A 53,152-nucleotide genomic window follows, 5' to 3' on the forward strand; every position below is an offset into this window, starting at 1 on the left:
GCTCCCGGCGCCGCCGCGCGTGCCCGGACGCCGGTCGCCGACGACGAGGCGCCCCGCGGCCGCAAGGGCGCGCCCAAGGCTCCCCCGGTGCCGAAGGCGACCAAGGGTGGCGAGGATCGCCGCCGCGGTCGCCTCACGGTCACGAAGGCGCTCGCCGGGGACGAGGAGCGCACGCGCTCCGTCGCCTCCTTCAAGCGCCGCATGCAGCGCCTCCAGGGCAAGGGCCAGTCGGCCGAGCGCGAGAAGATCTCGCGCGAGGTGACGATCCCGGAGACCATCACCATCCAGGAGCTCGCCAACCGCATGGCCGAGCGCGCGGTGGACGTCATCCGCCTGCTGATGAAGCAGGGCGAGATGTACAAGATCACCGACACGATAGACGCGGACACCGCGCAGCTCGTGGCCGAGGAGATGGGTCACAGCGTCAAGCGCGTGGCGGAGTCCGACGTGGAGGAGGGCCTGTTCGCCGCGGCGGACACCGACGAGCATCTCGAGGCGCGCCCGCCGGTCGTGACCATCATGGGCCACGTCGACCACGGCAAGACCTCGCTGCTCGACGCGATCCGCAAGACGAACGTCGTTGCGGGCGAGGCCGGCGGCATCACCCAGCACATCGGCGCCTATCAGGTGACGAGCCCGTCGGGCGGCAAGATCTCCTTCATCGACACGCCCGGCCACGCGGCGTTCACCGCCATGCGCGCCCGCGGCGCGAAGGTGACGGACATCGTGGTGCTGGTGGTCGCGGCCGACGACGGCGTCATGCCGCAGACGGTCGAGGCGATCTCCCACGCCAAGGCCGCGGGCGTCCCGATGATCGTGGCGATCAACAAGATCGACAAGCCGTCCGCGAACCCGCAGCGCGTGCGCACCGAGCTCCTCCAGCACGATGTGCAGGTGGAGTCGATGGGCGGCGACACGCTCGAGTTCGAGGTCTCCGCCGTCACCCGCGCGGGTCTCGACGAGCTGCTCGAGGGCCTCGCGCTGCAGGCCGAGATCCTCGACCTCAAGGCCAACCCGGAGCGGGCGGCCGAGGGCACCGTCGTCGAGGCCAAGCTCGATCGCGGCCGTGGCCCCGTGGCCACCGTCCTCGTCCAGCGCGGCACGCTGAAGACCGGCGACATCGTCGTCGCCGGCTCCGAATGGGGCCGCGTGCGCGCCCTCGTGTCCGACATCGGCGAGCAGGTCAAGGAAGCCGGCCCGTCGGTGCCGGTCGAGGTTCTGGGCTTCAACGGCACGCCCGAGGCCGGCGATCGCGTCGCGGTCGTCGAGAACGAGGCACGCGCCCGCGAGGTCACGGAGTACCGCGCCCGCCAGAAGCGCGAGCGCGCCTCCGCCCGCGCCAGCGGCTCCACCCGCTCGCTCGCGGACATGATGCGCGACCTCAAGGAGGGTGCCGGCCGCAAGGAGATGCCGCTGGTCGTCAAGGCGGACGTCCAGGGCTCCCTCGAGGCAATCGTCGGCGCGCTCGAGAAGATCGGCAACGACGAGGTCGCAGCCCGGGTCATCCACGCGGGCGTGGGCGGCATCACCGAGTCGGACGTCACCCTGGCGGAGGCCTCCGGCGCCGTCGTGCTCGGCTTCAACGTGCGCGCCCACAAGGAAGCGCGCGAGAGCGCGGAGCGGGTCGGCGTCGAGATCCGCTACTACAACATCATCTACGACCTGGTGGACGACATCAGAGCCGTCATGTCGGGCATGCTTCCCCCGCAACTGCGCGAGGAGCGGCTGGGCGAGGCGGAGATCCTCGAGGTCTTCGCCGTGTCCAAGGTCGGCAAGGTCGCGGGCTGCCGCGTCCAGGACGGCGTCGTGCAGCGGGGCGCCCACGTGCGGCTCATCCGCGACAAGATCGTCATCCACGAGGGCAAGCTCTCCCAGCTCAAGCGCTTCAAGGACGATGCGCGCGAGGTGGTGGCCGGCCAGGAATGCGGCATGGCCTTCGAGAACTACCAGGACATGCGCAAGGGCGACGCGATCGAGTGCTATCTCGTTCACGAGGTGCGCCGCACGCTCTGAGCGCGGCGCGCGCCCGGCGGAGCCCCTCGCGGGCGTCCGTCCTCGTTCTCCAGCACGCCGCGGCGTCCGAGCCCCCGCGGCGCGCTGGTTGGTTCTTTCCCCTCGTGCGTGAGCCGCGCCGGTCCCCGGGCGCGGCTCACGCGCGCCGCATGGGCCAACGCGGCCCGCGAAGGAGGCGCCCGCCATGGCGAAGCGTTTCGAATCCACCGGCCCGACCCAGCGCCAGCAGCGCGTCGCGGAGCTCGTCCGCCACGCGCTGTCGGACGTGCTCGCCCGCGGCGACCTGCAGGACCCCGTGCTGACGACCCACGTCGTCACCGTTCCCGAGGTGCGCATGTCGCCCGACCTCAAGCTCGCCACCGCCTACGTGATGCCGCTCGGCGGCCAGGACGAGGCGGCGGTGCTCGAGGCGCTCGATCGCTCGAAGAAGGTCCTGCGTGGCGAGGTGGCGCGGCGTGTGAACCTGAAGTTCGCCCCCGACCTGCGCTTCCGGCGCGACGAGAGTTTCGACGAGGCCGCGCGCATCGACGCGCTGCTGCGCTCCGAGCGCGTGCGCCGCGACATCGACGGCGAGGCGGAAGACGGCGACGACGAGACGCCGTCCGGCGCTCCGCCCTCCGACGCCCACGACACCTGATCTTCGGCCGCAGACGCGACGCACCCACCATGGACACCCCGATGAGCGACGAGACCACGAACGCCCGCGCGACCGACGGCGCCCCGCGTGAGGCCGAGGGGCCGGGCAAAGACCCCCGCGGCCCCCGCGGCCGCCGCGGCCCGCGTCCGGACCGCCCGAAGCGCCGCGACGTCAACGGCTGGGTCGTGCTCGACAAGTCGGTCGGAGTCACCTCGACCCAGGCGGTCGCCATGGTCAAGCGCGCCTTCAACGCCAAGAAGGCGGGACACGCCGGCACGCTCGACCCGCTCGCGTCCGGCATCCTGCCGATCGCGCTCGGGGAGGCGACGAAGACCGTGCCGTTCGTGATGGACGGCCGCAAGGCCTACCTGTTCACGGTCAGCTGGGGTGCGCAGACGGACACGGACGACGCAGAGGGCGAGATCGTCGCCCGCTCCGACGCGCGTCCGACGCCGGCGGAGATCGAGGCGATCCTGCCCGATTTCGTCGGCGAGATCATGCAGGTGCCCCCGCGCTTCTCGGCGATCAAGATCGCGGGCGAGCGCGCCTACGATCTCGCCCGCGATGGCGAGACGGTGGAGCTCGTGGCGCGCCCGGTCGAGATCGACCGCATCTCGCTCGTGGCGCATGCCGGCGACACGTCCGTGTTCGAGGCCGAATGCGGACGCGGCACCTACGTGCGCGCGCTGGCCCGCGACTTCGGTCGGCGGCTCGGCTGCCTCGGCCACGTCTCCTCGCTGCGCCGCACCCGCGTCGGCCCGTTCACCGAGGAGGACACCGTGGAGGCGCAGGATCTCGAGGCCTTCCGCGCGGCGACCGAGGCCGGAGAGGGCCCGGCGCTCGAGGACCTCGTCCTGCCGGTGCAGACGGCGCTCGGCGAGCTCGAGGCGGTCCCCGTCTCCCGCGACGCAGCCGCACGCCTGATGCGCGGCCAGTCGGTGATCCTGCGTGGCCGCGACGCGCCGCTCGAGGGCCAGGCCTACGCGACCTTCGGCGGCGTCCTGGTCTCGACAGGCACGATCGAGCGCGGCGAGTTCGTGCCCCACCGCGTGTTCAACCTGAAGGCCTGAGCCCGAGGGTCCTAGGCGCCTCCGCCTTCACCCGTGCCGGCACGGCGGGCGGTGAGGTCGACGGTGATCTCGACCGAGAAGCCCACCGTGGCCTCGTCCGGGTAGCTCTCGCCCATGCCGAAGTCGCGCCGGTCGACCGTGACCGTCCCCGAAGCCGTGGCGACGCCGTCGACGATCTCGAGCGTGAAGGGCAGCGCGACCGGCACCTCGGCACCGGCGAGCGCGAGCGTGCCCACGGCGCGGTAGCCGCCCGCGTGGCCGGCGTCTCCGGCCGCGACGATGTCGGCGGCGAAGCGGGCCGACGGGTGCGCCTCGGCATCGAAGAACTCTGGGCCGCGCGCCTGCGCGGTGACGGAGCCGAGCGTCATCGACGCGATCGGGATCGCCACCGTCACGGAGCCGTGCCGGCCGTCGGCGTCGGGCGTCTCCTCGAAGGCGATGTCGGCGTCGAATTGCGCGAAGCGGCCGGTGACGGGCGTGCCCATCTGACGCACGGAGAAGGTCAGCTCGCCGCTCTCGACGACCCAGGACGACGGCGTGGCCTCCGCCGTGGTCGCGGGGAGCGCGACGCCGGGGCGCGCACCCGTCTCGCCGCCGCCCTGCGCCAGCGTCACGACGCCGCCGCCGACGAGCCCGTAGACGAGGAGCGCACCGAGCGCCGGGGCGAGCGCGTGCCTCCTCACGGGGATCGCCGCCGTCGCGGCGCCGGCGCGGCGGCCGGGCAGCATGCGCGCGAGCGTCGCGTCGCGATCGACGAGGTGATGCTTGAGCGCGCCGGCGACGTGCAAGGCGAGCGCCGCCATCAGGAGCTTGGTGAAGGTCGCGTGCACCGCGCCCGCGGCGGCGGCGACCTCGGGCGACTGCGGCACGAGGGGCAGGGTCTGGCCGAGCGGCCACCAGATCGGCGCGAAGCCGGCCGCGGCCGCGTGCTGCACCCAGCCCGACAGCGGCACGGCGACGAGGGAGACGTAGAGGAGCCAGTGCACGCCCTCGGCGAGGGCGGTCTCGAGGCGCCGCTCGGGGTGGAGCGGGGTCGGGCGCGGCTGGCTCAGCATCCATCCGATGCGCACGAGCGCGAGGAAGAAGACGGCGACGCCGAGCGTCTTGTGGATGGAGAACAGGAGCGCCTTGGTCGCGAGCGCGTCCGACGTGTCGTAGGGCCATTCCACCGCGACGAGGCCGAGCGGGATCATGGTGAGGATGAGGGCCGCGATCGCCCAATGCAGGGCCTTCGAGACCGCGCCGTAGCTGGAGACGGTGTTGCGCGCCTGCATGGGAGACCTCCATGGACGAAAAGGCCGGGCCGCGCTCGGCGGCCCGGCGTCTCGCATCACGTGGTTGCGATCACTCGGCCTGCATGGCCTCGACGGAGATCCGCACCTCGACCTCGTCGCTCACGAACGGGGCGAACATGCCGAGCTCGTAGTCGCTGCGAACCAGCGTCGTCGTGGCGTCGAAGCCGGCCCAGGGCTTGTTCTCCATGGGGTGCATGCCGGCCTGGTTGAGCGTCGCGTCGAGGACGACGGACTTGGTCACGCCGTTGAGCGTCAGGTCGCCGGTGATGAGCGCGGTGTTCTCGCCCGTCACCTCGATGCCGGTGGAGACGAAGGTCACCATCTCGTCCTCGTCGGCGCCGAAGAAGTCCTCCGTCATGAAGTGCGTGAAGCGACCCTCCCAGCCGGTGAACATCGAGCGCACGGGAAAGGAGACCTCCACCGAGGAGGCGGCCGGGTCGTCCTGCACGAACTCGATCGTCCCCTCGAAGCCCGAGAACATGCCCCAGGTCGTCGAGTAGCCGAGGTGGTCGTAGGAGAACAGGATCTGGCTGTGGCTCGGGTCGAGCACGTAGGTCTCGGCCTGCGCGACGGGCGCGGCGAGGAGGGCGGCGGCGAGCGTGGCGCCGGCGAGGGAGGGGATGCGCAGCATGGGTCTGAAGTCTCCGAAGGTCGTGTCGGACGCGCCTCGGGGGCGCTTCGGGAACGGAAGGTAGTGGAGACCGGCTGTGCAAAAAAGACAGGATTGGATGCTGGACGGCAGAGGCTATCTTGCGCAGTTGCACACACACGAGCGCGTGAACGGGTGCTGAGCCTTGCGAGATGCGGCGATCGGAGATATCGTCGTGCCCGCATCGGAGATATACTCATGGCGCTGTTCATCCGCGATGCCGAGGTCGCGGCAATGGCCGACCAGCTCACTCGGCTGACCCGGGCCAAGAGCAAGACCGAGGCCGTCCGTGCCGCGTTGCGGCACGAGCTGGAGCGAGCGAGAGCGGAGATCCCGCTCCGCGAGCGGGTCGCCGTCATCCAGGAGCAGGCCGCGAAGCTCGGCTCGCCCGACCGCGACTTCGACATGAAGGCGTACATGGACGAGATGTGGGGCGACGATTGATGTTCGTCGATGCGTCGGCCCTCGTCGCGATCATCAATCGGGAGCCGGGCTGGGAAGTGGTGCTCGATCGCATCGATCGCCATTCCGGTTTGCGGCACGTGTCGCCGCTCGTCCGCTTCGAGGCGACCCTGGGCGTCGCGAGGAGCTTGCGAGGAAACGCGCCGTCGGAGGCGACGCACATCGCTGCCGCACGGGCACTCGTCGACTCCTTGATAGACGACATCGGTGCAGGCGATGTCCCGATCTCGGAGGCGATCGGTGAGCTGGCGCTGGACGCGGCAGCGCTCTACGGCAGAGCCGCCGGGCATCCGGCACGGCTCAACTTCGGCGACTGCTTCAGCTACGCCTGTGCCAAGATGCTGGGTACAGGCTTGCTCTACGTCGGTGACGATTTCTCCCGCACGGACCTGGCATAGCGGCCTCGCCCCTCCAACGAAGAAGGGCCCGCCGCAGCGAGCCCTTCCCACGTCCCGTGCACCTGCCGCTGCGCCGATCACATCGCGCCGATCGACCAGAAGAACGTCTCGCCCGAGGAGTCGTCCACGCCGTCGTTGTCGGTGACGACATAGCCCGTGCCGGCCGCGTCGATGGCGAAGCCTTCGACCTTGTCGACGACGTAGCCGTTCCACTGCGCGAGATCGGGGATGAAGTCGCGCACGAGCTCCTTCTCGACCACCGGCAGCTCGCCGCCGAGCGGGGCCGGCGTCATCTGGGCGAGCGGCACGCGGTAGAGCGCCTTCACGCCGACGTTCCCGCCGATCTGGTTGTCGCGCTCGACGATGTAGACATGGTCGCCGTGGGCGGTGATCTCGGAGAGCCCCATCCAGGCGCCGTCGCCAGGCGTCTCGAGCGGGTAGCGCACCGCGCCCCATTCCTTGCTCTCGGTGTCGTAGGAGACGAGCTTGACGAAGCCCTTCTCGTCGTCACCCCACTCGCGTTGGATCGCGATCCAGAGCGTCGAGCCCACCATCGTGACACCCTCCGATCCGAAGCGGCGCTCGACCGCGTTCAGCTCGGCGGGGAAGGGGACCTCCTCGCGGATGCGGCCGCTGGCGTCGACGCGGTAGAGCGCGTGCGGGATCAGCCGGTCCGTGCGGCCCTCGGAGGCGAGCCAGAAGCCGCCCTCGATCGCCACGATGCCCTCGAGGTCGAGCTTCTGGGCAGGCATGCCGTCACGCGTGACGCGGATGGCGCGGGTGATCTGCGCCGGCGTCTGCGTGGCGTCGATCTCGAAGATGGTCGGCTGCGAGCGGTAGACGCTGTCGCTGACCGCATACAGGCGCCCAGGCGTCTCCAGGTCGGCCGCGAGGCCCGACAGCGCGCCGAAGCCGATCGGCCGGCCGGCGTCGTCCATCGTGGAACGGATCGTCGGGTAGGACGGCGTGCCCTCGCCCATCTCGAAGAGCATCACGTGCGAGCGCGGCAGGCCGTCCTCTCCGAGATCGGCCTCGTTCGCCACCGCGAGCAGGCCGCGCGACGGGATGGCGACCGCGCCCTCCGGCGCGATGCCCGACGGCAGCATCTGCACGAGCTCGGGCTCGGCGCCGGTGTCACGGTAGACGCCGACGATCGAGCCGCGCTCGGAGAGGAGGAAGATGTAGGTGTCGTCCCCGAAGGTCGCGACCTCCATGCCCTCGGGCTCGACGCCCTTGTTGCCGGAGCGGCCCTCGGGGTAGTGCCCGAGCATCGCGACCTCGTACTCGAACGAGAGGCCGGACTCCCAGAGGACCTCGCCCTCCTTGGAGAAGATGGTGAAGCCGCGCGAGCCGCCCTCGTAGTCGCCCTCGTTGGCGGAGACGATGCGGTCCGTGCCGAGCCACTTCACGGCGTCGGGCTCGCGGGGGACGGCGGGGAGCGTGCCGTCGAAGGTGAGCGCGCCCTCCTCCGCGGTGTCGACATTCTCGAGGTCGACGGCGCCGGCGGAGAAGTGGGAGACCACCGACCCGTCGGAGGCCAGCACGACGATGTGGTTGTTCTCCTGGAGCGAGACCACGATCTCGCCCGCCTCGTTGATCGAGACGAACTCGGGCTCCGGATCCTCCGGCGCGACCTCGGCGAGGCCGGTGACGTCGGCCATGATCATCGCCTCGCAGTCCGGCGCACCCTCGCTGAGCGGGATGATGGCGACGTATCCGGCGGGGAGCTGCGGGATCTCGCCGTCGTTCAGGTCCTCGTCGCGCTCGTTCTCGATCGCGATGGCGAGGAAGGAGCCGTCGGGGGCCACCGCGGTCGAATCGGGCTGGCCGCCGAGGTCGCAGGAGCGGGTGAGCGTACGGCTCTCGACGTCGAGGATCGCGAGATGGCCCGAGGGCGCGACGAAGCTCTCCGACGTGTTCACCGCGACGAACACCGTCTGTCCGAGCGCGGCGACGGAGGTCGGCTCGCCCTCGGTGGCGACGGAGCCGAGAGCCTGCGGGCTCTCGGGATCCGAGATGTCGACGAGGCCGACCGCACCGAGCGGGCTGTCGGAATAGACGAGCGTCATGCCGTCGCCCGTCGCGGTGATGATCTCCGACGACGTCTCGGTCAGCGGATCGGCGTCCGCCGGCAGGTTCTGCGGGACCGGGAAGGACGCGATGCGGTCGAAGCCCTGCGCCGCCGCGGGAATCGCGGTCGAGGCGAGAAGTGCGGCGGCGAGCGCGCCGCCGAGCGTGCGGATCCTCGTGTCGGGCATGTCTTGTTTCTCCCCCTGTCCGGTACCGAAGCGTGGCCGGTCGGTCGTAGGAGCGGCGCGCGACGGTTGGATGACAGCGGGCGTCCCGCGGGCGTGCGCGGCGGTGGAAAGGCTTGGCGGGCGGCGCACGCGGGTCCAAGATGCGCGTTCCTTCCGACCACGAGCCCGCAGAGCCCATGCGCCGCATCACGCCAGACACGATCCGCCCGCCCTTCGCCAACTACGCCCACGCCGTCGAGGTGCCGCCCGGCGCGCGTCTCCTGCTCGCCTCCGGCCAGCTCGGCATCGACAAGGACGAGCACGTGCCGGAGGACGCCGGCGCGCAGGCGGACCTGTGCTTCGCCAACATCGCCGCGGTGCTGGCGGATGCCGGCATGGGTCCCGCCGACGTGGTGCGCATCAACGCCTTCGTCTCGGATCGCGCCTACCTGAAGCCCTACATGGAAGCCCGCGACCGCTGGGTGCCCTCGCCCGCGCCGGCCTCGACGCTGGTGATCGTCTCGGGCTTCGCGCGTGAGGTGTTCAAGGTGGAGATCGAGGTGATCGCGGCGAAGGTCGACGAGACTGCCGACGGGGAGGGCGCCTGATGCCGCTCGTCGATTGGCACGCCCTCTCCACCGCCGACTTCGCCGCCCGCGACATGTCGCGGGCCGTCGCGGTCCTGCCCGTCGCGGCGATCGAGCAGCACGGGCCGCATCTGCCCACCGGCGTCGACACGCTGATCGCCGAGGGCTACCTCGCGCGGGTGCGCCCGCTCGTGCCGGACGATCTCGACGTCCTGCTGCTCCCCACGCAGGCGATCGGCAAGTCGAACGAGCACCTCGCCTTCCCGGGCACGCTGACGCTCTCGGCCGAGACGACGATCGCCGCCTGGCGCGAGATCGGCGAGAGCGTCCATCGCGCCGGCTGCCGCAAGTTCGTCTTCGTCAACTCCCACGGCGGCAACGTTCCGGTCGTCGACATCGTCGCACGGGAGCTGCGGGTGCGGCACGGCATGCTGTGCGTGACGAGCGCCTGGCACCGGCTCGGCTACCCGGAGGGGCTGTTCTCGGCCCACGAGCTGCGTCACGGCATCCACGGCGGCGAGATCGAGACATCACTGATGCTCGCCTTCCGGCCGGACCTCGTGCGCATGGAGCGGGCGGTGGATTTCGAGCCGATCATGGTGCGCATGGCGCGCGAGAACGCGCATCTCTCGGCGATCCAGCCGACCGGCTTCGGCTGGATGGCGCAGGATGTCCATCCCGCCGGGGTCGCGGGCAACGCCGCCGCGGCCACGCCGGAGAAGGGCGCCGCCGCGGCGGATTTCGGGGCGCGGGCGTTCGTCGACCTCTTGCGCGACGTCGACCGCTTCACGCTGCCGGGCTGAGAGCCCCGGTTACTGCGCCGTGACCACCGTCATGACGAGATTGCCGTCCATGCGGATCGGGCCGTCCTCGGTCGCGCCGAGCGTGTACTCGAAGATGCCCGTCTGCATGCCGCCATCCTCGGAGTGGACCATGAGCATGAGCTTGTCGCCGGATGCGACCTCCTCGGTGAGGATAGCGGCGACGTCCTCGGTCATGCCCGCGCGCAGCGGGGCGTGGCCCACGACGGGGCCGGGCTTCATGTCGTCGCCGGTGCGGTGCACCACGAGCCAGCCGTTCTCGGGCGCGTTGACCGACGTGGCCGAGACCACGCCGTTCGACACGTCCTGGTCCATGGCCTCGACCATCGGCATGTCCTGCGCGAGCGCGGTGGTGGAAAGCGCGGCGAGGCCGGCGGCGGCGATGAGCGTGCGGGTGATCATGCGTCTGTCTCCCTGACGTTGGTGTCGAGCGGGCCGGCGCTGGATCGCGTCGGCGTCCGTCGGGGCGCAGGTACGGCGCGTCGAGGCGGAGGGTTTCGGCCCGGCGCGAAAAAAGCGCGTGCGCGGGAGATTGGGAATTCCTTCACCCTAAGCGCCCTCGCGACGTCCCGTCGCATGGATATGGTCCTAGGTATTCCGATATTTCAGAAAAGCCTGAAACTACGGAAACGACGGCATCCCCCGCCGGACGCACCCGGGCCGAAGCCATGAACCTGCCACCCCTCGTCCAGACCTTCGTGCTCCATTTCGGCGAGATGGGCGGCCGGTGGGGCGTCAACCGCACGGTGGGGCAGATCTACGCCCTGCTGTTCGTCTCGCCGCAGCCGCTCGTCGCCGACGACATCGTCGAGGCGCTCGGCGTCTCGCGTTCCAACGTGTCGATGGGGCTCAAGGAGCTCCAGGCCTGGAACCTGGTGCGCCTCCAGCACAAGCCGAACGACCGGCGCGACTATTACTCTGCGCCCGAGGACGTCTGGCAGATCGTGCGCACGCTCGTCGAGGAGCGCAAGAAGCGCGAGATCGACCCCACGCTCTCCATGCTTCGCGAGGCGCTGATGGAGCGTCCGGAGAGCGACTACGAGCGCCACGCGCAGGAACGCATGCGCGTGATGCACGAGCTGATGGACATGATGTCCGACTGGTACGAAGACGTGCGCCGCATCGAGACCGAGCGCCTCGTCCAGCTGATGAAGCTCGGCTCGCGCATCACCCGCCTGCTGGAGACGGCGGACCGGCTCAACTTCATGGCGCCGCGCAAGAAGAAACCGAGCGGCGGCGACGACGAGCCGCCCGATCCTTCCGCCTGACACGCCCGCACGAACCGACCGAGACCCCCGTCATGATGGACGCACTCCTGCTCTCGCGCATCCAGTTCGGCGCGAACATCACCTTCCACATCCTCTTCCCGACGATCACGATCGCGCTCGGCTGGGTGCTCCTGTTCTTCAAGCTGCGATTCAACGCCACCGGCGACGAGAGCTGGATGGACGCCTATCGCTTCTTCGTGAAGGTGTTCGCGCTCTCCTTCGCCCTCGGCGTGGTGTCGGGCATCACCATGTCCTTCCAGTTCGGCACCAACTGGCCGGGCTTCATGGAGCGCGTCGGCAACGTCGCCGGTCCGCTGCTCGCCTACGAGGTGCTGACCGCCTTCTTCCTCGAGGCGACCTTCCTCGGCATCATGCTGTTCGGCTTCCGCAAGGTGCCGAACTGGCTGCACACGCTCGCCACCGTGCTCGTCGCCTTCGGCACGACGATGTCGGCCTTCTGGATCCTCGTCCTGAACTCGTGGATGCACACACCGGCGGGATACGAGGTGATCGACGGGGTCGTGCACGCCACCGACTGGTGGGCGATCGTCTTCAACCCGTCCATGCCCTACCGGCTGGCGCACATGCTTCTGGCCTCGGGGCTGACCGCGGCCTTCCTCGTCGCCGGCCTGTCGGCGTGGCGCTGGCTGCGGGGTGATCGCTCCGGCGGCGTGCGGGTCGCGCTGCGCACCGGCGTGTTCCTGGCGGCGGGGCTGATCCCGCTCCAGATCCTCGCCGGCGACATGCACGGGCTCAACACGCTCGAGCACCAGCCCGCCAAGGTCGCGGCCATGGAGGGCAACTGGGAGACGCGCGGCAACGTCCCCCTCGTCCTCTTCGCCCTGCCGGACCAGGAGGCCCGCGAGAACCGCTTCGAGATCGCCATCCCGAACGGCGCGAGCCTCATCCTGAAGCACGACCCCGCCGGCGTCGTGCCGGGCTTGAACGACTTCGTGCGCGAGGACGGCACGGTCGAGCATCCGCCCGTCGCGCCGGTCTTCTACGCCTTCCGGATCATGGTCGGCGTCGGCTTCCTCATGCTCGCCGTGTCCTGGGCGACCGGCTGGCGGCTTTCGAAGCGTGGGGAGCCCGGCACCGTGCTGGCCTGGGCGCTCGTCGCCATGACGTTCTCCGGCTGGGTCGCGACGATCGCGGGCTGGTACGTCACGGAGATCGGCCGCCAGCCCTGGCTCGTCACCGGCGTGCTCTCCACCGCGGAGGCCGTGACACGCACCGCCGGCGCGGGAATGGTCTGGACGACTCTCGCGATGTACCTCGCGATCTACGTGGTCCTGCTCGCGGCCTATGTCGGCACGCTCTACCACCTCGCCGGCAAGGCGAGCGCCGCCGCCACTGGTCGCGCCGCGCCGACGGACCCGATCGCGCAGGGCGGCGAGCGCCTCGCCGCTTCCGCCTCCGCCTGAACCGAGAGCGAACGACGATGGACATCATCACCCAAGGCCAATCCTGGCTGCCGATCGCCTTCGCGGGCCTGCTCGGGCTCTCGATCCTGCTCTACGTGATCCTCGACGGATACGATCTCGGCGTGGGCATCCTCACCGGCGCACTCGGCACGGGCGAGGACGCCGCCCACAAGGACCGCATGATCGCCTCGATCGGTCCGTTCTGGGACGCCAACGAGACCTGGCTCGTGCTCGCCGTCGGCCTGCTCCTCGTCGCCTTCCCGTTCGCGCAGGGCGTCGTGCTCGGCGCGCTCTACCTGCCCGTCGCCCTGATGCTGCTCGGGCTGATCCTGCGCGGCGTCGCCTTCGACTTCCGCGCAAAGGCGGTGGACGGGCACCGGATCTGGTGGGACCGCGCCTTCTTCGCCGGCTCGACCATCGCGGCGCTTGCGCAGGGCTACATGCTCGGCCTCTACATCGTCGGCTTCGAGCGCACGGCGGTCAACGTCGCCTTCTCGATCCTCACCGCGGTGGCGCTGGTCGCGGGCTACGCCTTCATCGGCGCGTCCTGGCTGATCCTCAAGGCGGAGGGCGATCTCCAGCGGCGCGCCGTGCGCTGGGCCCGCGGAACCCTCTGGCTCGTGGCGCTCGGCTTCGTCGCGGTCTCGGTGGTGACGCCGCTGATGAGCGAGCGGATCTTCGCCAAGTGGTTCGAGCTGCCCTATCTCGTGCTGCTCGCGCCGCTCCCGGCGACGGCGGCCGCGGTGTTCGTCGTGCTGCACCTCGTCCTGAGGGCGCTGCCGACCCGCACCGACCGCTTCGCCTGGGTGCCCTTCTCGGGCGCGATCGCGCTGTTCGCGCTCGGCTTCTACGGTCTCGCCTACTCGTTCTTCCCCTACGTCGTCCCCGAGCGGATGACGATCTGGGAGGCGGCCGCGGCCGACGCGTCCCTGATGATCATGCTGGTCGGCGCCTGTCTCGTCCTGCCGATGATCCTCGGCTACACGGCGCTGTCCTACTGGATCTTCAAGGGCAAGGCCGGGGCGCTGCGGTACGATTGAGCGAGCCGGCCCGCACCTAGAAGTACGACCGTACCAACCCCCCGACCAGGATGTTCCACCCGTCGATCAGCACGAAGAACAGGATCTTGAAGGGCAGCGAGATGACGGTGGGGGGCATCATCATCATGCCCATCGACATCACGATCGTCGCCACCATGATGTCGATGACGAGGAAGGGCAGGGCGATGATGAAGCCGATCTCGAAGCCGCGGCGCAGCTCGGAGATCATGAAGGCCGGGATGAGGGTGCGCAGGTCGATCTCCTCGTCCGGAGCCGGCCCCGCGTCGGCTTCCGCGCCCGCGGCGCCGCCCTCCTGCGCCACCGCCTCCGAGACGAAGCTCGCCTGCGCGAGCTCCTGGAACATGGCCAGATCCTCGTCGCGCACGTGGGCGAGCATGAACTCGCGGAAGGGCTGGACGGTGCGCGCGAAGGCTTCCTCCTCGGTGATCTCCTCGGCGATCAGCGGCTCGATGCCCTCCGCCCACGCGCGGTCGAAGGTCGGCGCCATGACGTAGAAGGTCATGAACAGCGCCAGCGAGATCAGGACGAGGTTCGCGGGCGTCGACTGCAGGCCCATGCCCGCGCGCAGGAAGGAGAGGGCGACCACGAAGCGCACGAAGCTCGTGACCATGATCATCAGCCCCGGCGCGATCGAGAGCACCGTGAGCAGCGCGACCATCTGGACGATGCGCCCGGTGGTCGAGCCCTCGCCTTCGGGCAGCAGGCCGGACAGGTCGAAACCCTGCGCCAGCGCCGGCGCGGCGAGGACGAGGAGGCCCGCGACCGCGAGCGGAACGGCGAGGAGGACGGCGCGGGCGCGGCTCATTGCACGACGAGGCTCTCGATGACGAACTCGCGCACGCGACCCTCGGTGCGGGTGCGCGCGCGCTCGGTGAGGTCCTCGCGCAGGTGCGCGAGGCCGGTGGCACCTTCGAGCCGGGCGAGCGGCAGGGTGCGCAGGTAGGCCAGCGTGTCGCCGGAGACCCGCGCCGCCAGCGCCGGCGCCTCCTCGGGCTCGACGCCGTCGAGCAGCAGCGCGCCGTCGATGCGCACCCAGATCTCGGAGGGCTCGGCGAGGTTCGCCACGACCGGATCGAGGCGCACCACGCTCACGTCGGCGTCGCGGACCGCCGGGCCTGTGTCGCCCGCGTCGCTCGTGGGCGCCCGCGCGGTGGGGTCGCCGAGCGTCAGGCCCAGCCCCGCGCCGGTGCCGACGCCCAGAAGCGTGAGGAGAACGAGGGCGACCGCGAAGGCGACGCCGCCACCCTTCTCCTCTCCGGAACCACCCCTGCCGCGTCCCCGCGACGGGAGTGCGGGCGCCGAGGCGGTTCCCGCGGGAGCAGGGAGCCCGGCAGACAGGGCGGGGAGCGCGGCTCTCGTGGGCTCGCGGGCCATCGTGCGGTCTCCTCTGGAAACGGCTGGCGGAACGGCGAGGCTCAGAACGGCGAGACGCGGTCGTAGAGCTGCTGGCCCCAGCCGGGCTGCTGCACCTCGGTGGTGCGGCCGGCGCCGCCGTAGGAGATGCGCGCCTCGGCGATCTGGTCGTAGCGGATGGTGTTGCGCGGGGAGATGTCGCGCGGCCGGGCGATGCCGGCGACCGAGATCACCCGGACCTCGTAGTTCACGCGCACCTCCTGCGAGCCGGAGATCAGGAGGTTGCCGTTGGGCAGGACCTGGGTGACGACGGCGGCGACGGAGACGACGACGCGCTCCGAGCGCCCGACCGAGCCGCGCCCGCGGCTGCGGGTGTTGGCGGAGAGGTCGGCGCCGAAGTCGCCGCTCGTGCCCACGCCGTCGACGCCGAAGCCGAAGCCGAGCCCGAAGCCGGCGCCGGAATCGCGTGAGCGGCTCGACTCGTTGTCGAGCGTCGCCTCGTCGTCGATGGTGATGCGCACGGTGACGACGTCGCCCACGCGCATGGCGCGGCTGTCGGAGAAGAGGTTCTCGCGCCGCTCGCTCCACAGCGAGTGATAGGCGCGCGGCCCCTCTGCCGGCGAGGTCGAGACCGGCAGCGCGGCGTGCGCGGTGGTCAGCCCGGCGCCGACGGGCGTGAGCCCCGGCGCCTGGTTGATGTCGCTCAGGGTCGAGGAGCAGGCGCCGAGCGCGGTGATCCCGAGGAGGGCGGCGGTGCGCGCGAGGGCGCTGCGTACGGGTAGGCGGCGCGTCATAGGGACTGCTCCTGGTCTGCGTCGGTGCGGGCCGTCTCGGCGGCGGTGCGGGCGAGCTGGGCGGCCCGGCCCGGCTCCATCTCGTTGAGGATCGCGCTCGCCTGGCGCGGCGCGAGCTTGGCGAGGACGGCGGACGCCATCTCGTTCTCGAGCGCGGCGAGCTGGGCGGCGGCGGCGTCGGGGCGCATGCGGGCGTAGATCGCGACGATGCCTTCCTCGGCCTGGCGCAGGTGCTCCTCGCGCCGGGCGAGCGCCTCCTCGACCTCCACCCGCAGGGCCTCGAGATCGGCGAGGCGCGCCTCGATGCGCGCCTCGATCTCGAGGAGCGCGCGCGCCTGCCAGCGCGCCCGCGCCTCCTGCGCCTCCTCGCGGATCGCCTCGCAATAGAGAGCGACGTCGGCCGGCGGCGGCGCTCCCGGCGCAGCGGGGAGGGGAGTTCGCGCATCCTCCAGCGCGGCGACCGGCGCGGCGACGAGGGTCGCGCCGAGAAGGACCGCGCGGAGCGCGGCCGCGGCTGCGGCTGCGAGCGTGAGCCTCCGTCGGGGATGGCGCATGTCGACCTCTTGGGAATTCGGCTGGAACGAGGTCTAGGGCCGCGAGCTTGCACCAGGCTTGCGCGGCCGCCGCCCGCGTCGGCCCCTTCCCCGCGGGCGCATCGGGGGGTAGACAGAGGACCATGAGCGAGAACCCGACCGACGCCGCGCCCTCCCTCCTCGACCTCGTGCGCCCGCTGGACGCCGGGGCGCACGTGACGGCCTGCGCCTTCCTGGGCGACGTCGCCGCCTTCGCGCTCGGCGACGGCGGCGTGCTGCTGTGGAAGGGCGGCGAGCGCCACCGCGTCGAGGCGCATCCCGACGGCTCGGTGCTCTCGGCGGCCTGCGACGGCGAGCGGCTCGTCACCGGCGGGGACGACGGGCGTGTCGCGGTGACGGGCGCCGACGGCTCGACCCGCACGTTCGCCCAGGCGGGCGCCTTCGCCTGGATCGACGCGCTCGCGCTGCATCGCGACGGCGGCATCGCCTGGTCGTCGGGAAAGACGGTCACCGCGCGCGACCCGAAGGGGAAGGAGCGCACGCTGTCCACGCCGTCCTCCGTGCGCGGTCTCGCCTTCGCGCCGAAGGGCTACCGCCTCGCCGTGGCGCATGTCGACGGCGCCACCCTGTGGTTCCCCAACCTCGACACCGCCCCCGAGCGGCTCGAGTGGAAGGGCGCGCATCTCGACGTCGTCTGGTCGCCGGACGGGCGCTTCGTCGTCACCTCGATGCAGGAGAATTCGCTCCACGGCTGGCGCCTGCAGCCGGACAAGGGGCACATGCGCATGTCGGGCTATCCCGGCAAGTCGCGCTCGCTGTCGTGGACCCACGACGGCAAATGGCTCGCGACGTCGGGCGCCGACGCGGTGATCCTCTGGCCCTTCGACTCGAAGGAGGGGCCCACCGGCAAGCAGCCGCGCGAGTGCGGCGTGCGGCCCGCGCAGGTCTCGCGCGTCGCCTGCCATCCGCGCACCCCCGTCGTCGCCGCCGGCTTCCAGGACGGCGCGGTGCTGCTGATCCGGCTCTCGGACGCGTCCGAGCTGCTCGTGCGCCCCGCGGTGAAGGGCTCCGGGATCAGCGCGCTCGCCTGGGACGCGCGCGGCGCGACGCTCGCCTTCGGCGCCGAAGACGGCGCCGGCGGCGTCCTCGTGCTGCCCTGAGGCCGGCATGGCGGGCCTCCTCGGCGCCTTCGCGAACCGCTTCGGCCGCGCCCGTCCCGACCGGGCGGCGCGCGACCGGGTCGCCGCGCTCGCCCGCGCCGTGCTCGCGCTCCCCGCGGACGCGACGCTCGCCGTCAACGAGATCGTCTGCGCCGATCCCGCCTGCCCGGGCACCGAGACGGTGATCCTCGTCATGATGCCCGGCGTGCGCACCCGCGCGATCAAGGTCGCGGCCGAGGCCGAGGCGGTGACGGAGGCGGCACTGCGGGCCGCCGCCGCAGAGGAGGCGGGCTGATGCCGCTCTCGCGCATCGCCGCCATGGGCATGGGCCTCGTCGGCGCGCTGGCCGGGTCGCAGGGGCCCGAGTTCGCGCAGCAGTACGAGCAACGCCTCGGCGGCGCCGTCGACGAGCTCGCGACCGTCGTCGCGCGCTTCGACGAGGGTGCGCGCGAGGCCGGGCTCGACCGCGAGGGCGCGCTCGGGCGGCTCGAGGCGAACCCCGACGATCTCGTGCGCCGCCAGGGCGCGGACGCCCGCGAAGCCGCCGCGCGGCTCGCGGCCCTGGAGGCCCACGCCGCACGCTTCGCGGCGTCCGACGGGCTCTCGCAGGTGCTCCTCGTGCTGCGCGAGGGCGACCCGCGGATCGCGGCCGCCGCCTACCGCGCCTACGAGCCGGCGGTGCCGGTGACGACGGAGGGCGCGATCGCCGGCGGGCTCGGCTTCGCGATGCTCTGGCTCCTGACGTTCGGCGCCGGCAAGGGGATGAAGCGCGGCGGGCGCAAGAGCCTCGCCTTCGCCCGCGCCCGGCTCGGCCGCGGCTCGAAGACCTCGTCCGCCACCCCTCGGGTCATCCGCGGCGGACCCGCGGAACGGTCGCCGCAGGCGAGCCGGCACAACCAAGCGCTTGAGGACAAAGGGATCGGGGAAGCTCCCTACGACCTCCGGAGGGATTGATTACAGTCGCTCCAGACTGTAACCCGCCAGACCGGATGACGCATTGTCGCCGCTGGGGGCTTCCGTTAGTTACCCTTCCGAGCCTGTGTCCTGTTCGCGGCGTCGCGCCGCAGGCTCAACGAGGAGCGTTACGAGATGGCGTCAGCCGAGAGCGCACGAGCCGAAGCCAAGCGGCCCCTGTCGCCCCACCTGCAGATCTATCGCTGGACCTGGACGATGGCGATGTCCATCTTCCACCGGGCCACTGCCATCGTGCTGTACGTCGGCACCGTGTTCCTCGCCTTCTGGCTCGTCTCGCTGGCCTCGGGCCCCGAGGCCTACGCCTCCGCCGCCTGGTTCTTCGGCTCGCCGATCGGCTGGCTGCTGCTCTTCGCCTACACCTGGGCGCTGATGCACCACATGCTCGGCGGTGTGCGCCACTTCCTGTGGGATTTCGGCCAGGGCTTCGAGCCGTCGCAGCGCTTCCTGCTCGCCAAGCTCACCCTCGTCGGCTCGATCTCGCTGACGCTGGTGATCTGGGTCGTGGCGCTGATCGCGCGCTGAGGAGGATCGACCATGGCCACGCGCAACTCCATCCGCACCCCGCTCGCCCGCGCCAAGGGGCTCGGCGCCTCCGGCGGCGGCACGGATCATTTCTGGCACCACCGAATCACGGCGGTGTCGAACCTGCTGCTGCTGCTCCCCTTCGTGGTGATCGTGGCGCTGGTCGCCGGGCGGCCGTACGCGGAGGCGGTCGCGATCGTGTCGCACCCCCTTGCCGCGATCGTGCTGTCGCTCTTCGTCATCTCCATCACGGTCCACATGCGGCTCGGCATGCAGATCGTCATCGAGGACTACGTGCACGGCAAGGGTGCGAAGATCGCAGCCGTGATCGCGAACACGTTCTTCGCGATCGCCATCGGCGCAGCGAGCCTGTTCGCGATCCTCAAGGTCGGCTTCGGCCCCTTGCTCTGAGGGAGTACACGAGACAATGGCGAACGACGCTTCCCCCGCGGCGAACGACGCCGCCCCGTCCGTCGGCGGCGCGGCCTATCCGATCACCGACCACACGTTCGACGTCGTGGTCGTCGGCGCCGGCGGCGCGGGCCTGCGCGCGACGGTCGGCTGCTCGCAGGCGGGCCTGCGCACGGCCTGCGTGACGAAGGTATTCCCCACCCGCTCGCACACCGTCGCGGCGCAGGGCGGCATCTCGGCGGCGCTCGGCAACATGGGCGAGGACGACTGGCGCTGGCACATGTACGACACCGTGAAGGGGTCGGACTGGCTCGGCGACCAGGACGCGATCGAGTATCTCTGCCGCCACGCGCCCGCCGCCGTCTACGAGCTCGAGCACTGGGGCGTGCCCTTCTCGCGCACCGAGGCCGGCAAGATCTACCAGCGGCCCTTCGGCGGCATGACGACCCGCTTCGGCGAGGGCACGGCCCAGCGCACCTGCGCCGCCGCCGACCGCACCGGCCACGCCATCCTGCACACGCTCTACGGGGCGGCGCTGAAGAACGACACCAACTTCTTCATCGAGTATTTCGCCATCGACCTGATCATGGACGACGAGGGCCGCTGCCGCGGCATCGTCGCCCTCGACATGACCACTGGCACGATCCACCGCTTCCGCGCCCAGATGGTGATCCTCGCCACCGGCGGGTACGGCCGGGCCTATTTCTCGGCGACGTCCGCCCACACCTGCACCGGCGACGGCAACGCCATGGTGCTGCGCGCCGGCCTGCCCTTGCAGGACATGGAGTTCGTGCAGTTCCACCCGACCGGCATCTACGGCGCCGGCTGCCTGATCACCGAGGGCGCCCGCGGCGAGGGCGGCTACCTGACGAATTCCGAGGGTGAGCGCTTCATGGAGCGCTACGCGCCCTCCGCGAAGGATCTCGCCTCGCGCGACGTCGTCTCGCGCGCCATGACCATGGAGATCCGCGGCGGCCGCGGCGTCGGCAAGGAGGGGGACCACATCCACCTCCACCTCGACCACCTCGACCCGAAGATCCTCCACGAGCGCCTGCCGGGCATCTCGGAGAGCGCGAAGATCTTCGCCGGCGTCGACGTCACGAAGGAGCCGATCCCGGTCCTGCCGACCGTGCACTACAACATGGGCGGCATCCCGACGAACTTCTACGGCGAGGTGCTGACCAAGAAGAACGGCGATCCGGACTCGGTCGTGCCGGGCCTGATGGCCATCGGCGAGGCGGCCTGCGTGTCGGTGCACGGGGCCAACCGGCTCGGCTCGAACTCGCTCATCGACCTCGTCGTCTTCGGCCGCGCGGCGGGGCTGCGCTGTGCCGAGATCGTCAAGCCGGGCGAGAGCCAGGCGCCGCTGCCGAAGGGCTCGGCCGACAAGGCGCTCTCGCGCCTCGACCGCTTCCGCAACGCCAACGGCGCCACGCCGACGGCGGAGCTGAGGCTGTCTATGCAGAAGACCATGCAGAACAATTGCGCGGTCTTCCGCACCGGAGAGGTGCTGAACGAGGGCAAGGCGCTGATTCACGAGGTCTGGGGCGGGATCGGGGACGTGTCCACCAAGGACCGCTCGCTGATCTTCAACACCGACCTGATCGAGACGCTCGAGTTCGACAACCTCATCACCCAGGCCGTCGTCACGATGGAATCGGCCGCCAACCGGACGGAATCCCGCGGCGCTCATGCCCGCGAGGACTTCCCCGATCGCGACGACAAGGAGTGGATGAAGCACACGCTCGCCTGGTGCGACGAGGGCAAGGGCCAGGTCGCGATCGACTACCGCCCGGTTCATACGTACACGCTCTCGAACGAGATCGAGTACATCGCGCCGAAGGCGCGGGTGTACTGAGGAACGCGAACAGATGGCTGAATTCTCCCTCCCCAAGAACTCCCAGGTCCGCGAGGGCAAGGTCTGGCCGAAGCCCGTCGACGGGAAGCGGCTGCAGGAGTTCCGCATCTATCGCTGGAACCCGGACGAGAGCGAAAATCCGCGCATCGACACCTACTATGTCGATCGCGAGGATTGCGGGCCGATGGTGCTCGACGCGCTCATCTGGATCAAGAACAAGGTCGACCCGACGCTGACCTTCCGGCGCTCCTGCCGCGAGGGCATCTGCGGCTCGTGCGCCATGAACATCTCCGGCCAGAACACCATCGCCTGCACGCGCGGCATCGACGAGTGCGGCTCGGGCGCGGTGAAGATCTACCCGCTGCCGCACATGCCGATCCTGAAGGACCTGGTGCCGGACCTGACGCAGTTCTTCGCCCAGCACGCCTCCGTCGAGCCCTGGCTGCAGACGCAGACGCCGGCCCCCGAGCACGAGTGGCGCCAGACGCCCGAGGATCGCGTCCAGCTCGACGGGCTCTACGAGTGCATCCTGTGCGCCTGCTGCACCACGGCCTGCCCCTCCTACTGGTGGAACGGTGACCGCTTCCTCGGCCCCGCCGCGCTGCTCCACGCCTATCGCTGGCTGGCCGACAGCCGCGACGAGATGACGGGCGAGCGGCTCGACAAGCTCGAGGACCCCTTCAAGCTCTATCGCTGCCACACCATCATGAACTGCGCCAACGCCTGCCCGAAGGGGCTCAACCCCGCCAAGGCCATCGCCGAGGTGAAGAAGATGATGGTGACGCGCCACGTCTGAGCCGGCGCAGCGCCGACTCGGAGCGAACCGGCCGCGCGGGGCGAACCCCGCGCGGCCGCTCGCGTTTCCCGCTTCGCCACATTCATGCTTCACTCTCTGGCAACCAAGATCGTCTAGGAAGGGTTACCTCTCCGATGGTGCCCGCCCGCGCCCACACCAGCCCCGGATGGACCCGATGACGCCGCAGACCGCAACCCGCCTCGCCCTGCGCACGACGGTGATCGCCGCGAGCGTGCTCGCGCTCGCCGCCTGCCAGTCAGCCCGCTTCGGCGGCGGCGGCCCGCGTCCCGCCGTGGCCGCCTCGCCCGGGATCGTCACGGCGACCCCGCTGGAGCCCGGCATCGCCGCGCCCACCGGCGTTGTCGAGTCCCAGCCGCTCGCGCCGCCGCCGATAGACGGCCAGATCGTCGCGACGGACCAGATCGTTTCCGACGTTCCCACCTCTCCGCAGGTCGCCGCGATCCCCGCGCCGACGCAGGCCGCCCCGAGAGCCTCGCGCACGACCTTCGTCGGCACCTGGCGGGCGAGCGAGCCCGGCGGTGGTTCCTGCCGCGTGACGCTCTCGTCGACGCCGTCGCTCGACCTCTACCGCGCCTCGAGCTCCGGGTGCCAGAACGAGGACCTGAGCCGCGTCTCCGCGTGGGACCTGCGCGGCGACCAGGTCTACCTCTACCGCCAGGGCGGCGCCGTTGCGGCGCGGCTCGGCGCGTCGCCGGGTGCGATGAGTGGCGCGCTCTCCCGCTCCGGGGCGCCGGTGGCGCTCTCGCGCTGACGCGCGATCAGGACGTCGTCGACGTCGCGGGCGCCGGCGCGGCGGCGGTATCGGCCGCACCGCGCGCGCCGGCCTCCCGCGCCGCCGCCGGGGCGAAGCGCACCGAGAAGCTCGTCCAGCCGTCCTCCGAGGCGATCTCGAGCGCGCCGCCGGCCTGATCGGCCATGGCCGCGACCATCCGCAGGCCGAAGCCGCGCGCGGTGCGCACCGAGAAGCCCTGCGGCAGCGGCGCGCCGCGGTTGCGGATCGTCAGCCGCCAGCTGCCGTCCCCGACCGGGGTCAGGATCACCGCCACGTCGTCCGCGCCGCCGTGCTTGACGGCGTTGGTCAGCAGCTCGTTCGCGGCGAGGGCGATCGGCATCGCCGTCGCGGCGTCGAGCACGAGCGGCATCGCGGTCACCACACAGCGCGACCCCTCCGGCATGAGCCCGCCCTCGACGCTCGCGCACAGCTCCTCCAGCAGCCGCGCGAAGTCGAGGGAGCCGGCGCCGCCGTCCGCGCGGTGCAGGTTGCGGTAGGCCGCGGCCATGGCGCGTACGCGCCCCGCCGCCTCGTCGAGCTCGCGCCTCGCGGTGTCGTCGACGATGCTCTTGCGCTGGAGCGTCATCAGCGAGCCGAGAACCTGGAGATTGTTCATCGTGCGATGCGCCAGCTCGCGCATCAGCATCTCCTTGCGCCCGAGCGTCGCCTGGAGGTCGTCCGCCAGCGCGTCGAAGCTTCGCCCCAGCGCCGCGATCTCGCCCTTGCCGCGGATGCCGGCGCGGGCGTCGAGGTCGCCTGCGCGCCAACGCTCGGCGGCCGCGAGCACGCGCTGGACCGGGCGGCGCACGGCGCCGTTCGCCACCACCCAGGCCGCCGCGGCGGCGACGACTCCGGTGAGCAGGATGACGAGGATGCCGCGCAGGTTCGCGCGGTCGAGGATGGCGTAGGCCTCCTCGCGGCTCACGCCGATGCCGACGTAGAGGCCGGCGTCGTTGGCCGCCGGCGGGACGTAGCCGAGGATGCGGGGCACGCCGTCGACGGTGCCGCTGACGTCCGCCGTGCCCGGTTCCGGATCGTCGAGGAGCGCGAGCAGCGTCGCGGGCATGCGGCGCCCGACATGGGCGTCGTTGTCGGGGTGGCGCATCAGGATCGTGCCCATGCGATCGGCGACGAGGGTCGCGTGATCGACGCTCCAGGGCTCCCGGTCGAGGCGTGCGCCGAGCGCCTCCAGGTCGAGCGCGGTGATGACGACGCCCTGGAACCGGCCGACATCGTCGACGATCGGGCTGGCGAAATGGACGACTGCCGCGCCCGTCGAGCGCCCGATGGAGTAGGTCCCCGCGGCGAAGGCCCCCGTGCGCCGCGCGTCGCGGAAGTAGTCGCGGTCGGCCACCGTGTAGGGCGCGAGGTCGGCGGGCTGATGGACTCCGTCGCAGACGAGGCGGCCGCGTCGATCGGCCACGAGGAGGTTGTTGAGAAGGCCGTTGCCGTCGACCACGCGGGCCAGGATCTCGGTGCAGCCGGCGGCGTCGCCGTCGCGGATGGCGGGCATCTCGACCAGCACGGCCTGGATCTGCCGGATTCCGTCCACGAGCTGGGAGAGCTCTCCGGCGAGAAGGCGCACCTGGTGGAGCGCCTCCGCGCGCACGTCCGCCTCCTGGTCGCGGTAGAGGCCGCGCTGCGCGACGGCGAGCGCCGCGACGAGGGGCAGGATGGCCGCGAGGACGAGCACGGCGAGGCGCGCGGCGAGAGACATGCGAGTGCTTTCGGCGGACGAGATCGATCCACGCCGACGGCACGGGAGCGCTGCCGACGATCCTATCCTAGGCCTCTTTGCAGATCGTCGATAGGGGCGCCCGGAAATGGCCGCATGCGTGGACGTAACGCGGCCGGCCCGCGTGGACGCTCCCTCGAACGCGCCGCCCGCCTCAGAGATCCGGGCGGCGGGGCGGCAGGGGCGGGGAGCCGTCCGCGGGGCGCACGATGGGCGCGGGCGCGTCGGCGGGAGCCGTGCCGTCGAGCGGTGCGAGATCCGGCACGATCTGCGTGTTGGTGAGATCGAACGTCGTGTTGGCGAGCGGGTCGAGCGGCGTGCCCTCGGAGGCGTCGACGACATCGCGCGGCGTCGGCGCCGTGCCGCCGGCGGCGGGCGCCGGGCTCGGGAGTGCGCTGCTGCGGTCGGGCTCCTCGTCGGGCAGGTCGTCGGGGTCGATCACGTCCTCTCCCGCCGACGTGGCGCGGCCGGCCTCGATCTCGCGCCAGCGCGACACGGCCCGCCGGTGCTGGTCGTAGGTCTCCGAGAAGGCGTGGCCGCCGGTCCCGTCCGCCACGAAGAACAGGTCGTTGGTCCGCGACGGGTTCGCCACCGCCTCCATGGCCGCGCGGCCGGGGTTGGCGATCGGCGTCGGCGGCAGGCCGTCGATCGTGTAGGTGTTCCAGGGAGTCGGCGCGCGGATCTCCGAGCGCAGGATGCCGCGCCCCAGCGTGCCGCGCCCGCCCACCAGGCCGTAGACGATGGTGGGGTCGGATTCGAGCCGCATGCCGCGCCGCAGCCGGTTTATGAACACGCCGGCGACCCGTGGGCGCTCGTCGGCGCGCCCGGTCTCCTTCTCGACGATGGAGGCGAGGATGACGAGCTCCTCGGGCGTCTCCAGCGGCAGCCCCTCGACGCGCCGCGCCCAGATCTGCGCGAGCGCGCCGGCCTGAGCGCGGCTCATGATGTCGAGGACCTCGGCGCGCGTGGTCCCGCGGGCGAACTTGTAGGTGTCGGGAAGGAGCGAGCCCTCCGGCGGGATCGCGTCGATCTCGCCGGTGAGGATCGGGTCCTCGCGCAGGCGCTCGACGATCTGCTGGCTCGTCAGCCCCTCGGGGAAGGTGATCTCGTGGAGGATCGAGCGGCCTTCGGTGAGCGTGTCGATCGCGTCGGCGATGGACGCCTCGGACTCGAACAGGAACTCGCCGGCCTTGAGGTTCGCCTGCTCGCGGCTGATGACGGCGTAGAGCTGGAAGAGCAGCGGCTGCGCGATCACGCCCTCGCGATCGAGGATGCGGGCGATCTCGCCCATGCCGGTACGGCTCGGGATGGTCACGACCTTGTCCGCCTCGAGCGGGCCGGGCTCGTTCGCCTGGCGGGCGAGCACGACGAGCCCGACGAGGGCGAGCAGCGCGGCGACCGCGAGAACGCTGAACAGGCCCGACAATGTCGACACGAGCCCGCCACGCGGGGGGCGCAGGCGCTGCGGCGGGGGCGGTGGGGCCATCTCGGGCTTGATCGCCTCGTGCGGGCTCCTGGGCGCGAGACGGGGCGGCTCCGCCGGCCCGCCGTTGTAGGTCGAGCCGGGCTGCGGCGTCGCGGGCGGCTGGCTCGTGTCTTTGCTGCGACCGAACATGGCTCACGTCTGGCGAGGGTGGCGACGGCGGCCTCGTGGCGACCGCCGCCCGGACTGACCCAGCAATGTGGCGAAAACGCGTGCCGGATCGGTCCCCGGCCCGGCGCCTCAGGGAACGCGGGCGAAGACGAGCGAGGCGTTGGTTCCGCCGAAGCCGAAGGAGTTCGAGAGCGCCACGTCGATGCGCTTCTCCTTGGCCGCGAGCGGCACGAGGTCGATGCGCGTCTCGATGGACGGGTTCTCCAGGTTGAGCGTCGGCGGCACCTTGCCGTCGCGCATCGCCAGGATCGCGAAGATCGCCTCGATCGCGCCCGCGGCCCCGAGCAGGTGCCCGGTGGCGGACTTGGTCGAGGACATGGTGAGCCGCGACGCCGCGTCGCCCATCAGCCGCTCGACGGCGCCGAGCTCGATCTCGTCGCCGAGCGGCGTCGAGGTGCCGTGGGCGTTGACGTAGTCGAGCGCCGTCGCCGGGAGGCCGGCGCGCTTGAGCGCCGCCTTCATGCAGCGGTAGGCGCCGTCCCCGTCCTCGGAGGGCGAGGTGATGTGGAAGGCGTCGCCCGAGAGGCCGTAGCCGACGAGCTCGGCGTAGATCCGGGCGCCGCGGGCGACCGCGTGCTCGTACTCCTCGAGCACGACGACGCCCGAGCCCTCGCCCATGACGAAGCCGTCGCGGTCGCGGTCGTAGGGACGCGAGGCGCGCGTCGGCTCGTCGTTGAAATGGGTCGAGAGCGCGCGGCAGGCGGCGAAGCCGGCCATGGCGATCCGGCTGATCGGGGATTCGGTCCCGCCGGCGACCATCACGTCGGCATCGCCGAGCGCGATCAGCCGCGCGGCGTCGCCGATCGCGTGCGCGCCTGTCGAGCAGGCGGTCACGACCGCGTGGTTGGGGCCCTTCAGCCCGTGCGCGATCGAGACGTAGCCCGAGGCGAGGTTGATCAGCCGGCCGGGGATGAAGAAGGGCGAGAGTCGGCGCGGGCCCTTGTCGCGCAGGATGAGCGCCGCGTCCGCGATGCCTTCGATGCCGCCGATGCCGGAGCCGATCAGGACGCCCGAGGCGGCCTGCTCGTCGTAGCCGGTCGGGTGCCAGCCGGCGTCGTCGAGCGCCTGCTTCGCCGCCGCCATGGCGTAGACGATGAAGGGATCGACCTTGCGCTGATCCTTGGGGTCCATCCAGTCGTCGGGATTGAAGGTCCCCTCGGACCCGTCGCCCTGCGGGATCTGGCAGGCGATGCGGCAGGGAAGGTCGGAGGTCTCGAACGACTCGATCCGAGACGCCCCGCTCCGGCCGGCGAGAAGCCGTGCCCAGGTCTGCTCGACGCCGCAAGCGAGCGGCGTGACCATCCCCAGGCCGGTGACGACGACGCGACGCAGCATCATCATGTCATGTGCCGTGGGTCGCGCCCGCGAGCCCCGCACGGCGGCGGGATCGGGGGCGCGGCGCCCTCAGCCGGCGTTCTTCTCGAGGAACTTGATGGCGTCGCCGACCGTCACGATGGTCTCGGCGGCGTCGTCCGGGATCTCGACGTTGAACTCCTCCTCGAACGCCATCACGAGCTCGACGGTGTCGAGGCTGTCGGCGCCGAGGTCATCGATGAAGTTCGCGTTCTCGTTCACCTTGTCAGCCTCGACACCCAGGTGCTCGACCACGATCTTCTTCACGCGCTCAGCGATGTCACTCATCGTTCGTGTCCTCGTATCACTCGTCGATCTGCGAGCGCGCCTTCCCGGAAGACGGCACCCGCGGGGATGTCCGGTTCGCGCGGCTGCCGCCGGGGTGATCGTGCCGACCTGGACGCGTGCTGCAAAAGCCCCAATCGCGTCCGCGGTCAAGCCCCCGAGAGATGCCGACGACCAAAATGTCGCGGTGTCCTAGCACACGGCCCGCGCCCTGGCGAGAGCCGCAGCACGGGCTTCCCCGCCAATTCGTGCGCGCCGGGGCCCGCCCGTGCGGGCGCCGGCCCGGCGGCGTCACAGCATCGCCATGCCGCCGTTGACGTGCAACGTGTGACCGGTGACGTAGCCCGCCTCGTCCGAAGCGAGATAGGCGACCGCGGCCGCGATCTCCGCGCCGGTGCCGAGGCGCCCGGCGGGGATCGTGCCGAGGATTGCGCCGCGCTGCTTCTCGTTGAGCGCGTCCGTCATCGGCGATTCGATGAAGCCCGGCGCCACCGCGTTCACGGTGATGCCGCGGCTCGCGACCTCGGCGGCGAGCGCCTTCGACATGCCGACCAGCCCGGCCTTCGAGGCGGCGTAGTTGCCCTGGCCGGCGTTGCCGGTGGCACCGACGACCGAGGAGATGTTGACGATGCGCCCGAAGCGCCGGCGCATCATGCCCTTCACCGCGGCCCGCGAGAGCCGGAACGCCGCGGTCAGGTTCACCGCCAGCACCGTGTCCCAGTCCTCGTCCTTGAGGCGCATGAACAGGTTGTCCTTGGTGATCCCGGCATTGTTGACGAGGATGTCGAGCCCGCCCATCGCCGCCTCGGCGCCGGGCACCAGCGCCTCCACCGACTCCTTGTCGGCGAGGTTCGCCTCGGCGACGTGGACCCGCTCGCCGAGTTCGCCGGCGAGCGCGTCGAGCGCCGCGCGGCGCGTGCCGGAGATCGTGACCACGGCACCCTGCGCGTGCAGCACGCGGGCGATGGCCCCGCCGAGGCCGCCGGTCGCGCCGGTGACGAGGGCCTTGCGGCCCGAGAGATCGAACATGCGCCTCATCCCTGCTTCAGGTCGGCGGCGAACGCCGCCACGTCGTCGGGCGCACCCACGCCGCGGGTCTGCGCCGCGGGCGCGATGCGCTTGACGAGGCCGGACAGGACGCGCCCGACGCCGACCTCGACGAAGCCGCCGACGCCCGCTCCCGCCATGAACGCGACCGATTCGCGCCAGCGCACGGTGCCCGTCACCTGCGCCACGAGCGCGTCGCGGATCGCCTGCGGGTCCGCGATCGGCGCGGCGGTGACGTTGGCGACGACCGGCGCGCGGGGCGCGCTCACGGTCGCCTCGGCGAGCGCGGCGCGCATCGCCTCGGCGGCGGGCGCCATCAGCGCGCAATGGAAGGGGGCGGAGACCGGCAGCAGCACCGCGCGCTTGACGCCGCGCGCCTGCGCGACGGCGAGCGCGCGCTCCACCGCCGGCTTGTGGCCGGAGACGACGACCTGGCCGCCGCCGTTGTCGTTGGCCACGTCGCAGACCTGGCCCTGGGCCGCCTCGGCGGCGATCTCTGCCGCCTGCTCGATCTCCACGCCGATCAGCGCCGCCATGGCGCCCTCGCCGACGGGGACGGCCGCCTGCATGGCGTCGCCGCGGATGCGCAGGAGGCGCGCCGTGTCGGCGACGGAGAGCGCACCGGCGGCGGCGAGCGCGGAGTACTCGCCGAGCGAATGGCCCGCCAGGAAGGCGACGTCGCGGGCGACGTCGAGCCCGGCCTCGGCCTCGAGCACGCGCAGCGCCGCGAGGCTGGTCGCCATCAGCGCCGGCTGGGCGTTCGCCGTGAGGGTGAGCGTCTCCATCGGCCCCTCGAACATCAGGGTCGAGAGCTTCTGCGAGAGCGCGGCGTCGACCTCGTCGAACACGGCGCGGGCCTGGGGAAAGGCGTCGCACAGAGCCTTGCCCATGCCCACCGCCTGGCTGCCCTGGCCTGGGAACACGAGAGCGCGGCTCGGAGTCTGGTCCGGCATGGAGCCTCCTTCGAAAAACGACGACGGCCGGTGCGAACGGCTTCGCGCCCTTCGCAAAGGCCGGCGCGGGTGTCAAGCGATGGAACGGTGAACGAGATACGCGGCGCGAACGCCCGCCGAGCGGCTCGGCGGGCGGCCTGCACGAACGGGTGCGCCTCAGCCCTGGGGCTGCGGCTCCAGGCCCGCGCCGGGCTCGTCGCGCGGCGGGCGGGGCTTGCCGGCGACGGGGACGGTGACCCCGCGCACCGGGGCCGGCGGCTCGGTGGCGTCACGGCTCGGTCGCTTGCCGGCGATCAGGTCGCGGATCTCCTGGCCGGTCAGCGTCTCGTACTCGAGCAGGCCCTTGGCGAGCATCTCGAGCTGGTCGTGCTTCTCGGTGAGGATGCGCCGGGCCTCGACGAGACCCTCCTCGACGAAACGGCGGACCTCGGCGTCGATCTTCTGCGCCGTCTCCTCGGAGACGTGGTTCTGGCGGCCCATCTGCATGCCGACGAACGGATCGTCGTTGCTGTCGCCGTAGGCGACGGTGCCGAGCTCCTCGGAGAAGCCCCAGCGGGTCACCATCATCTTGGCGAGCCGGGTGGCCTGGTCGATGTCCGACTGCGCGCCGGACGTCACCTTCTCGCGCCCGAAGGTGATCTCCTCCGCGATGCGCCCGCCCATCATGATGGCGAGGCGAGACGTCATCTGCTCGTAGCTCATCGAGAGCTTGTCACGCTCGGGGAGCTGCATGACCATGCCCAGCGCGCGCCCGCGCGGGATGATGGTCGCCTTGTGCACGGGGTCGGTCGCGGGGACGTTGAGCGCGACGATGGCGTGACCCGCCTCGTGATAGGCCGTGAGTCGCTTCTCGTCGTCCGTCATGACGAGGGTGCGGCGCTCGGCACCCATCATCACCTTGTCCTTGGCGTCCTCGAACTCCTGCATCGTGACGATGCGCTTGCCGCGCCGCGCGGCGAGCAGCGCCGCCTCGTTGACGAGGTTCATCAGGTCGGCGCCCGAGAAGCCCGGCGTGCCCCGCGCGATCACCTTGGTGTCGACGTCGGGCGCGAGCGGGACCTTGCGCACGTGCACCCGCAGGATCTTCTCGCGGCCGGTCACGTCGGGGTTCGGCACGACGATCTGCCGGTCGAAGCGGCCCGGCCGCAGCAGCGCGGGATCGAGCACGTCCGGGCGGTTCGTCGCGGCGATGATGATGACACCCTCGTTCGCCTCGAAGCCGTCCATCTCGACGAGGAGCTGGTTCAGGGTCTGCTCGCGCTCGTCGTTGCCGCCGCCGAGCCCGGCGCCACGGTGACGGCCGACCGCGTCGATCTCGTCGATGAAGATGATGCACGGCGAGTTCTTCTTCGCCTGCTCGAACATGTCGCGCACGCGGCTCGCGCCGACGCCGACGAACATCTCGACGAAGTCCGAGCCCGAGATCGTGAAGAACGGCACGTTCGCCTCGCCCGCGACGGCGCGGGCGGTCAAGGTCTTGCCGGTGCCGGGCGAGCCGACGAGCAGCACGCCGCGCGGGATGCGCCCGCCGAGCCGCTGGAACTTCTGGGGATCGCGCAGGAACTCGACGATCTCCTGGAGATCCTCCTTGGCCTCGTCGATGCCCGCGACGTCCTCGAACGTCACCTTGCCGTGCGCCTCGGTGAGGAGCTTCGCCTTGGACTTGCCGAAGCCCATGGCACGCCCGGCGCCGGACTGCATCTGGCGCGAGAGGAAGATCCACGCGCCGATGAAGATCAGGATCGGCAGCCAGTTGATCAGGAGCGCCAGCAGCCAGGGCGTCGAGTCCTGCGGCGGCTGGGCGTTGATCTGCACGCCGTTCGCCTGCAGCGTCGGGACGAGGCTCGCGTCCTCCGGCGCGTAGGTCGAGAAGGCTGTCCCGTCCTGGTAGATGCCCGTGATCTCGCGGCCCGCGATGGTGACGGACGAGACGCGCCCGGATTCCGCCGCCGTGAGCAGCTGGCTGTAGGCGATCTCGCGGCCCTGCATGCGCTGGCTCGGCGACTGGAACAGCGTCACGAGCGCGAGCACCAGCAGGAAGATGATGACCCACAGGGCGAAGTTTCTGAAGTTCGGGTTCATCGCGGTCCGTTCGTCGCCGGGCAGAGGGCGTCCCTACGAGCCGCGCGCGAGACGATGGACGCTCGCGCGGGGCGCGAACGCACGCCCGACAGGAGGCGTTCGCGAGGTTCAATCTAGGTGCGCACGGCTTTCGTGCCAAGTGGAACGGGCGGTCGCGGGGCGGTGCTGCGGCAATTGTGCGGTCGGGTGCGACGCGGGGACGGTTTCGGGCTGGGGAGAGGTCCCGCCGTTCCCTTCCTGTTCACGTGCGAGCGCCCACGGCGAGCGGACGGGCTCGCCGTGGGCGCTTCGATGGGCGAGGCCGCCGGCGGCCGGCCGATCGGTCAGTGCACGCTCACCGCGTCGAGCTGGTTGGCGCGCGCGTTGGCGATCGCCGCCTCGCGCGAGGCGCTGAGCAGGATCGGCGCGCCGCTCGCCGAGAGCAGGGCGAAGAGCGCGAGCCCGGGCTGGAGCTGCGGGGCCTGCGGGAAGAGCCTGGCGACCTCCTCGGAGGTCATCGGCCGGACGTAGGCGACCTCGCCCTCGCCGAGCGCGGCGAGCACCTCGGGCGCGTGGACCTCGTCGGCCTGGATCATGTCGGGGAGAATGGTGGTGATCGTGGTCATGGTCTCGCGCCCTCCTTCGAGCGGTGCGGTGGGATGCGGGCGATCGGCCCGAGGATCGTCAGGCCTCGGAGTCTCTGCCCTTGGACGCCTTCAGCGCGATATCGATCTTGCGGATCACCCGCTCCGGCTCGGGGCGGACGAGGTCGATCGAGAGCAGGCCGTTCGTCAGGTCGGCGCCGACCACCTCCATGCCGTCGGCGAGGAGGAAGGAGCGCTGGAACTGGCGGGCGGCGATGCCGCGGTGGAGGTAGTGACGCGTCTTGTCGTCCGTCTGCTTGCCGCGGATGACGAGCTGGCTCTCCTCGAGGGTGACCTCGAGCTGGTCGCGGGTGAACCCGGCGACCGCGAGCGTGATCCGCAGCTTCTCCGGTCCCTCCGCGGTGCGGGGCAGCCGCTCGATGTTGTAGGGCGGATACCCGTCCCCCGCAGCCTTGGCGACGCGGTCGAGCGCCTGCTCGATCTCGTCGAAGCCGAGCAGGAACGGATGAGCGAACGGCGACTGACGCGACATGGTCGAAGCCCTTGGTGAGGCACTTCTGGACGAGGACCCGCCGGGGCGCGGCCCTCGAGGGAGGAAGATGGGGGGTGTGGGGGAGGGGGTCAAGGGACCTGCGCAATGGAGCGGGCGTGCGCTCCTCTGATGATTGTATAGTGCGACGATTTGCATGCAACTTGGCTTCGTGCTCTCCTGAGTGGGCATCGTAGCCGACGGTTCCGTTACCTGGAGCGAGGCGCAACACGCCTTGATCTGGTTGCAAGTCGATCATGAGTTGGGGACATCGTATGCCGGTCGTGTCGCGCGTGGATGGATATCGCTTCCTCATTTTCGTGAACGACCATCGCCCGGCACATGTCCATGCTTACGGCGGAGGGGGAAACGCAGTTTTTCTCTTGAACTGCCCTGATGGTCCGCCGAAGCTGCGCGAGAGCGTCCGCCTCGGCCCGAAGCAACTCCGGTACCTACTCCGTACGATCTCGCTCAACCTGGCCGGCTTGTGCGATCATTGGAGGCAGATCCATGACACTTTCTGAAGCCGATATTGCCGCTGCGGAACGGAGAATGGCAGCCCTTCGCAGTGAGGGCTATGCGATCGCGGCGCGCTACGATCGCGAGAGTGACCGTGTCCTGGTGCGGCTCAGCACAGGGGACGAGGTGTCCTTCGCGCCGGCGGAGGCCGAGGAGCTCGTGCATGCGACGGCCGACGATCTGACGGAGATCGAGATCCTCCCGGGCGGGCTCGGCATTCTCTGGCCGCGCTTGGATGCGGCACTTTACGTGCCGGCGTTGAAGCGGGGAATACTGGGATCCCGGCGTTGGATGGCCGAGGCAGCCGGACGGTGAGCGGCGTCGGCATGATCCGCCTGGGCGGCAGCGAGGCGGGGAGTGATGAAGGACGACGAGATAAATCCGTGGGAGTTGCTGGCTATCGCCCGAGCGAGCATGCGACCGGTTCAGGGACACTGGACGTGGCGTAGTTCGAGGCTCGGTCCGGGCCAAGAGAAAAGCGTTGAGGAGATCGCAAACGCGAGCGCCGTGCTAGAGGCCGTCGGCTTTGATGTCGGGAATGTTCGAGCGGGGAACGATCCGCCGGACTGCGAAGCTCTCATTGATGGCGAGCTGTGGAGCATAGAGGTCACTGAGCTGGTAGAATCTAGGTGGCTATCAAGCGCCATGAAGGATTATAGATTGCTGAAGCCCCTTCCAGAATCTTTCCATTGGACGAGAGATGCTTTGTTGACCCGTCTTCAGGAACGAATTTCTGTGCAGGACCAGAAATCTCGAAAATATGCCCATCTGTATTTGCGGCGTGCTTTGGTGATTGTAACCGCCGAAGAGGATCTTCATGCCCATGCAGTGGAAAAATTTCTACATGGTGCTGTGTTTTACGCAGAAAGAATCACCGATGTCTTGTTTGGCTTGGACTACCATCCAAGTCCGGATGGCGATGGGAAGAGCCCGGTCTTCCGATTGAAGATCAACAAGCCCTGAGATTGGTCGCGTGATCAAGTGTTCTGCGAAAGGTCACGCCTCTCCCTGAACCGCACCCCCTCCCCCTTCTCCCCCTCCTCCGGCACGAACTCCACCCCCGCCTTCTCCAGCGCGGCTTGCAGCTTGTCCGACGTCCGCGCCCAGGCCGCCAAAGGCCCCGGCTGCAGTTCCAGCCGTGCGATGGTGGGGTGGGAGACGCCGGATTCGCGGGCGAGGTCGCGCTGCTCCCAGCGCAGGAGGGCGCGGGCGGCGCGGAGCTGTTCGCTGGTGATCCGGTGCTTCGCCACGCCGTGCTCGATTTTTAATAACGGGGTTATTGAACTCGTCTCCGATTGCGAGTGTAAGGGTCCTGCCACCACCCAAGCAACGGAAGACCCATCATGACCGACGGGGATTGCCCGCTCGCGCGCCTGTGCGCGGAGGCGGAACGGTTGATCGTGCGCCGCAATGCGGCGGAGGCGCTGGCGCTGCGGCTCGCAGGTGTCGGCGACGCGGCCGGGCCCGCCGCCGAGAGGAACGCCGCCGAGCGGGTGTTCGAGGAGGCGACGCTGTCGCTCGACCACGTCGCCCTGCGCGCGAGCGAGCATCGCCCGCAAAGCCGCGTCGGCGCCCTGTTCACCCTCGCCCTCGCCGCGGCCGAGGTCGAGCTGCTGGGCGCGGACGAGGTCGAGGCCCGCGCCGATCATCTGGCGCGGCTCAAACGCCGCCTCTGGGCGCTGCGCGGCTTCCTGGAGACGCATGCGCCCGAGACCCGCCTGCCGGAGACCCGCCCGCTCGCGCCCCACCCGAGCGACGCTCCGCGGCTGCCCGACGGCGTCGCCACGTTCTACATGCCCGCCCGCCACGACCGGCTGGCCGCGCTCGGGCTCTGAGCGGCCCTCCCGCTCGGGCCGCCCCCCTCACGCCGCCGTCACGTGGCTGTGGCCGAGGAAGGTGGGGTAGAGGCACAAATCGCGCACCAGCCGGTGGCTGCCGCGCTCGAAGACGTAGAGGTTCTCCCAGTAGCCGGTGACCGCGTAGTGGACACCATCCGGCAGGAAGGTGATCCCGCAGGGAAAGCGCAGGCCGACGCCGCGGCCGTCGAGCCGCGAGACGGTGTCGCCCGTGGCGCCGTCGAAGGCCATCACCGCGTGGGCGCTGGGGAAGGTGGCGATCGCCTGGTCGTGCACGGGGTCGTAGACGATCGAGAGGCCGTGGCGCATCAGCGCGCGATCGGCCGCCGAGCCCATCTCGTGCACGGTCATCGCGCCGGGCCGGTCGTCGGCGGCGAGCTTCAGGGTCGGGGCAGACAGGTAGGCGATCCCCGGCTCGCTCGTGATGTCGACGCCCTCGGCGAGCCCGTCGCCCGCCGCCGCCCGCGCGAGGTCGGCCGGGCCGCCGAGCCGCGCCTGGATGGCGAAGATGCGCGAGAGCCCGCCGGCGGCGAGGTGGCGCAGCTCCAGGTCGCGCGTGCTCGTCACCCGCTTGTCGAGGAGGCGGCCGTCCGCCATGTCGACGATGGCGACGCTCGCCTCGACCACGTGCCGCGGCACGGCGAGCGAGCCCTCGCCGTCGCGCGGGAGCGAGCCGTAGTTCGCCGCGACGAGGTAGCGCCCGTCCTCGATCAGCACGATCTCGTGCGGGTCGATGCCGTGGGTGGAATAGCTCTCGCGCACCCGCAGCGTGTCGGCGTCGCGGATGGTGATGCGCCCGAAATGCGCCTCGACCGGCCCGCCGTCGCGGGCGCGGCGGGGCGCGCGCTCGGAGATCAGCACGCGGGCGCCCCCGTCGAGATAGGCCGCGTGCCCGCCGCCGCGCCAGCCCGCGCCGAAGGCCGGCGCGCTCGCCACGAGATCGAGGGTGAGCGGATCGAAGGCGACCTGGTCGGCGGCCTCGAAGCCGCACAGCACGCCGACGCTGCGGTCGGGCGCGATCGCGACGTCGTGGGCGTGGGCGGGCAGGAGCGCCTGGCGCACGCTGCCGTCCATGCCGATGCGCGAGAGCAGCCGGTAGGGCTTGCCCGTGTCGCGGATCGCCCGCGCGATCCGCCGGTTGGCGACGAGCGGCAGGCCGTTCGCCGTCCCCGCGCCCGGCTCGTAGCCGGGCACGTAGACGGCCGCGTCGGCGAGGCCGTTCGGTACGGGCCGCTCGGCGGGGGCGGGGAGGGCCACGCCGCCGTGCGTCTCGCAGCCGCCGACGCCGGCGGCGAGGCCGAGCCCCGCCGCCATCCGCAGGACGGCGCGCCGATCGAGGGAGGCGCTCTCCATGGCGTCGCTCAGTGCGATCCGCCACCGCCACCGCCGCCGCCGCCGTCGCCACCACCGTCACCGCCGGAATCGATCGGCGTGAAGCGCGGATCGTTGGTGACGACGGGGGCGTCGGAGCGGCCGACGGGCGTGCAGGCTCCCGCCGCCGCACCGGCGGTGAGGGCGCCGAGGAGCTGGAGGCGGGTGCGATCGGGCGTCTCGTCGCTTTTGTCTCGTGTCTCGTTCATCGTGTGTCCCTTTCCTGATCGAGTCGTCTTGCGAGACGGCGTCAATGCGATCCGCCGCCGCCACCACCGCCGCCACCGTCGCCGTCGCTGCCCGGCGTGCGCAGGCGTGGATCCTCCGTAGCCGCGCGCCGGGCGGCCTCCGCGTCCGATCGCTGCTGAGCCCGCCGTATCGCCTGGCTCCCGAGCGCCTGAGCGCCGCCCTCGATGGTCGCGCACCCGCCCCCGGCCGCGGCCGCACTCAGGGCGCCGAGCAGCGCAAGGCGCGAGCGGTCGGGCGTCTCCGCCGCGGCGACCGGCGTCGCCGCCCCGTCGCGCGCGGCGACGGCCGCGGATCGTTCCTCGTTCATTCGCATCCTCGGTCTCTCCTCTGGCTCGTGCCGGCCGTCCGGCGGCGGTGCTCTCGGTCCACGACGTCAGTGTGAGCCGCCGCCGCCGCCACCACCGCCGTCGCCGCCGCTGGTGTCCGCCGGCTCGCGATAGGGGTCGGGCGAGAGCGGATCGTCCTCCAGCATGTCGTAGTCCTTCATGCAGGCGCCGCCCGCCGCGGCGGCGGAGAGTGCCGCGAGCACGGTCAACCGCGTGCGCTCCGGCGCCTCCGCCGTCGGTCCGTCGCGCTCGGCGCGGGACTCGATCCGCGTCTCCATCTCGGCGTTCGTCTCCTTGCGGGTCTCGGTCACGACGGTACCTCCGCTATCGGTGAGCAAATAGACAACCTTAATTTGCTATACCGGCGGCGATCCCGAGCACGACGAGGAGCGGAATCAGCTCCTGCCCCGTACCCGAGAGCGTGAGGACGCCCTGCGGACGGCGGTCCCGCGCGATCCGCGAGCCGATCCGCACCATGAGATGCCCGCCGATGCCGACGAGCGCTGCGCTCGCCGGCTGGCCCACGGCGAGAGCCGCGCCCGTCGTCGCGAGGATCGCGAGCGTCGCCGCGATCTCGACGGTCCGCAGGTCGCGCCCGCCGAGGAGCGGCACCGGGCGCGCGGCCGTGCAGCACCCCGCCTCCAGGCAGGCGCGCTTGGCGAAGGCGTAGGACACGTTCGCACCGACGCCGTAGGCGGCGAGGACGAGCGCGCCGTCCCCGCCCGCGAGCGCCAGCAAGGTGCCGCCGAGGGCGGCCGCGAGCGCGGAGGCGGCCGCACCCCCGGTCCAGGACACCGGCGCGTGCGCCCCCGCGTCGCGCCGCGCGAGCGCGATCAGGATCCGGTATCCGGCGCCGCCCAGGAAGAAGAAACCGTAGAGGAAGGCGAGCGCGACGGCGGAAGGGAGATAGGGAAACGGCATCAACGGCGCGGCGATCAGGCCGAAGGATGCGGCACCGATCACGGCGGAGCCGAGCCGATACCCGAACGCATGCCCGGAACGCGTAGCGACGTACCCCGCCATTGCCCCTCACCCCTTCGTATTCCGGCGACGACTTCTGCGGGGGCAGGATGTCGCGGCCGCGGAGCGGGGGGCTTGATCAGGATCAAGATGTTCAGTGCACGCATACGCATTCTGATATTCGCATTCATAGGAATATCGGCGCTGCGCTCGCCCACCACCCTCGCGCAAGCTCCCGCCCGCATCCTGCGTGACGGATCACGCATCACGAGGACGGAGCGGGCATGGCGAAGGCGATCGCGGCCGCGGGGGCGGCGCAGGCGCGGGGGCTGCGCGACATCGGGTTCGCGCTGGGCATCGTCGTCATCCTGACGATCCTGTTCCTGCCGATCCCGGCCTTCCTCATCGATGCCGGGCTCGCGCTGTCGATCGCGCTCTCGGTGCTCATCCTGATGGTGGCGCTGTGGATCCAGAAGCCGCTCGAGTTCTCGGCCTTCCCCACCGTGCTGCTCATCGCCACCATGCTGCGGCTGGCGCTCAACATCGCGACGACGCGCATGATCCTCTCCGAGGGCGACCAGGGCGGCGACGCGGCCGGCATGATCATCGACGGCTTCTCGCGCCTCGTGATGTCGGGCGACTTCGTCATCGGCCTCATCATCTTCGCGATCCTCGTGACGGTGAACTTCATCGTCATCACCAAGGGCGCGACGCGCATCGCCGAGGTCGGCGCGCGCTTCACCCTCGACGCCATCCCCGGCAAGCAGATGGCGATCGACGCCGACCTCTCGGCGGGGCTCATCGACGACAAGGAGGCGCAGCGCCGCAGGCGCGAGCTCGAGGAGGAGAGCTCCTTCTTCGGCGCCATGGACGGCGCCTCCAAGTTCGTGCGCGGCGACGCCATCGCCGGGCTGATCATCACCGCGATCAACATGCTCGGCGGCATCGTCATCGGCACGACGCGCCACGGCATGGAGCTCGGCGACGCCGCCGACGTGTTCGTCAAGCTGTCGGTGGGCGACGGGCTCGTGACGCAGATCCCCGCGCTGATCGTCTCGCTCGCGGCGGGCCTGCTCGTCTCCAAGGGCGGCACCCGCGGCTCGGCCGAGGAGACCGTGACGACGCAGCTCTCCGGCTACCCGCGCGCGCTGCTGATGGCCGGCGGCGTGATGATGCTGCTGGCGCTCACCCCGGGACTGCCCTTCTTCCCGCTGGCGATCCTCGCCGGCGTCCTCGCCTTCTCGGCCTGGGCGATCCCGCGCAAGATCGCGCAGGCGGAGGCCCATCGCGAGATGCTGCGGGTCGAGGAGGAGACGCGCGTCGAGGAGGAGAGCCGCGACTCGGTCAAGGAGGAGCTGCGCACGCCCGAGATCGAGCTCGTGCTCGGCAAGCAGCTCTCCGCCGAGCTGCTCACCGCCCACGGCGAGCTCGCCCACCGCGTCTCGAAGATGCGCCGCAAGTTCGCCCGCCAGTACGGCTTCGTGGTGCCCGAGATCAAGCTCTCGGACTCGCTCACGCTGCCGCGCAAGACATACGAGATTCGCATCCACGGCACGCCGATCGCGACGAGCGAGCTGCGCATCGGCGAGGTCATGGTCATCACCAGCCAGTCGAAGCCCGACGTGCCCGGCGACGAGGCCCGCGAGCCCGCCTTCGGCATGCCCGCCATGTGGATCGCCGAGAGCTACGCGGCGGAGGCCAAGCGCGAGGGCTTCACGCCCATCGACAACCTGTCGGTGCTGCTGACCCACCTCTCCGAGGTGATCCGCAACAACCTGCCCCAGCTCCTGTCCTACAAGGACATGCGCGCGCTGATTGATCGCCTCGACCCCGAGTACAAGCGCCTCGTCGACGACATCGTGCCCTCGCAGATCTCGTACTCGGGCCTGCAGGGCGTGCTCAAGCTCCTGCTCGCCGAGCGCGTCTCGATCCGCAACCTCAACCTCGTCCTCGAGGCGGTGGCCGAGATCGCGCCGCACGTGCGCCGCTCCGAGCAGGTGGTCGAGCACGTGCGCATGCGCATGGCCCAGCAGATCTGCGGCGACCTCACCGAGGGCGGCTCCCTGCGGGTGCTGCGGCTCGGCAACCGCTGGGATCTCGCCTTCCACCAGTCGGTCAAGCGCGACGCCAAGGGGGAGGCGGCCGAGTTCGACATCGACCCGCGGCTGCTCGAGGAGTTCGGCCAGGCGGCGTCGGCGGCGATCCGCCAGCGGCTCGAGCAGGGCAAGCCCTTCGCCATCGTCACCGCGCCCGACGCGCGGCCCTACGTGCGCATGGTGATCGAGCGGCTGTTCCCGACGCTTCCGGTGCTCTCCCACGTCGAGATCCCCCGCGGCGTCGACATCGAGAGCCTGGGGACGGTCGGGTGAGCTCGGGGGTGAGCCTGCTCTCGCCGGACCTGATCCTCGCGACCTTCCTGGTCTTCTGCCGGATCGGCGGATGCCTGATGCTGATGCCCGGCTTCTCCTCGCTGAGGGTGCCGACGCAGGTGCGCCTGTTCATCGTCATCGGCGCGACGCTCGCCATGGCGCCGATCGTGGTGCCGGGCCTGCTCCCCGTCGTCGCCTCCGCCTCGCAGGCCGGGGTGCTGGCGCTGATCGTCACCGAGACGCTGATCGGTGCGCAGATCGGCGTCATCGGCCGGATCTTCTACCTCGCCCTCCAGACGCTGGCGCACGCCAGCGTCATGCTGGTGGGCTTCGGCGCGATGCCCGGCGCGCCGGTCGACGAGCTCGAGCCGATCCCCGCGCTCGGCTCGCTGGTGATGCTCTCGGCGACCGCGCTGTTCTTCATCGCCGACCTGCACTGGGAGATCTTCCGGGGGCTCGCGGTCTCCTACGAGACGCTGCCGCCGGTCGCGGGCTTCGACGCGCGCGCCTCGCTCGTCTCCCTCGCGGACCGGATCGGCGAGGCCTTCCTGCTCGCGCTGCGCATCTCCGCGCCGTTCGTGATCTTCGCCTTCCTGGCGAACTTCGCGCTCGGCGTCATGAACAAGCTCGCCCAGCAGATCCCGATCTACTTCGTCGGGCTCCCGGCCGTGCTGATGGGCGGCCTGCTGGTGTTCTATTTCCTCGTCGGCGAGTACCTCGCCCTCTTCGCCGCCGGGTTCGCCGACTGGCTTCGGACGGGGTGAGCGCCATGACGGACGTGACATGACGGACGTGCCATGACCGACGCCCGCACCCGACACGCCGCGCTCGCGCGCATCCGGTCGCTCCAGGAGACCAAGCGCAAGCTCGAGGAATGGAAGCTCGCCGATTTCGCCCGGCGCGCCCGCGCCGTGGCGGACGCCGAGGAACTCACGATCGCCGCGCTCAACGCCGAGGGGCCCCTGAAGGGCCTGTTCGTCGAGAGCGGCGCGCGGCGGCTCGAGAGCCTCGCGCGCCAGCGGCGCAGCCTGGAGGCCGCGACCGAGCGGCAGGGCGAGGCCGTGCGCGTGGAGGCGCGGCGCGAGAAGGCCGCCTGCATCCTCGAGAAGGATGCCGCGCGGCGCGTCGAGGAGGAGCGGCGGCGCAAGGAGGACCTCGCGATCCTCGAATCCTTCCTCGCGGGCCGCGATCCCGGAGGCGCCGGCGCTACCGCGCCCGGCGCAAGCCTCGGGCAAGCACCCGCGCATAGCCTCGTCATGGACCGAGCCAGGAGAGGAGGAGGCACGTCATGACCATCTCACCGCCCTCCGACATCATTCTCGAGGTCGCCCGCGCGGCGGACCCGACCGCGCTCGCCGCCGCGACCGAGCGGCTGCGCGACATCGCCGCCGCCCGCGGGCGGACAGGGGAGGGCTTCGACGCGATGGTCGCGGACGCCGCGCGCCCGCCGGCGCCGCCGCCGGTGCCGATGCCGCCTCCCTCCCCGGAGCGCCTGCGCGAGACGCTCGCCGCGCTCGCGCCCTCCGCCACGCCCCGCATCGGCGCGGGGCCCGACCTGGCGGGCGCCCCGCGCGCCACGGCCGGCGCCGAGACGCCGGCGCAGGCTTTCGAGGCGACGTTCCTGCGGCAGGTGGTCGAGACCTTGATGCCGCAGAGCGAGGCCGTGTTCGGCGAGGGCACCGCGGGCTCGATCTGGCGTGGCTTCCTCGCCGAGGAGATCGGCGCCGAGCTCGCCCGCGCCGGCGGCGTCGGCATCGCCGCCGCGGTGGCGCAGGCGCATCCGCAGCTCGACCAGGTCGACGCCGCAACGGCCGCGCTGTGGCCCGATCATGCGCCGGCCGCTGCGCAGGCCGCCTCCGCCCCGCCGCCCGCCGGCGCCCCCTACTTCTCCGGCTTCTACCGCAGCTGACCCCGGGATCGATCATGACCGCCGCCGCTTCCAGCACCACGCCCGCCGCCCCGCTCGCCGACCCCGACGCGCCGCCCCCGACCGGCGCGACGTCCGGCATCGCCGCATCGCAGCCGGCCACGTCTCTCCCCGCGGTGGTGCCCGAGCCGCTCCCGCCCGCGCTCAACCCGGACTGGGGCGATGCGACCGGCATGATCGCGGCGATCGGGCGGCTGGAGGCGGTTCTCGAGCACGAGACCACCGAGATCGGGCGGCTCTCCACCGCCCAGCTCAAGGAGCTCAACCGGCGCAAGAGCCTGTGCCTGCTCGAGTTCACCCGCGCCGCGCGCCCGCTCGCCGAGCAGATGGTCTCGCCCCTCCTGCGCGCCCGCCTCGCCGGCCTGCGCGATGCGATCGCCCGGAACCAGGCGGTGCTGGCCACCCATCTCGACGCCGTACGCGAGATCGCCGGCACCATCGCCGGCGCGCTGGAGGCGCGCGAGTCGGACGGGACCTACGCCGAGCGGCCGGTCCCGGCCCGTGCCGAGGGCGCGCGGCGATGACGGCGCGCCTCCTCGTCGCGGGGCTGTGGCTCTGCGCCACGGTGTTCGTGTCCTCCCACCTCGTCGCCGACTGGCGCGCCAAGCGCGCCGCCGAGGCCGCCGGCGAGCCGACGTACTTCCGCGGTGTCTCGTACGAGAAGACGCGCGCGCTCTCCGTGCCGATCCTGCGGGACGGCCGCATAGCCGGCTACGTGGTCGCGCAGTTCGTCTACACGGTGGACACCGAGGATCTGCGCCGGCTGCGCGTGCCGCCGGAGAGCTTCATCCTCGACGAGACCTTCCAGCGGCTGTTCGCCGACGAGACGATCGACTTCGCCAACCTGCGGTCCTTCGACATGCGCGGTTTCCTCGCGGGGCTCACCGAATCGGTGAACGCGCGGCTCGGGGAGGACGTCGTGCGCGAGCTGATGGTGGAGGAGTTCAACTTCGTCGACCCGGCGCAGATCCGCGCGGGCTGAAGAAGGCGGGACGGTGCGGCGGGATGCGGTGGGCCCGCGGCGGGGCGCCTCGACACGGCCGCAATGACGGGCAGAGTGTCGCACCGTTCACCGCACGAAGGACCACGCCTCATGCCGATTCGCCCGCTGCTCGTCTCGCCCCGCCGCCTCTCCCGGCTGATCGTCGTCCTGGCGCTCGCGAGCCCGATCGCCTGGGCGACGGCGCCCGCCTCCGCCCAGGATGCGCAGGTGGCGTCCGCCGGGCGGATCGCCGTGACCGGCACGGGCGAGGTCGAGCGCGCGCCGGACTTCGCGCGCGTGTTCGTTTCCGTCACCAACCGCGGCGACAGCGTCGCCGTCGTGCTCGAGGCGAACCGGACCGCGACGGATGAGGCGCTCGCCGCGATCGAGGCCCGCGGCGTCGCCCGGGAGGACGTGCAGACCGTCAACTTCCAGGTCTTCGAGACGCCGGAGGAATACGACCGCAACGGCAATCCCCGCCCGGTCGAGCCGTTCACGGCCACGCATCAGATGATGATCGTCCTGCGCGACACCGACGCCGTGGGCGCCTTCGCCGGCGAGATCCTCGCGCTCGACGCGATCACCTTCCAGTCGATCGCCTGGGGGCTCGAGCGCAGCGAGGACGCGCAGGACGAGGCGATGCGCCGCGCGGTCGCCGATGCGCGGCGTCAGGCGCAGGTGCTGGCGGATGCCGCCGGCGTCACGCTCGGCCCGATCCGCCGCATCGGCGACGGGCACGTCGGCGGCGGGCCGCAGCCGGAGATGGACCGCATGATGATGCGTGCGGCCTCCGCCCCGGCCGTGCCGATCGTGCCGCCGGCGCGGCTCACCTTCACGGCGCAGGTCGGGATGGAGTGGGCGATCGGCGAGTGAGAGCGCGGCTCACGCGCCCCAGCGGTGCAGCCCGGCGCCGTGGCGCGCGAGCCAGGCCTCCGCCTCCTCGGTGCGGGGGCACAGCCGCTCGGTGAGGCGCCAGAAGCGGGCGGAGTGGTTCATCTCCTTCAGGTGCGCCACCTCGTGCGCGGCGAGATAGTCGAGCACGAAGGGCGGCGCGAAGATCAGCCGCCAGGAGAAGGAGAGGTGCCCGCGCGCCGAGCAGGAGCCCCAGCGGCTCCTCGTGTCGCGCAGCGTCAGGCGCTTCGCCGGGATGCCGAGCGTGGCCGTGTGGCGTGCGACCGCCGCCGCGAGATCGGCGCGGGCCTCGCGCATCAGGAGCTCCGCCACCCGCTTTGCCACGAGATCGGCGTCGCCTGAAACCAGGATCGCGGGTGTGCCCGTGCTGTCCTGGCCGATTCGCGCGGGCGCCCGTCGCCCGCCGGTCGCGACGATCCGGTGCGGCACGCCGCGCAGAGGCACCTCCACCCCGTCCTCGAAGGCCACGCGCCCGGGGAGCCTGGCGACGCGGCCGGCGATCCAGCCCGCGTGGTCGCGCGCGAAGCGCTCGGCGGTGGCGAGCGCCGTGCGCGCGGGGATCGTGAGCACGACTTCCCCGGTCGCGCTCGACACCCGCAGGGTCAGTCGGCGCGCCCGCGCCGAGCGCTTGAGCACCACGTCGTAGGACACCGTCTCGTGCGCGACGCGCAGCGCCGCCGGCTCGGGCTGCGGCCGGGCGGGCGGCGCGGCGAGGCTGCGGCGCAGGAGCGAGAGGACCATGACGACATCATCGCCGCGGGAGCGATTCGGGGCAAGCTGCGGCGACCGTCAGGCGCTCGCCATCTGTGACCGCTGGGCCCAGCCGGTCATGCGCTTCTCGATGACGGCGGTCGCCGCGTACATGATCACGCCGAGCACCGCGAGCGCGATCAGCGCCGCGAACAGGAGCGGCACGTTGAAGTCCGCCGAGGCGCGGGCCATCAGGTTGCCCACGCCGAAGTTCGAGGCGTTGTACTCGGCGATCACCGAGCCGACGAAGGCCAGCGTGATCGCCACCTTCAGCGAGCCGAAGAAGTAGGGCATCGCCCGGGGGATGCCGACCTTGACGATGATGTCGCGCTTCGTGGCGCCGAGCGCGCGCAGCACGTCCTCGGTCTCCGGCTCGATCGTTGCGAGCCCCGTCGCGACGTTCACCACGATGGGGAAGAACGAGATCAGGAAGGCTGTCAGCACCGGCGGCAGCCAGCCCACGCCGAACCAGATCACCAGGATCGGCACGACCGCGACCTTCGGGATGGCGTTGAAGCCCACCAGCAGCGGGTAGGAGCCCGCGTGCACCATCCGGGAGGCGCCGAGCGCCATGCCGAGCAGGAGCCCGAACACGACGGCCAGGACGAAGCCCGCGAGCGTCATCCAGGCGGTGTGGAAGGAGTGCAGCGAGAGCGGCCCGCGGAACTGCCACAGCGCCTCGGCGATCACGCTCGGCGCCGGCAGGACGAAGGTCGACATGCCCGAGACGCGGACCAGGATCTCCCAGAGTGCGAAGAAGCCGACCGTGAAGATCCACGGGGCGGCGGCGAGCATGGCGCGGCGGCGGCGCTTGGCGTGCATCACGTCGGGCCTCCCTTGGCCCTCAGGCCGCTTGCCGCGCGTCGGCGATGTGTCCGCGCAGCTCGTGGACGATGTCGGTGAAGGCGGCGGTGTACATGATCTCGAGGTCCCGCGGCCTCGGCAGGTCGACGTGCCGCTCGGCGATGATCCGCCCGGGCCGCGCCGACATGCAGAAGACGCGGTCCGCCAGGAACACCGCCTCGCGCAGGTCGTGCGTCACGAGGATCACGGTGAAGCCCTGCTCCGCGTGGAGATCGCGGATGATGCACCACAGCTCCTCGCGGGTGAAGGCGTCGAGCGCGCCGAAGGGCTCGTCGAGCATCAGGAGCTTGGGCTCGTGGATCAGCGCGCGGCACAGCGAGGCGCGCTGCTGCATGCCGCCCGAGAGCTGCCAGGGGAACTTGGAGCCCTGGCCGGCGAGCCCGACCTCGGCCAGCAGGTGCTCGGCGCGCGCGACGTACTCCGCCTTGTGGCGGCGCAGCCGCGCGCGGTGCGGCTGGACGATCTCGAGCGGGAGCAGGAGATTGTCGAGGGTGGTGCGCCAGGGCAGCATCACCGGGTTCTGGAAGGCCATGCCGGCGAGCTTGACGGGCTTCGTCACCTCCTCGCCGGCGACGATGACCGTGCCCTTCGCGGGAAACTGCAGGCCGGTGGCGAGCTTCATCACCGTCGATTTGCCGCATCCCGAAGGGCCGACGATGGCGGCGAACTCGCCCTCGCGCACCTTGAGCGTCATGTGCTCGACCGCGGGCGCCCCGTCCTCGGCGCCGGAGTAGATGTGGGTGACGTCGTGGATGTCGACGAAGGCCTGCACGAATGTCTCCGGATGCGTCGGCCCCGGCGCTGGGCCGGGGCCGTCCTCGTTCGGGTCGGGGCGATGCGGTCTCAAGCGCCGCTCACTGGAGCATGCGCTCCTCCTTGGGCGGCAGGAACTCGGACGTGAACACGTCGTCCAGCGCCGGGCGCTCCTGGAAGTCGAAGGTGAGGTCGATCTGCTCGAGCGCCCGCTCGTAGCGGTCGGCGTCGACGTCGCCGAAGCCGTTCGCCGCGACCTCCTCGGTGAGGATGTTGTTCTCGATCGTCATGCGCCAGCGGTCGGCCTCGACATCCTGGCGGGCTACGTCGTTGTACTGGACGACGTAGCCGGCGCCCTCGGTCGGGTTGGCGATCGTGTCCTCGAGCCCGCGGATGAAGGCGCGCAGGAAGCCCGCCACCGCCTCGGGGTTCTCTTCCATGTACTCGGGCTTCGCCATGATGACGTTGCCGTAGAGCTCCACGCCGTAGTCGCCCATGTTGAGCACGACGATGTCGTCCATCGGCACGCCGCGGGCGGCGAGGTTGATCGCCGACGACATCGCGAAGCCGAACACGGCGTCGACCTCGCCCTGGGCGAGCATCGGCTCGCGCACGGGGAAGCCGACGTTCTCGAACGTCATCTCCCACTCGGCCTCGTCGATGTCGTTGACGTCCTTGAAGATCGGCCACTGCGCATAGGCCGCGTCGGCCGCCGGGGCGCCGAAGGTCTTGCCGCGCAGGCTCTCGAGGTCCTCGGTGATGCCGCGCGAGGCGCGCCCGACGATGGCGAAGGCGGGCTTGTTGTAGACCATGGCGACCGCCTTCACGGGCACGGAGGCGGGGTCCGAGCGGTAGCGGATCAGAGAGTTGAAGTCGCCGAAGGCCATGTCGTAGGGGCCGGACGCCACGCGGTTGATCGATTCGACCGAGCCGTTGCCCGCGTCGATGGTGACGTCGAGCCCCTCCTCCTCGAAGTACCCCTTCTCCAGCGCCGCGAGGAAGGGCGCTGACGGCCCCTCGAAGCGCCAGTCGAGCGAGAAGCGCAGCGGCGTGAGGTCCTGCGCCACGGCCGGGGCAGCGGCGAGGCCGCAGAACGCGACGCCGCCGGCGAAGGCGGCGATCAGGCTGCGGCGGGTGGGACGGGCGAGGCGGGACATCATGCGGCGGCGCTCCTGCGTACGGTTGGGGGTGATCTCTCGTGCGGCGACCCTGGCAAGGGCCGTGCCGGACCGGGCGGGCGGAACCAGGCTCGGCCATGCAAGCACATGGCTCCGCAGCGTCAAGCGAAATGCCTCATCATTGGGCATGATCGACGTCGCAGGGCGCACATGGGGGAGGCAGGGCGAAGCAGGATGCGCGCCGGCCGGGCGCTTCCCCCGCTTCGATGGGCGCGCTACACTGAAACTCTACGGAGATGCGGCATGGCCGAGCCCGCCCGACGCGACTTGACAATCGACGAGTTCCTCGCCTGGCAGGAGCATCAGCCGGAGCGCTGGGAGCTCGTCGACGGGCAGCCGCGCCTCATGGCCGGCGCGAGCAACGTCCACGACGACATCGTCGTCAACATCCTCACCGAGCTGCGCCGTCTCACGCGGGGCGGCCCCTGCCGGCCCTTCACCGGGGACGGCGCCGTCGAGACGCGTCCCGGCCGGCTGCGCCGACCCGATGTCGGCCTCGACTGCGGGCGCCGCGATCCGCAGGCCCGGATCGCCGCCCTGCCCCGTCTCGTGGTCGAGGTCCTCTCGCCCTCGACGCGCGACTTCGACGCCTTCGAGAAGCTCGAGGAGTACAAGCGCATCGCCAGCATCGCTGCGATCCTGCTCGTCGAGCCGAACCGACCTCTCGTCGTCGCGTGGACGCGTGCGGGGGAGGACGGCTGGAGCCGGACGATCGTCGAGGGCCTGGAGCAGCGGCTCGAGCTGCCCGTCCTCGACCTCGTGCTCTCCCTCGATGCCTTCTACGCCGACGTGGCCTTCCCGAAGGAGCCGCCGCGGGTCGTCGGCGGGACGTGACGCGCGCTCAAACCGGCAGCGCCCCGTCCGTCTTCACCTCCTCCATCACCGCGTAGGTGCGCGTCTCCCGCACGCCCGGCAGCGCGAGGAGGACGTCGCCGAGGAAGCGGCGGTAGGCGGCCATGTCGGAGATGCGGGTCTTGACGAGGTAGTCGAACCCGCCGGCCACCATGTGGCACTCGAGCACCTCCGGCGCGCGCCGCACCGCGTCGGCGAAGCGCTCGAACACGTCCGGCGTCGTCTTGTCGAGCGACACCTCGACGAAGACGAGCAGGCCGAGCCCGACGCGGTGCGGGTCGAGCCGGGCGGAGAAGCCGAGGATGACGCCGTCCTTCTGCAGGCGGCGCAGGCGCTCGCCCGTCGCCGTCGGCGAGAGGCCGATGCGCTCGGCGAGCTCGACGGCGGAGATGCGCCCGTCCTCCTGGAGCACGGCGAGGATGCGGTGGTCGACCCGGTCGAGATCCGTTGCTTTCACTGTCCATGCCCCCAGATGCCGCCGATCCGGCGCTGATCGAGAAGATACGCCAGTGGAAGCATGGCGCAAGTCGCGCTATGCTGTGACATCGCCCGACGCCCTGCCGGCCGTCGACGGGAGCCTCGCCATGGACGCCCTCTCCCCCGCCTTCCCGCCCTTCTCCGCCCCCTATGCCGAGGACGACGTCGCCCTCGCCGAGCGCCTGTTCACCGAGGTCCGGGCCGCGCCCGCGACGGTGGACGCGGCGGACGCGCTCGCCCGCGACCTGATCGGCGCGATCCGCGCCGAGGAGCGTGGCTTCGGCGGCGTCGAGGATCTCCTGCGGGAATACGCCCTGTCCACCCGCGAGGGACTCGCGCTGATGGTGCTGGCGGAGGCGCTCCTGCGCGTGCCCGACGCGGCCACCGCCGATCGCCTCATCGAGGACAAGCTCGGGCAGGGGGACTTCGCGCATCACGAGGCGAAATCCGGCGCGTTCCTCGTCTCGGCCTCGGCCTGGGCGCTCGGCATCACCGCGCGCGTCATCCGCCCCGGCGAGACGCCGGAGGGCATCCTCGGGCAGATGACGAAGCGGCTGGGGCTCCCCACCGTGCGGACGGCGACGCGCCAGGCGATGCGCGTGCTCGGCTCGCACTTCGTGCTGGGCCAGACCATCGAGGAGGCGCTCTCGCGCGCCCGCACCGGCAAGGGCCGGGTCTACCGCTATTCCTTCGACATGCTGGGCGAGGGCGCGCGCACGGCGCACGACGCCGAGCGCTACTTCGAGAGCTACGCGGAGGCCATCGACGCCATCGGCCGTGGTGCCGGCGACGAGCGACTGCCCGATCGCCCCGGCATCTCGGTGAAGCTGTCGGCGCTGCATCCGCGCTACGAGGCGCTCTCCCGCGAGCGGGTGCTGGCCGAGTTGACGCCGCGCGTCGTCGCGCTCGCGCGCAAAGCCAAGGCCTGGGACCTCAACTTCACCGTCGATGCCGAGGAGGCGGACCGGCTCGAGCTCTCGCTCGAGGTGATCGCCGCCGTCGCCGCCGACCCCTCGCTCGCAGGCTGGGACGGCTTCGGCCTCGCGGTGCAGGCCTACCAGAAGCGCGCGCCCGCGGTGATCGACTGGGTCGCGGCGCTGGCCGAGCGGCTCGACCGGCGCTTCATGGTGCGCCTCGTCAAGGGCGCCTACTGGGACACCGAGGTGAAGCGCGCCCAGGAGCGCGGGCTGCCGGACTACCCGGTCTTCACCCGCAAGGCGATGACCGACCTCGCCTTCCTCGCCTGCGCCGAGCGGCTGCTCGCCGCGCGTCCGCGGCTCTTCCCCCAGTTCGCCACCCACAACGCCCTGACCGTCGCCGAGATCGTGGCGCGGGCGGGGGACGGCGTCGGCTACGAGTTCCAGCGCCTGCACGGCATGGGCGAGGCGCTCTACGGGCGCCTGCGCGCGCGCCATCCCGGCCTGGGCTGTCGGGTCTACGCCCCCGTCGGCGGGCACCGCGACCTGCTGGCCTATCTCGTCCGGCGCCTCCTCGAGAACGGGGCGAATTCCTCCTTCGTCTCCATCGCCGCCGACCCGAGCGTGCCCGTCGAGCGGCTGCTGGAGCGCCCGCAGGCCATCATCGGTACGCCCCGGCGCGCGCGCCACTCGAGGCTGCCGCTGCCGCGCGACCTCTTCGGGCCGGCGCGCGCCAACTCGCGGGGCGTCGAGCTCGGGGACCGCGCGGCGCTCGCCGCCTTCGTCGCCGAGATCGAGGCGGGCCGCGCCGGCGCGGCGCTGGCGCGGCCGGTGATCGGCGGTCGCGGGCGCGACGGCGCGGCCCGCGACGTCACGACCCCGATCGACGGACGCACCGTCGCCGGGCGTGTGGTCGAGGCCTCGCTCGCGGACGCCGACGCCGCCATGGCCGTGGCCCACGCGGCGCATCCCGCCTGGGCCGCGACCCCCGCCGCCCTGCGCGCGGGAGCGCTGCGGCGCATGGCCGACCTGATGGAGCGCGACCGCGGCCGGCTCGTCCACCTCATGCAGGTCGAGGCGGGCAAGACCGTCGACGACGCGCTGGCCGAGTTGCGCGAGGCGGTCGACTTCTGCCGGTACTACGCGGCGCAGGCCGAGGACGTCTTCGGCGCGCCGATCGAGTTCCCCGGCCCCACCGGCGAGACGAACCGCATGACGCTTCGCGGGCGTGGCGTCTTCGTGGCGATCTCGCCCTGGAACTTTCCGCTCGCGATCTTCGTCGGCCAGGTCGCGGCGGCGCTCGTCGCGGGCAACACGGTCGTCGCCAAGCCCGCCGAGCAGACGCCGCTCGTCGCCGCCCACGCCGCCGCGCTCTTCCAAGAGGCGGGCGTCCCCGCGGGCGCTCTCGCCTTCGTGCCGGGCGACGGGGCGATCGGCGCGCGGCTCGTGGCGGACGCCCGCGTCGCCGGCGTCGTCTTCACCGGCTCGACGGAGGTGGCGCGGATCATCAACCGCACGCTGGCCGCCAAGGACGGGCCGATCGTGCCGCTCGTCGCCGAGACCGGCGGCATCAACGCCATGATCGTCGACGCCACCGCGCTCCCGGAGCAGGTCGCCGACGACGTGGTGATGTCGGCCTTCCGCTCCGCCGGCCAGCGCTGCTCGGCGCTGCGGCTGCTCTGCGTGCAGACGGACGTCGCCGACAAGATGATCGAGATGATCGCCGGCGCCGCCCGGGAGCTGAAGGTCGGCGACCCGCGCGACCTGTCGGTCCAGGTCGGCCCCGTCATCGACGCGGAGGCGAAGGCGAAGCTCGACGCCCATATCGCGGCGACCAAGGCGCGGGCGCGCCGCACGCATCTCGCCATGGAGGCGCCCGCCGAGGCGCTCGCGGAGGGGACCTACGTCGCGCCCCACCTCTTCGAGCTGTCGCGGCCCGAGGAACTCGGCGAGGAGATCTTCGGCCCCGTCCTCCACGTGGTCCGCTGGGAGGCGAATCAGCTCGACGCGCTCCTCGACGCCATCGACGCCAAGGGCTACGGCCTGACGCTCGGCGTGCACTCGCGCATCGAGGCGACGATCGAGAAGGTCGTGCGCCGGATGACGACGGGCAACGTCTACGTCAACCGCAACATGATCGGCGCCGTCGTCGGCGTGCAGCCCTTCGGCGGCCACGGCCTCTCCGGCACCGGCCCGAAGGCCGGCGGCCCGCACTACCTCCAGCGCTTCGCCACGGAGCAGGTGGTGACGGTCAACACCGCCGCCGCGGGGGGGAATGCGGCGTTGATCGCCATGGAGGAGTGACGGACGTCCGCGAAGGCCGCCGCGGTTCTCCCCTCTCCCTGGTGGAGAGGGGCCGGGGGTGTGGGGCGTGCAGAACTGCGATCGACGCGGACGCCAGGCTCCGGCGACGTCCGCCGGCATCGACGCCGCGCCCCATCCTGCCCGCCCCACACCCCCCACCCCGCACCACGAGGGGGAGGGGGGCGGCCGATCGCCCCGCGTCGGCGGCGCGGGGGTTGAAGCCGCGCCGGCGGGGGGGGGCCCGCCG

The 53,152-nt window shown here is 71.5% G+C and carries 58 protein-coding genes; 31 read left to right on the plus strand and 27 right to left on the minus strand.

Going from position 1 to position 53,152, the window contains the following annotated elements; all coding sequences use genetic code 11:
- The 3 genes from infB to truB all read left to right on the plus strand — a co-directional run.
- Positions 1 to 2,013, plus strand: a 2,013-nt coding sequence (infB, locus tag ACTZWW_RS12725) for a translation initiation factor IF-2 (protein WP_444781330.1), incomplete at its 5' end; no start/stop codon positions are given.
- Positions 2,014 to 2,197: 184 nt separating this feature from the next.
- Positions 2,198 to 2,650 (plus strand): 30S ribosome-binding factor RbfA, encoded by a 453-nt coding sequence (rbfA, locus tag ACTZWW_RS12730; RefSeq protein ID WP_444781331.1) that lies wholly within the window; start codon positions 2,198 to 2,200, stop codon positions 2,648 to 2,650.
- 41 nt (positions 2,651 to 2,691) lie between these two features.
- Positions 2,692 to 3,720 (plus strand): tRNA pseudouridine(55) synthase TruB, encoded by a 1,029-nt coding sequence (truB, locus tag ACTZWW_RS12735; RefSeq protein WP_444781332.1) that lies wholly within the window; start codon positions 2,692 to 2,694, stop codon positions 3,718 to 3,720.
- Between the two features lie 11 nt (positions 3,721 to 3,731).
- On the opposite strand, the gene ACTZWW_RS12740 is transcribed toward truB, so the two are convergent.
- Both ACTZWW_RS12740 and ACTZWW_RS12745 read right to left on the minus strand, forming a co-directional pair.
- Complete coding sequence (locus ACTZWW_RS12740; protein ID WP_444781333.1) at positions 3,732 to 4,994, minus strand: cytochrome b/b6 domain-containing protein; 1,263 nt, start codon at positions 4,992 to 4,994, stop codon at positions 3,732 to 3,734.
- 70 nt (positions 4,995 to 5,064) lie between these two features.
- On the minus strand, positions 5,065 to 5,646 hold the full coding sequence (locus ACTZWW_RS12745) for a YceI family protein (protein ID WP_444781334.1): 582 nt from the start codon (positions 5,644 to 5,646) through the stop codon (positions 5,065 to 5,067).
- A gap of 216 nt (positions 5,647 to 5,862) precedes the next feature.
- Here ACTZWW_RS12745 and ACTZWW_RS12750 point away from each other — a divergent pair, with 216 nt between their 5' ends.
- Both ACTZWW_RS12750 and ACTZWW_RS12755 read left to right on the plus strand, forming a co-directional pair.
- Positions 5,863 to 6,108 (plus strand): type II toxin-antitoxin system VapB family antitoxin, encoded by a 246-nt coding sequence (locus ACTZWW_RS12750; protein WP_444781335.1) that lies wholly within the window; start codon positions 5,863 to 5,865, stop codon positions 6,106 to 6,108.
- Entirely contained in the window at positions 6,105 to 6,524 is a 420-nt protein-coding gene (locus ACTZWW_RS12755) for a type II toxin-antitoxin system VapC family toxin (RefSeq protein WP_444781336.1), read from the plus strand. The genes ACTZWW_RS12750 and ACTZWW_RS12755 overlap by 4 nt, the downstream gene beginning before the upstream one ends.
- 77 nt (positions 6,525 to 6,601) lie before the next feature.
- Here ACTZWW_RS12755 and ACTZWW_RS12760 read toward each other — a convergent pair whose 3' ends face one another.
- Positions 6,602 to 8,782 (minus strand): esterase-like activity of phytase family protein, encoded by a 2,181-nt coding sequence (locus ACTZWW_RS12760; protein WP_444781337.1) that lies wholly within the window; start codon positions 8,780 to 8,782, stop codon positions 6,602 to 6,604.
- A 176-nt stretch (positions 8,783 to 8,958) separates the two neighbouring features.
- Between ACTZWW_RS12760 and ACTZWW_RS12765 the strand changes: the two genes are divergently transcribed.
- Together ACTZWW_RS12765 and ACTZWW_RS12770 are read left to right on the plus strand one after the other, a co-directional pair.
- On the plus strand, positions 8,959 to 9,369 hold the full coding sequence (locus tag ACTZWW_RS12765) for a RidA family protein (protein ID WP_444781338.1): 411 nt from the start codon (positions 8,959 to 8,961) through the stop codon (positions 9,367 to 9,369).
- On the plus strand, positions 9,369 to 10,151 hold the full coding sequence (locus tag ACTZWW_RS12770) for a creatininase family protein (RefSeq protein ID WP_444781339.1): 783 nt from the start codon (positions 9,369 to 9,371) through the stop codon (positions 10,149 to 10,151). Before ACTZWW_RS12765 ends, ACTZWW_RS12770 begins: the two co-directional genes overlap by 1 nt.
- A gap of 9 nt (positions 10,152 to 10,160) precedes the next feature.
- Here ACTZWW_RS12770 and ACTZWW_RS12775 read toward each other — a convergent pair whose 3' ends face one another.
- The gene (locus ACTZWW_RS12775; protein WP_444781340.1) at positions 10,161 to 10,571 is read right to left on the minus strand and encodes a DUF7282 domain-containing protein; all 411 of its coding nucleotides are present in this window, start codon (positions 10,569 to 10,571) and stop codon (positions 10,161 to 10,163) included.
- 266 nt (positions 10,572 to 10,837) lie between these two features.
- Here ACTZWW_RS12775 and ACTZWW_RS12780 point away from each other — a divergent pair, with 266 nt between their 5' ends.
- Genes ACTZWW_RS12780 through ACTZWW_RS12790 form a run of 3 tightly spaced genes read left to right on the plus strand, consistent with a single transcriptional unit; the run spans position 10,838 to position 13,901 of the window.
- Positions 10,838 to 11,437, plus strand: coding sequence for a GbsR/MarR family transcriptional regulator (locus ACTZWW_RS12780; RefSeq protein WP_444781341.1), 600 nt, complete (start codon positions 10,838 to 10,840; stop codon positions 11,435 to 11,437).
- Positions 11,438 to 11,472: 35 nt separating this feature from the next.
- A complete protein-coding gene (locus tag ACTZWW_RS12785) occupies positions 11,473 to 12,861 on the plus strand; it encodes a cytochrome ubiquinol oxidase subunit I (protein ID WP_444781386.1) in 1,389 nt (462 codons plus the stop codon).
- 17 nt (positions 12,862 to 12,878) lie between these two features.
- Positions 12,879 to 13,901: a cytochrome d ubiquinol oxidase subunit II gene (locus tag ACTZWW_RS12790; protein WP_444781342.1), complete on the plus strand. Its 1,023-nt coding sequence runs from the start codon at positions 12,879 to 12,881 to the stop codon at positions 13,899 to 13,901.
- 16 nt (positions 13,902 to 13,917) lie between these two features.
- Here ACTZWW_RS12790 and ACTZWW_RS12795 read toward each other — a convergent pair whose 3' ends face one another.
- From ACTZWW_RS12795 to ACTZWW_RS12810, 4 genes are read right to left on the minus strand one after another with little or no spacing between them, the layout of a single operon-like run.
- A complete protein-coding gene (locus ACTZWW_RS12795; protein ID WP_444781343.1) occupies positions 13,918 to 14,727 on the minus strand; it encodes an EscR/YscR/HrcR family type III secretion system export apparatus protein in 810 nt (269 codons plus the stop codon).
- On the minus strand, positions 14,724 to 15,296 hold the full coding sequence (locus ACTZWW_RS12800; protein WP_444781344.1) for a flagellar basal body-associated FliL family protein: 573 nt from the start codon (positions 15,294 to 15,296) through the stop codon (positions 14,724 to 14,726). Before ACTZWW_RS12800 ends, ACTZWW_RS12795 begins: the two co-directional genes overlap by 4 nt.
- A 41-nt stretch (positions 15,297 to 15,337) precedes the next feature.
- A complete protein-coding gene (gene flgH, locus ACTZWW_RS12805) occupies positions 15,338 to 16,069 on the minus strand; it encodes a flagellar basal body L-ring protein FlgH (RefSeq protein WP_444781345.1) in 732 nt (243 codons plus the stop codon).
- Positions 16,066 to 16,623 carry a MotE family protein gene (locus ACTZWW_RS12810; RefSeq protein ID WP_444781346.1) on the minus strand — a complete coding sequence of 186 codons (558 nt, stop codon included), beginning with the start codon at positions 16,621 to 16,623 and terminating at the stop codon, positions 16,066 to 16,068. Before ACTZWW_RS12810 ends, flgH begins: the two co-directional genes overlap by 4 nt.
- Before the next feature lie 122 nt (positions 16,624 to 16,745).
- On the opposite strand from ACTZWW_RS12810, the gene ACTZWW_RS12815 reads away from it, so the two are divergent.
- The 8 genes from ACTZWW_RS12815 (at position 16,746) to ACTZWW_RS12850 (ending at position 23,096) form a co-directional block, all read left to right on the plus strand.
- Positions 16,746 to 17,762 (plus strand): WD40 repeat domain-containing protein, encoded by a 1,017-nt coding sequence (locus ACTZWW_RS12815; RefSeq protein ID WP_444781347.1) that lies wholly within the window; start codon positions 16,746 to 16,748, stop codon positions 17,760 to 17,762.
- Positions 17,763 to 17,769: 7 nt separating this feature from the next.
- Positions 17,770 to 18,057 carry a hypothetical protein gene (locus tag ACTZWW_RS12820; RefSeq protein ID WP_444781348.1) on the plus strand — a complete coding sequence of 96 codons (288 nt, stop codon included), beginning with the start codon at positions 17,770 to 17,772 and terminating at the stop codon, positions 18,055 to 18,057.
- Positions 18,057 to 18,716 carry a DUF2937 family protein gene (locus ACTZWW_RS12825; protein ID WP_444781349.1) on the plus strand — a complete coding sequence of 220 codons (660 nt, stop codon included), beginning with the start codon at positions 18,057 to 18,059 and terminating at the stop codon, positions 18,714 to 18,716. The genes ACTZWW_RS12820 and ACTZWW_RS12825 overlap by 1 nt, the downstream gene beginning before the upstream one ends.
- Before the next feature lie 135 nt (positions 18,717 to 18,851).
- Positions 18,852 to 19,259: a succinate dehydrogenase, cytochrome b556 subunit gene (gene sdhC, locus ACTZWW_RS12830; RefSeq protein WP_444781350.1), complete on the plus strand. Its 408-nt coding sequence runs from the start codon at positions 18,852 to 18,854 to the stop codon at positions 19,257 to 19,259.
- 12 nt (positions 19,260 to 19,271) lie between these two features.
- On the plus strand, positions 19,272 to 19,670 hold the full coding sequence (gene sdhD / locus ACTZWW_RS12835; RefSeq protein ID WP_444781351.1) for a succinate dehydrogenase, hydrophobic membrane anchor protein: 399 nt from the start codon (positions 19,272 to 19,274) through the stop codon (positions 19,668 to 19,670).
- Between the two features lie 16 nt (positions 19,671 to 19,686).
- Positions 19,687 to 21,528, plus strand: coding sequence for a succinate dehydrogenase flavoprotein subunit (sdhA, locus tag ACTZWW_RS12840; protein ID WP_444781352.1), 1,842 nt, complete (start codon positions 19,687 to 19,689; stop codon positions 21,526 to 21,528).
- A 13-nt stretch (positions 21,529 to 21,541) separates the two neighbouring features.
- Complete coding sequence (locus tag ACTZWW_RS12845; RefSeq protein ID WP_444781353.1) at positions 21,542 to 22,324, plus strand: succinate dehydrogenase iron-sulfur subunit; 783 nt, start codon at positions 21,542 to 21,544, stop codon at positions 22,322 to 22,324.
- A gap of 175 nt (positions 22,325 to 22,499) precedes the next feature.
- A complete protein-coding gene (locus ACTZWW_RS12850) occupies positions 22,500 to 23,096 on the plus strand; it encodes an AprI/Inh family metalloprotease inhibitor (protein ID WP_444781354.1) in 597 nt (198 codons plus the stop codon).
- A gap of 7 nt (positions 23,097 to 23,103) precedes the next feature.
- Here the strand turns inward: ACTZWW_RS12850 and ACTZWW_RS12855 are convergent, their stop codons facing one another.
- From ACTZWW_RS12855 to ACTZWW_RS12895, 9 genes are all read right to left on the minus strand, one after another.
- Positions 23,104 to 24,834, minus strand: a complete 1,731-nt coding sequence (locus ACTZWW_RS12855) for a sensor histidine kinase (RefSeq protein ID WP_444781355.1) — start codon at positions 24,832 to 24,834, stop codon at positions 23,104 to 23,106.
- 172 nt (positions 24,835 to 25,006) lie between these two features.
- Positions 25,007 to 26,467 carry an endolytic transglycosylase MltG gene (mltG, locus tag ACTZWW_RS12860; protein ID WP_444781356.1) on the minus strand — a complete coding sequence of 487 codons (1,461 nt, stop codon included), beginning with the start codon at positions 26,465 to 26,467 and terminating at the stop codon, positions 25,007 to 25,009.
- A gap of 108 nt (positions 26,468 to 26,575) precedes the next feature.
- On the minus strand, positions 26,576 to 27,838 hold the full coding sequence (fabF, locus tag ACTZWW_RS12865; protein WP_444781387.1) for a beta-ketoacyl-ACP synthase II: 1,263 nt from the start codon (positions 27,836 to 27,838) through the stop codon (positions 26,576 to 26,578).
- A gap of 72 nt (positions 27,839 to 27,910) precedes the next feature.
- The gene (locus ACTZWW_RS12870; protein ID WP_444781357.1) at positions 27,911 to 28,147 is read right to left on the minus strand and encodes an acyl carrier protein; all 237 of its coding nucleotides are present in this window, start codon (positions 28,145 to 28,147) and stop codon (positions 27,911 to 27,913) included.
- A 288-nt stretch (positions 28,148 to 28,435) separates the two neighbouring features.
- Positions 28,436 to 29,173: a 3-oxoacyl-[acyl-carrier-protein] reductase gene (gene fabG / locus ACTZWW_RS12875; RefSeq protein WP_444781358.1), complete on the minus strand. Its 738-nt coding sequence runs from the start codon at positions 29,171 to 29,173 to the stop codon at positions 28,436 to 28,438.
- A gap of 5 nt (positions 29,174 to 29,178) precedes the next feature.
- A complete protein-coding gene (gene fabD / locus ACTZWW_RS12880; protein ID WP_444781359.1) occupies positions 29,179 to 30,144 on the minus strand; it encodes an ACP S-malonyltransferase in 966 nt (321 codons plus the stop codon).
- A 156-nt stretch (positions 30,145 to 30,300) separates the two neighbouring features.
- Positions 30,301 to 32,226: an ATP-dependent zinc metalloprotease FtsH gene (gene ftsH / locus ACTZWW_RS12885; protein ID WP_444781360.1), complete on the minus strand. Its 1,926-nt coding sequence runs from the start codon at positions 32,224 to 32,226 to the stop codon at positions 30,301 to 30,303.
- Between the two features lie 323 nt (positions 32,227 to 32,549).
- Positions 32,550 to 32,831: a BQ00720 family protein gene (locus ACTZWW_RS12890; RefSeq protein ID WP_444781361.1), complete on the minus strand. Its 282-nt coding sequence runs from the start codon at positions 32,829 to 32,831 to the stop codon at positions 32,550 to 32,552.
- A gap of 58 nt (positions 32,832 to 32,889) precedes the next feature.
- Positions 32,890 to 33,342, minus strand: a complete 453-nt coding sequence (locus ACTZWW_RS12895; protein ID WP_444781362.1) for an Hsp20 family protein — start codon at positions 33,340 to 33,342, stop codon at positions 32,890 to 32,892.
- A 272-nt stretch (positions 33,343 to 33,614) separates the two neighbouring features.
- Between ACTZWW_RS12895 and ACTZWW_RS12900 the strand changes: the two genes are divergently transcribed.
- From ACTZWW_RS12900 to ACTZWW_RS12910, 3 genes are read left to right on the plus strand one after another with little or no spacing between them, the layout of a single operon-like run.
- On the plus strand, positions 33,615 to 33,863 hold the full coding sequence (locus ACTZWW_RS12900; protein ID WP_444781363.1) for a DUF4160 domain-containing protein: 249 nt from the start codon (positions 33,615 to 33,617) through the stop codon (positions 33,861 to 33,863).
- A complete protein-coding gene (locus ACTZWW_RS12905; protein WP_444781364.1) occupies positions 33,850 to 34,173 on the plus strand; it encodes a DUF2442 domain-containing protein in 324 nt (107 codons plus the stop codon). Before ACTZWW_RS12900 ends, ACTZWW_RS12905 begins: the two co-directional genes overlap by 14 nt.
- Positions 34,174 to 34,218: 45 nt before the next feature.
- Positions 34,219 to 34,821: a hypothetical protein gene (locus ACTZWW_RS12910; protein WP_444781365.1), complete on the plus strand. Its 603-nt coding sequence runs from the start codon at positions 34,219 to 34,221 to the stop codon at positions 34,819 to 34,821.
- A 14-nt stretch (positions 34,822 to 34,835) separates the two neighbouring features.
- Here the strand turns inward: ACTZWW_RS12910 and ACTZWW_RS12915 are convergent, their stop codons facing one another.
- Complete coding sequence (locus ACTZWW_RS12915) at positions 34,836 to 35,108, minus strand: helix-turn-helix domain-containing protein (protein ID WP_444781366.1); 273 nt, start codon at positions 35,106 to 35,108, stop codon at positions 34,836 to 34,838.
- 93 nt (positions 35,109 to 35,201) lie between these two features.
- Here ACTZWW_RS12915 and ACTZWW_RS12920 point away from each other — a divergent pair, with 93 nt between their 5' ends.
- On the plus strand, positions 35,202 to 35,693 hold the full coding sequence (locus tag ACTZWW_RS12920; protein WP_444781367.1) for a hypothetical protein: 492 nt from the start codon (positions 35,202 to 35,204) through the stop codon (positions 35,691 to 35,693).
- A gap of 27 nt (positions 35,694 to 35,720) precedes the next feature.
- Here ACTZWW_RS12920 and ACTZWW_RS12925 read toward each other — a convergent pair whose 3' ends face one another.
- From ACTZWW_RS12925 to ACTZWW_RS12940, 4 genes are all read right to left on the minus strand, one after another.
- Positions 35,721 to 37,067: a DUF1513 domain-containing protein gene (locus ACTZWW_RS12925; RefSeq protein ID WP_444781368.1), complete on the minus strand. Its 1,347-nt coding sequence runs from the start codon at positions 37,065 to 37,067 to the stop codon at positions 35,721 to 35,723.
- Positions 37,068 to 37,075: 8 nt separating this feature from the next.
- The gene (locus ACTZWW_RS12930; protein ID WP_444781369.1) at positions 37,076 to 37,294 is read right to left on the minus strand and encodes a hypothetical protein; all 219 of its coding nucleotides are present in this window, start codon (positions 37,292 to 37,294) and stop codon (positions 37,076 to 37,078) included.
- 413 nt (positions 37,295 to 37,707) lie between these two features.
- Complete coding sequence (locus ACTZWW_RS12935) at positions 37,708 to 37,971, minus strand: hypothetical protein (protein ID WP_444781370.1); 264 nt, start codon at positions 37,969 to 37,971, stop codon at positions 37,708 to 37,710.
- Positions 37,972 to 38,008: 37 nt separating this feature from the next.
- Entirely contained in the window at positions 38,009 to 38,623 is a 615-nt protein-coding gene (locus ACTZWW_RS12940) for a hypothetical protein (protein ID WP_444781371.1), read from the minus strand.
- A 281-nt stretch (positions 38,624 to 38,904) separates the two neighbouring features.
- On the opposite strand from ACTZWW_RS12940, the gene flhA reads away from it, so the two are divergent.
- The 7 genes from flhA to ACTZWW_RS12975 all read left to right on the plus strand — a co-directional run bounded on the left by flhA (position 38,905) and on the right by ACTZWW_RS12975 (position 44,771).
- The gene (gene flhA, locus ACTZWW_RS12945) at positions 38,905 to 40,989 is read left to right on the plus strand and encodes a flagellar biosynthesis protein FlhA (RefSeq protein ID WP_444781372.1); all 2,085 of its coding nucleotides are present in this window, start codon (positions 38,905 to 38,907) and stop codon (positions 40,987 to 40,989) included.
- 8 nt (positions 40,990 to 40,997) lie between these two features.
- On the plus strand, positions 40,998 to 41,753 hold the full coding sequence (locus ACTZWW_RS12950; RefSeq protein WP_444781373.1) for a flagellar biosynthetic protein FliR: 756 nt from the start codon (positions 40,998 to 41,000) through the stop codon (positions 41,751 to 41,753).
- Positions 41,754 to 41,786: 33 nt separating this feature from the next.
- Entirely contained in the window at positions 41,787 to 42,281 is a 495-nt protein-coding gene (locus ACTZWW_RS12955; protein WP_444781374.1) for a hypothetical protein, read from the plus strand.
- Positions 42,278 to 42,898 carry a rod-binding protein gene (locus tag ACTZWW_RS12960; RefSeq protein WP_444781375.1) on the plus strand — a complete coding sequence of 207 codons (621 nt, stop codon included), beginning with the start codon at positions 42,278 to 42,280 and terminating at the stop codon, positions 42,896 to 42,898. The genes ACTZWW_RS12955 and ACTZWW_RS12960 overlap by 4 nt, the downstream gene beginning before the upstream one ends.
- A 14-nt stretch (positions 42,899 to 42,912) precedes the next feature.
- Complete coding sequence (locus ACTZWW_RS12965; protein WP_444781376.1) at positions 42,913 to 43,440, plus strand: hypothetical protein; 528 nt, start codon at positions 42,913 to 42,915, stop codon at positions 43,438 to 43,440.
- Complete coding sequence (locus ACTZWW_RS12970) at positions 43,437 to 43,898, plus strand: hypothetical protein (RefSeq protein WP_444781377.1); 462 nt, start codon at positions 43,437 to 43,439, stop codon at positions 43,896 to 43,898. Before ACTZWW_RS12965 ends, ACTZWW_RS12970 begins: the two co-directional genes overlap by 4 nt.
- Positions 43,899 to 44,009: 111 nt before the next feature.
- Positions 44,010 to 44,771, plus strand: coding sequence for an SIMPL domain-containing protein (locus ACTZWW_RS12975; protein ID WP_444781378.1), 762 nt, complete (start codon positions 44,010 to 44,012; stop codon positions 44,769 to 44,771).
- A 9-nt stretch (positions 44,772 to 44,780) separates the two neighbouring features.
- On the opposite strand, the gene ACTZWW_RS12980 is transcribed toward ACTZWW_RS12975, so the two are convergent.
- From ACTZWW_RS12980 to ACTZWW_RS12995, 4 genes are all read right to left on the minus strand, one after another.
- Complete coding sequence (locus tag ACTZWW_RS12980; RefSeq protein ID WP_444781379.1) at positions 44,781 to 45,551, minus strand: M48 family metallopeptidase; 771 nt, start codon at positions 45,549 to 45,551, stop codon at positions 44,781 to 44,783.
- A gap of 48 nt (positions 45,552 to 45,599) precedes the next feature.
- A complete protein-coding gene (locus tag ACTZWW_RS12985; protein WP_444781380.1) occupies positions 45,600 to 46,382 on the minus strand; it encodes an ABC transporter permease in 783 nt (260 codons plus the stop codon).
- 22 nt (positions 46,383 to 46,404) lie between these two features.
- Complete coding sequence (locus ACTZWW_RS12990; RefSeq protein ID WP_444781381.1) at positions 46,405 to 47,196, minus strand: ABC transporter ATP-binding protein; 792 nt, start codon at positions 47,194 to 47,196, stop codon at positions 46,405 to 46,407.
- Positions 47,197 to 47,278: 82 nt separating this feature from the next.
- Entirely contained in the window at positions 47,279 to 48,337 is a 1,059-nt protein-coding gene (locus ACTZWW_RS12995) for an ABC transporter substrate-binding protein (protein ID WP_444781382.1), read from the minus strand.
- Between the two features lie 261 nt (positions 48,338 to 48,598).
- Here ACTZWW_RS12995 and ACTZWW_RS13000 point away from each other — a divergent pair, with 261 nt between their 5' ends.
- On the plus strand, positions 48,599 to 49,189 hold the full coding sequence (locus ACTZWW_RS13000; protein ID WP_444781383.1) for a Uma2 family endonuclease: 591 nt from the start codon (positions 48,599 to 48,601) through the stop codon (positions 49,187 to 49,189).
- 7 nt (positions 49,190 to 49,196) lie between these two features.
- Here ACTZWW_RS13000 and ACTZWW_RS13005 read toward each other — a convergent pair whose 3' ends face one another.
- On the minus strand, positions 49,197 to 49,664 hold the full coding sequence (locus tag ACTZWW_RS13005; RefSeq protein WP_444781384.1) for an Lrp/AsnC ligand binding domain-containing protein: 468 nt from the start codon (positions 49,662 to 49,664) through the stop codon (positions 49,197 to 49,199).
- 127 nt (positions 49,665 to 49,791) lie between these two features.
- On the opposite strand from ACTZWW_RS13005, the gene putA reads away from it, so the two are divergent.
- The gene (putA, locus tag ACTZWW_RS13010; RefSeq protein ID WP_444781385.1) at positions 49,792 to 52,905 is read left to right on the plus strand and encodes a bifunctional proline dehydrogenase/L-glutamate gamma-semialdehyde dehydrogenase PutA; all 3,114 of its coding nucleotides are present in this window, start codon (positions 49,792 to 49,794) and stop codon (positions 52,903 to 52,905) included.
- Positions 52,906 to 53,152: the final 247 nt, after the last annotated feature.

The organism is Salinarimonas sp. NSM, assembly GCF_052380005.1.
Classification (GTDB): domain Bacteria; phylum Pseudomonadota; class Alphaproteobacteria; order Rhizobiales; family Beijerinckiaceae; genus Salinarimonas.

What these genes read in the sequence shown, in the direction of transcription:
- rbfA (WP_444781331.1), top strand. Translation starts at nt 2,198, where the DNA reads ATGGCGAAGCGTTTCGAATCCACCGGCCCGACCCAGCGCCAGCAGCGC.
- truB (WP_444781332.1), top strand. Translation starts at nt 2,692, where the DNA reads ATGAGCGACGAGACCACGAACGCCCGCGCGACCGACGGCGCCCCGCGT.
- ACTZWW_RS12740 (WP_444781333.1), bottom strand. Translation starts at nt 4,994, where the DNA reads ATGCAGGCGCGCAACACCGTCTCCAGCTACGGCGCGGTCTCGAAGGCC.
- ACTZWW_RS12745 (WP_444781334.1), bottom strand. Translation starts at nt 5,646, where the DNA reads ATGCTGCGCATCCCCTCCCTCGCCGGCGCCACGCTCGCCGCCGCCCTC.
- ACTZWW_RS12750 (WP_444781335.1), top strand. Translation starts at nt 5,863, where the DNA reads ATGGCGCTGTTCATCCGCGATGCCGAGGTCGCGGCAATGGCCGACCAG.
- ACTZWW_RS12760 (WP_444781337.1), bottom strand. Translation starts at nt 8,782, where the DNA reads ATGCCCGACACGAGGATCCGCACGCTCGGCGGCGCGCTCGCCGCCGCA.
- ACTZWW_RS12765 (WP_444781338.1), top strand. Translation starts at nt 8,959, where the DNA reads ATGCGCCGCATCACGCCAGACACGATCCGCCCGCCCTTCGCCAACTAC.
- ACTZWW_RS12770 (WP_444781339.1), top strand. Translation starts at nt 9,369, where the DNA reads ATGCCGCTCGTCGATTGGCACGCCCTCTCCACCGCCGACTTCGCCGCC.
- ACTZWW_RS12775 (WP_444781340.1), bottom strand. Translation starts at nt 10,571, where the DNA reads ATGATCACCCGCACGCTCATCGCCGCCGCCGGCCTCGCCGCGCTTTCC.
- ACTZWW_RS12780 (WP_444781341.1), top strand. Translation starts at nt 10,838, where the DNA reads ATGAACCTGCCACCCCTCGTCCAGACCTTCGTGCTCCATTTCGGCGAG.
- ACTZWW_RS12785 (WP_444781386.1), top strand. Translation starts at nt 11,473, where the DNA reads ATGGACGCACTCCTGCTCTCGCGCATCCAGTTCGGCGCGAACATCACC.
- ACTZWW_RS12790 (WP_444781342.1), top strand. Translation starts at nt 12,879, where the DNA reads ATGGACATCATCACCCAAGGCCAATCCTGGCTGCCGATCGCCTTCGCG.
- ACTZWW_RS12795 (WP_444781343.1), bottom strand. Translation starts at nt 14,727, where the DNA reads ATGAGCCGCGCCCGCGCCGTCCTCCTCGCCGTTCCGCTCGCGGTCGCG.
- ACTZWW_RS12800 (WP_444781344.1), bottom strand. Translation starts at nt 15,296, where the DNA reads ATGGCCCGCGAGCCCACGAGAGCCGCGCTCCCCGCCCTGTCTGCCGGG.
- flgH (WP_444781345.1), bottom strand. Translation starts at nt 16,069, where the DNA reads ATGACGCGCCGCCTACCCGTACGCAGCGCCCTCGCGCGCACCGCCGCC.
- ACTZWW_RS12810 (WP_444781346.1), bottom strand. Translation starts at nt 16,623, where the DNA reads ATGCGCCATCCCCGACGGAGGCTCACGCTCGCAGCCGCAGCCGCGGCC.
- ACTZWW_RS12815 (WP_444781347.1), top strand. Translation starts at nt 16,746, where the DNA reads ATGAGCGAGAACCCGACCGACGCCGCGCCCTCCCTCCTCGACCTCGTG.
- ACTZWW_RS12820 (WP_444781348.1), top strand. Translation starts at nt 17,770, where the DNA reads ATGGCGGGCCTCCTCGGCGCCTTCGCGAACCGCTTCGGCCGCGCCCGT.
- ACTZWW_RS12825 (WP_444781349.1), top strand. Translation starts at nt 18,057, where the DNA reads ATGCCGCTCTCGCGCATCGCCGCCATGGGCATGGGCCTCGTCGGCGCG.
- sdhC (WP_444781350.1), top strand. Translation starts at nt 18,852, where the DNA reads ATGGCGTCAGCCGAGAGCGCACGAGCCGAAGCCAAGCGGCCCCTGTCG.
- sdhD (WP_444781351.1), top strand. Translation starts at nt 19,272, where the DNA reads ATGGCCACGCGCAACTCCATCCGCACCCCGCTCGCCCGCGCCAAGGGG.
- sdhA (WP_444781352.1), top strand. Translation starts at nt 19,687, where the DNA reads ATGGCGAACGACGCTTCCCCCGCGGCGAACGACGCCGCCCCGTCCGTC.
- ACTZWW_RS12845 (WP_444781353.1), top strand. Translation starts at nt 21,542, where the DNA reads ATGGCTGAATTCTCCCTCCCCAAGAACTCCCAGGTCCGCGAGGGCAAG.
- ACTZWW_RS12850 (WP_444781354.1), top strand. Translation starts at nt 22,500, where the DNA reads ATGACGCCGCAGACCGCAACCCGCCTCGCCCTGCGCACGACGGTGATC.
- ACTZWW_RS12855 (WP_444781355.1), bottom strand. Translation starts at nt 24,834, where the DNA reads ATGTCTCTCGCCGCGCGCCTCGCCGTGCTCGTCCTCGCGGCCATCCTG.
- mltG (WP_444781356.1), bottom strand. Translation starts at nt 26,467, where the DNA reads ATGTTCGGTCGCAGCAAAGACACGAGCCAGCCGCCCGCGACGCCGCAG.
- ACTZWW_RS12870 (WP_444781357.1), bottom strand. Translation starts at nt 28,147, where the DNA reads ATGAGTGACATCGCTGAGCGCGTGAAGAAGATCGTGGTCGAGCACCTG.
- fabG (WP_444781358.1), bottom strand. Translation starts at nt 29,173, where the DNA reads ATGTTCGATCTCTCGGGCCGCAAGGCCCTCGTCACCGGCGCGACCGGC.
- fabD (WP_444781359.1), bottom strand. Translation starts at nt 30,144, where the DNA reads ATGCCGGACCAGACTCCGAGCCGCGCTCTCGTGTTCCCAGGCCAGGGC.
- ftsH (WP_444781360.1), bottom strand. Translation starts at nt 32,226, where the DNA reads ATGAACCCGAACTTCAGAAACTTCGCCCTGTGGGTCATCATCTTCCTG.
- ACTZWW_RS12890 (WP_444781361.1), bottom strand. Translation starts at nt 32,831, where the DNA reads ATGACCACGATCACCACCATTCTCCCCGACATGATCCAGGCCGACGAG.
- ACTZWW_RS12895 (WP_444781362.1), bottom strand. Translation starts at nt 33,342, where the DNA reads ATGTCGCGTCAGTCGCCGTTCGCTCATCCGTTCCTGCTCGGCTTCGAC.
- ACTZWW_RS12900 (WP_444781363.1), top strand. Translation starts at nt 33,615, where the DNA reads ATGCCGGTCGTGTCGCGCGTGGATGGATATCGCTTCCTCATTTTCGTG.
- ACTZWW_RS12905 (WP_444781364.1), top strand. Translation starts at nt 33,850, where the DNA reads ATGACACTTTCTGAAGCCGATATTGCCGCTGCGGAACGGAGAATGGCA.
- ACTZWW_RS12910 (WP_444781365.1), top strand. Translation starts at nt 34,219, where the DNA reads ATGAAGGACGACGAGATAAATCCGTGGGAGTTGCTGGCTATCGCCCGA.
- ACTZWW_RS12920 (WP_444781367.1), top strand. Translation starts at nt 35,202, where the DNA reads ATGACCGACGGGGATTGCCCGCTCGCGCGCCTGTGCGCGGAGGCGGAA.
- ACTZWW_RS12925 (WP_444781368.1), bottom strand. Translation starts at nt 37,067, where the DNA reads ATGGAGAGCGCCTCCCTCGATCGGCGCGCCGTCCTGCGGATGGCGGCG.
- ACTZWW_RS12930 (WP_444781369.1), bottom strand. Translation starts at nt 37,294, where the DNA reads ATGAACGAGACACGAGACAAAAGCGACGAGACGCCCGATCGCACCCGC.
- flhA (WP_444781372.1), top strand. Translation starts at nt 38,905, where the DNA reads ATGGCGAAGGCGATCGCGGCCGCGGGGGCGGCGCAGGCGCGGGGGCTG.
- ACTZWW_RS12955 (WP_444781374.1), top strand. Translation starts at nt 41,787, where the DNA reads ATGACCGACGCCCGCACCCGACACGCCGCGCTCGCGCGCATCCGGTCG.
- ACTZWW_RS12960 (WP_444781375.1), top strand. Translation starts at nt 42,278, where the DNA reads ATGACCATCTCACCGCCCTCCGACATCATTCTCGAGGTCGCCCGCGCG.
- ACTZWW_RS12965 (WP_444781376.1), top strand. Translation starts at nt 42,913, where the DNA reads ATGACCGCCGCCGCTTCCAGCACCACGCCCGCCGCCCCGCTCGCCGAC.
- ACTZWW_RS12970 (WP_444781377.1), top strand. Translation starts at nt 43,437, where the DNA reads ATGACGGCGCGCCTCCTCGTCGCGGGGCTGTGGCTCTGCGCCACGGTG.
- ACTZWW_RS12975 (WP_444781378.1), top strand. Translation starts at nt 44,010, where the DNA reads ATGCCGATTCGCCCGCTGCTCGTCTCGCCCCGCCGCCTCTCCCGGCTG.
- ACTZWW_RS12980 (WP_444781379.1), bottom strand. Translation starts at nt 45,551, where the DNA reads ATGGTCCTCTCGCTCCTGCGCCGCAGCCTCGCCGCGCCGCCCGCCCGG.
- ACTZWW_RS12985 (WP_444781380.1), bottom strand. Translation starts at nt 46,382, where the DNA reads ATGCACGCCAAGCGCCGCCGCCGCGCCATGCTCGCCGCCGCCCCGTGG.
- ACTZWW_RS12995 (WP_444781382.1), bottom strand. Translation starts at nt 48,337, where the DNA reads ATGATGTCCCGCCTCGCCCGTCCCACCCGCCGCAGCCTGATCGCCGCC.
- ACTZWW_RS13000 (WP_444781383.1), top strand. Translation starts at nt 48,599, where the DNA reads ATGGCCGAGCCCGCCCGACGCGACTTGACAATCGACGAGTTCCTCGCC.
- putA (WP_444781385.1), top strand. Translation starts at nt 49,792, where the DNA reads ATGGACGCCCTCTCCCCCGCCTTCCCGCCCTTCTCCGCCCCCTATGCC.